The organism is Micromonospora sp. NPDC047793 (genome assembly GCF_040642635.1).
Taxonomy (GTDB): Bacteria; Actinomycetota; Actinomycetes; order Mycobacteriales; family Micromonosporaceae; genus Micromonospora.
Genome location: NZ_JBEYSG010000030.1, coordinates 1 through 57,671, shown reverse-complemented (window position 1 = coordinate 57,671; position 57,671 = coordinate 1). Strand labels below are relative to the sequence as shown.

The window sequence follows — 57,671 nt, the reverse complement described above, 5'->3', positions numbered from 1 at the left end:
AGCGTCGCCAGGGCGATGACCGACCGGGTTTCCGCCGCGACAACGACCAGCGCGGCACCGGCGCCCGAGGCGACCGGCCTACCGGTGGCTTTCGGGGCGGTGACCGTCGCGAGGGTGGTTTCCGTGGTGGCGACCGTCGCGAGGGTGGCTTCCGGCCGGAGCGTCGCGATGGTGGTGACCGTCGTGAGGGTGGTTTCCGCAGCGACCGCCGGGACGGCGACAGTCGGGACAGCGGCTTCCGCCCCGACCGTCGTGACGGTGGTGGCGACCGTCGTGAGGGCGGTTTCCGGGGCGGCGAGCGTCGTGAGGGCGGTTTCCGGGGCGGTGACCGTCGTGAGGGCGGTTTCCGGGGCGGTGACCGTCGTGAAGGCGGCTTCCGGGGCGGTGACCGTCGTGAAGGCGGCTTCCGGCCGGAGCGTCGTGACGGTGGTGACCGTCGTGAGGGCGGTTTCCGTGGCAGCGACAGTCGCGAGAGTGGCTTCCGTGGTGGCGACCGTCGTGAGGGCGGTTTCCGGCCGGAGCGTCGCGATGGTGGTGACCGTCGTGAGGGCGGTTTCCGTGGCAGCGACAGTCGCGAGGGCGGTTTCCGTGGTGGCGACCGCCGCGACGGCGGTTTCCGTGGCAGCGACCGCCGCGACGGTGAGCGTCGTGAGGGCGGTTTCAGCAGGGGCTCCCAGGACCGGGGTGGTTTCCGCAGCGACCGTCGCGATGGTGACCGTCGCGAGGGCGGTTCCCGTGGTGAGCGTCGCGAGGGTGGTTTCCGGGACGGCGGTTCGCGGGACCGGGACGGTGCCTCGCGCGGTCCCGCACGTGACTTCGGCTCGGGTGACCGTCGTGAGGGCGGGTACCGGCCGGATCGACGGGACGAAGGCTCTCGCCGGGGTAGCGACGACCGCCGTCAGGGCGACGGCGGTGGCTACCGGCGTACCGAGGGCGGCTTCGGCGGTGCCCGCCGGGAAGGCAGCGCACGCGACGGTGACCGTCGTGAGGGCGGTTTCCGGGGCAACGATCGCCGCGAGGGTGGCTTCCGGCCGGACCGTCGGGACGGCGACCGTCGGGACGGCGGCTTCCGTGGCGGTGAGCGTCGTGAAGGCGGCTTCCGGGGCGGTGAGCGCTCGGAAGGTGGTTTCCGGGGCGGTGACCGTCGTGAGGGTGGCTTCCGCGACCGCGCGTCGAGCGGCTCGGGCTTCCGGGACGGTGAGCGTCGGGACGGTGGCTTCCGCGACGACCGGGACCGACGTGACGGGTCGGACCAGGCCGAGGGTGGGCGTACGCCGGCCCCGGTGCTGCCGGACGAGATCGTCGCGACCGATCTCGACAAGGACGTACGCGCCGAGCTGCTGTCGCTGTCGAAGGGGGTCGCGGACAGCGTGGCCCGGCACCTCGTGGCGACCGGGCAGCTGATCGACGAGGACCCCGCCGAGGCGCTGGCCCACGCGATGGCCGCCCGTCGGCTGGCGTCCCGGATCGCCGCCGTGCGTGAGGCGGTCGGTCTGGCCGCGTACCACGCGGGCGAGTGGCAGACGGCGATCGCGGAACTGCGGACGTACCACCGGATGAGCGGTGTGCAGAGTCACGTCGCGGTCCTCGCGGACTGTGAGCGGGCGCTGGGTCGGCCCGAGCGGGCCATCGACCTGTTCCGTGGAGCCGAGCAGGAGAAGCTGGAGGCCGCCGTCGCCATCGAGCTGCTGATCGTGGCCGCCGGTGCGCGAGGCGACCTGGGTCAGCGGGACGCGGCCGTGGCCATGCTCCAGGTGCCAGAGCTGACCACCGACACGGCCCAGCCGTGGACGGCCCGGCTGCGGTACGCGTACGCGGACGCGCTGCTCGCGGTGGACCGCCGGGCCGAGGCCCGGGAGTGGTTCTCCCGTGCGGCCGAGGTCGACGCCGAGTCGGAGACCGACGCGGCGGAGCGGCTGCTCGAACTCGACGGCGTGGTCATCGAGGGCGACGACGAGGACGAGGCCACCGAGGAACTGGTCGCGGGCCCCGGCGCTCCGGGTGCGGTACCGGCCCGGCCGGACAGCGAGCTGACCGAGGACGAGCACCCTGACGACGCCGACACGGCCGAGGACGCGGTCGGCGACGACGTTGCCGCGGTCGAGGACGAGCACACCGACGACGTCGACGCGGTCAGCGACGATCGTGTCGAGAACGACGCGGTCGAGGACGAGGACGAGGTCGGGGACGACCGGGTCGTGGCCGTCGAGGCGGAGTCTCGCGGTGACGAGGTCGTCCAGGCGGATGCCGTGACGGCGTCCGACGCTGCGGCGACGAGTGGTGCCGCGACGGCGTCCGAGGTTTCGGCGGCGAGCGGTGTCGGCGAGTCGTCCCCGGCGGACGGCGAGCGGTCCGGGGATTCGGAGACCGAGCGGCGATGAGCGGTGACGGGGAGCGGCTGGTCGACGGGTACGCCCTGGTCGTCTTCGACCTGGACGGGGTGATCTATCTGATCGACCGGCCGATCCCCGGCGCGGTCGAGGCGGTCGCCCGGCTGCACGGCGAGGGTCGGGCGGTGGCGTACGCGACGAACAACGCCTCGCGCCGGCCGGCCGACGTGGCCGACCTGCTCACCGGGATGGGCGTACCGGCGCGGCCGGACGAGGTGCTGACCAGCGCGGCCGCCGCCGCTCAGCTGTTGGGGGAGCGGCTGCCGGCCGGCGCCCCGGTGCTGGTGGTGGGTGCCGAGGCGCTGCGGGCGGAGATCCGCGAGGCGGGTCTGACGCCGGTCTCCGGTGCCGACGAGTCGCCGGTCGCGGTGATCCAGGGGTACGGCCCGCAGGTCGGCTGGGCCGACCTGGCCGAGGCAGCGGTGGCGGTACGCGGCGGGGCCGCGTGGATCGCCACCAACACGGACCGGACGCTGCCCAGCGGGCGGGGCCCGCTGCCGGGCAACGGTTCGTTGGTCGCCGCGCTGGCGACCGCGCTGAACCGGCAGCCCGACGAGGTGGTGGGCAAACCGTCGCCGGAACTGTTCGCCACCGCCGCGCGACGGGCGGGCGAGGGCCGGTCCCTGGTGGTCGGTGACCGACTGGACACCGACATCGAGGGTGCCAACCGGGCGGGACTGGACAGCCTGTTGGTGCTCACCGGCGTCAGTGACGTACCCGAGTTGCTCGCCGCGCCGCCGGACCGCCGGCCCACGGCGGTGGCCTGGGACCTGGCGGGGCTCTTCGAGCCGACCGCGATGGTGCGGGTACCGGCGGCCGATGCGGAGCACGGTGGTTGGCGCGTCACGACCGGGCCGGACGGCTGGGAGCTGACCGGCGCGGGTCGACCGCTGGACGCGCTCGCGGCGCTCTGCGCCGTGGCGTGGGAGCGTCGGTCGGAGGGTGTGCCGCGCCCGGGTTCGCCGGAGGCGGCGACGGCGCTGGAGGCACTCGGCCTGACCGGCTGAGCCACGCGTGCCGAGAAGTGCCACCGCTCCTGTCCGGTGCGGTGAGCGTGCCGGCACTCAGAGCAACTTGCGCAGTTTCATCAGGTCGAACGGGTTGGCCTTGATCGAGACGCGTCGGCTGGCCACCGCGCGGGTCACGTCGAGGTCACCACGGACCAGGGCGATCAGGTCGTCGCTGGTGGTGGTCATGGCGATCTTCGCCTTGGGATCGTCGCCGTCGGTCAGCCCGAGCAACCGTCCACCGGTGAGTCGACCGTGGAAGGCGGTCTCCAGGTCGCTGATCCGGCAGGCCAGGGTGCGGTCCAGGTCGACGTGCTCGCGGACGGTCTCCGCGTTGCGGTCCAGCCGCGCGGCCAGATCCTGCAACGCCTGCCGACACTCGTCCACGGTGGCCACCGTCGCCTCCTCGCCTCACACCACGTCGTACTCCGGGCACCGTACCGCACGGGACCCCGACCGCGGCCCGGTAGCGTGACACCTGCCGGAACCGCGGGTGAAAGGACTCAGGCATGCAGGACGCGTGGCGCGCCTACCTCGAACTGGCCATGGGCCTGACGGAGGCGCCCCGGAAGAAGGCGCAGGACGCGGTACGCCGGTTGGCCGGTTCGACCGGCGCGACCGCCGCACAGCTCCAGACGTTGGCCGAGGAACTGCGCTCGACCGGCGCGGAGAACCGGGAGGCGCTGACCAAGCTGGTGCGGTTCGAGGTCGAACGCGCGCTCGGCGCCGTGGGGCTGGCCACCGCCGACGAGGTCGAGGAGTTGGAGCGGCGGGTACGCGAGCTGGAACGCCGGCTGCGCGCGGCGGCCGACACCACCGCCGTACCGTCGCCGGTCTCCGGAGGTCCGGAGGTCGGCACGCCCGCCGACCTGGCGGCCGAGGCCGCCGAGACCGCAGTGGCGGCCCCGCCGACCGGGCACGCGGCGGCGAAGAACCCGGTCGCCAAGAAGGCAGTGGCGAAGAAGGCGGTCGCGAAGAAGGCGGGTGCCGTGCCGCCGCCGGAGGATCAGCCGGCGGCGAAGAAGGCCGTGGCGAAGGTCGCGAAGAAGGCGGTGGCGAAGAAGACGCCGGGTTCGGTGGCACGTCCCGCCGACGGTGACGCCCCGGCCCGACCCGCCAGCCGCCCGGACACCACGCCGTGACCGGCCGTCGCTCGCGGCGCCCCGGGCCGACGCGGTCGGCCGTGGGGCGGCGAGAGGTCGGATCGGGTGCTGCGACGCGGGCCGGAGCGCGGCGGTGAGCGTGTCGCCACGGCCCGGGCCACCACCGGGGCCGCGCCCGGGTCCACCGCCGCAGTCGTGGAGCGAGGACGGCGCCGACGACGGGGGACACCCGGCGGTGGACGCCGCCGTGCAGGCGATGGCGAACGCCGCGAACCTCGCGCCGGCCGACCAGATCGCGCAGTACGAGGCCGCGTACCAGACGTTGCGGGAAACGCTCGCCACCATCGACCAGGCCTGAGGAGACCCTCCGCCCATGGCACGTCGTAACCGGTTGGACGCCGAACTCGTCCGTCGTGGCCTGGCCCGCTCCCGGGAGCAGGCCGCCGACCTGGTGGAGGCCGGTCGGGTACGGCTTCGGGGGGTGGTGGCCCGCAAGGCCGCCGCGATGGTCGACCCCGCCGACCCGCTGGTGGTCACCGGCGCCGACCCCGCCTCCGAGTACGTCTCCCGGGGCGGACACAAACTGGCCGGTGCGCTGGCCGCCTTCGCCCCCGGTGGAATGACCGTGACCGGCCGGCGGTGCCTGGACGCCGGGGCGTCCACCGGCGGCTTCACCGACGTGCTGCTGCGGGCGGGCGCGGCCGAGGTGGTGGCGGTCGACGTCGGCTACGGACAGCTCGCCTGGTCGCTGCGGACCGACGAGCGGGTCCGGGTCCTGGAACGGACGAACGTCCGGACGCTGACCGCCGAGGCGATCGAAGGACAGGTCGACCTGACGGTGGCCGACCTGTCGTTCATCTCGCTGCGGCTGGTGCTGCCGGCCTTGGCCGCCTGCACGGCCGTCGACGGCGACCTGGCGTTGATGGTCAAGCCCCAGTTCGAGGTGGGCCGGGAACGGGTCGGTGCGGGTGGCGTGGTGCGGGACCCGGCGCTGCGGGCCGAGGCGGTGCTCGACGTCGCCGCGTCCGCCGCGACGCTCGGACTGGGGCTGGCGGAGCTGGCGGCCAGCCCGCTGCCCGGCCCGAGCGGCAACGTCGAGTTCTTCGTATGGTTACGCCGGGACGCGCCAGCGGCCGACCCGGAACGGGTACGGGCCGTGGTGGCGGCCGGGCCCGGTGCGCCGGCGGCCGCCGGTGACGCGCGTGACGAGGTGACGAAGGAGGTGGCCGGGTGAGTGAGGGCAACTCCGCCACGGCGGGGGTAGGTCCGGGTGGTTCGACGCGACGGCCGACCCACGGCGGGCGGGCCTTCCGGTGACCCGTACCGCCCTGCTGGTGACCCACACGGGTCGCCGACGCAGCACGGAACACGCGCGAACGGTCGCGGCCGACCTGATCGCCGCCGGCTTCGAGGTCCGGGTGGTGGCCGAGGAGGCCGAGGATCTCGATCTGCCGGGTGCGGTGCCGGTGACCGGGCCGGAGGCGGCCGAGGGTGCCGAGATCGTCTTCGCGCTCGGTGGTGACGGCACCTTCCTGCGTGCCGCCGAGCTGGCCCGCCCGGCGAAGGTGCCGCTGCTCGGCATCAACCTGGGCAAGGTCGGCTTCCTGGCCGAGGCGGAGATCGACGATCTGGATCTCGCCGTTCGCGACGTGGTGGGCCGCAACTACAGCGTCAACGAGCGGCTCACCCTGGACGTCACCGCCGAGTTCGACGGCGGGCCGACGATCGAGTCGTGGGCGCTCAACGAGATCAGCGTCGAGAAGGGCGAACGGGCCCAGATGCTGGAGCTGCTGGTCGATGTGGACGGTCGCCCCCTGTCGCGGTACGGGTGCGACGGGGTGGTCTGCGCCACGCCGACCGGCTCGACGGCGTACGCCTTCTCCGGCGGCGGGCCCGTGGTCTGGCCCGAGGTGGAGGCGCTGCTGCTGGTGCCGATCAGCGCGCACGCCCTGTTCAGCCGGCCGCTGGTGACCGCGCCCACCTCGACCTTCTCGATCACCGTGGACCCGTTCACCACGCTGGCGGTGCTCTCCTGCGACGGGCGGCGGGTCTACGACCTGCCGCCGGGCGCCCGGGTCACGGTGCGTCGCGGTGTCCTGCCGGTGCGGATCGTGCGGCTGCGCGACCGGTCGTTCACCGACCGCCTGGTGGCCAAGTTCGACCTGCCGGTGCACGGCTGGCGGGGCAACCGCCGCTGACCCGGGTCGCCGCGCCGGCTGGTCAAGTGTCGGGCCACGCGTCTACTGTCGGGTGCTGTGCTGGAGGAGCTACGGATCACCGGACTGGGCGTCATCGAGGACACCACGCTGCCGCTCGCCGGTGGCATGAATGTCATCACCGGCGAGACCGGTGCCGGTAAGACGATGGTGGTCACCGGCCTTGGCCTGCTCTTCGGGGGTCGTGCCGACGCGGGGCGGGTGCGTGCCCAGCCCGGTCGGGCCGTCGTCGAGGGGCGCCTGCGTCTCAGCGGTCGGGTCGCCGAATCGGTGCACGCCCGGATCACGGACGCCGGGGGCGAGCCCGACGACGACGGCGCGATGCTGCTGAGCCGGACGGTCACCGTGGAGGGTCGCTCGCGGGCGCATCTTGGCGGGCGGAGCATGCCGGTGTCGACGCTCGGCGAGGTGGGCGAACAGGTGGTGGCCGTACACGGCCAGTCCGACCAGTTGCGCCTGCTGCGTCCCGCCGAGCAGCGGGCCGCCCTGGACCGCTTCGCCGGGCCGGAGCACGAGAAGCTGCTGGAGGCGACGCGCGAGGCGTACACGCAGTGGCGTCGGGTGGTGGACGACCTGGCGGACCGGCGGCGCAACGCGCGGGAGCGCCACCAGGAGGCGGATCTGCTGCGGCTCGGGCTCGACGAGATCACCCGGGTCGATCCGCAGGCCGGTGAGGACGACGAGCTCAAGACCGAGGCGCAGCGGCTGGAACACGCCGAGGGACTGCGTACCGCGGCGCAGGTCGCCCACCAGTGCGTGGCCGGCGGGTTGGAGGCCACCGACGACACCACGGACGCCTCGGCGCTGCTCGGCACCGCCCGGCGGACGTTGGAGGCGCAGGCCGGCACCGATCCGGCCCTGGGTGAGCTGGCGGCGCGGTTGGAGGAGGCGGCGACCCTGGTCGCCGACGTGTCGGTGGAACTGTCGACGTACCTCGCCGGGCTGGACGCCGACCCGGCCCGGCTGCAGAGCATCTACGAGCGCCGGGCCGCGCTGCGGGCGTTGACCCGCAAGTACGCCGACGACGTCGACGGGGTGATCGCCTGGGCGGAGCGGGCCCGGACCCGACTGTCCGACCTGGACATCTCCGACGAGGTCCTTGAGGAACTGGACCGGGAGGCGTCCCGGCTGGCCGCTGAGGTGGCCGAGTTGGCCGGCCGGTTGTCGGCGTCCCGCCAGGAGGCGGCGGTGCGCTTCGCCGAGCAGGTGACCGTCGAGTTGGCCGGGCTGGCCATGCCGCACGCCCGCGTCGAGGTGGCGGTGCTGCCCCGGCCGGCCGGGCGGACCGAGCCCACGTTGCCGGTCAACGGGGTGGAGGTCGGTGTCGGGCCGGACGGCGGCGACGAGGTCGAGTTGCGGCTGCTGGCCCATCCCGGTGCGCCGTCGTTGCCGTTGCAGCGCGGCGCGTCCGGCGGTGAGCTGTCCCGGGTGATGCTCGCCATCGAGGTCGTCTTCGCCGGTTCGGGCGGTCCGCCCACGCTGGTCTTCGACGAGGTCGACGCGGGGGTCGGCGGTCAGGCGGCGGTGGAGATCGGCCGTCGGCTGGCCCGGTTGGCCCGCAGCCACCAGGTGCTGGTGGTGACCCACCTGCCGCAGGTGGCCGCGTTCGCCGACCGCCACCTGGTGGTGGCGAAGGACACCGGTGGCGCGGTGACCACCAGCGGGGTGCGGGTGGTGGAGGACACCGAGCGGGCCCGGGAACTGGCCCGGATGCTCGCGGGTTTGCCGGACTCGGATCTGGGTATCGCCCACGCGGAGGAGTTGCTGGCCGTCGCGGCCCGAGAACGGCGGTCGTGAGAACCGTCATTGTGAGCGGAGGCACACCGGCCTTCGCCCATCTGTGCTTCCCTGGGTAGGCGGCCCTGCTCAGGCATGTCGCGACAGATTCGCCTGCCTCACATGCCAGGATGGTCACGATGCGTCTACCCACGTTGCGCCGGACCCGGAACGCGGAACCGGGACGAATCCTCGGCACCGCCCGCCTCGACCGCCGGACGAAACGCCTGGTCGGTCGGCTCCGCCCCGGTGACATCGCCGTGATCGACCATGTCGACCTGGACCGGGTCGCCGCCGACTCGCTGGTCGCCGTGGGCGTCGGCGCGGTCCTCAACGCCAAGCCGTCGGTCTCCGGCCGCTATCCCAACCTCGGTCCGGAGGTGCTCGTCGCGGCGGGCATCCCACTCCTGGACGACCTCGGTGAGGGCGTCTTCGAGCGGATCCGCGAGGGCGACACCGTGCGGATCGAGGGCAACACCGTCTATCTCGGCGACGAGCCGCTGGCGCACGGCAGCCTGCAGGACGCCGAGAGCGTGGCCAAGGCGATGAGCGACGCCCGCGAGGGCCTGTCGGTGCAGTTGGAGGCGTTCGCCGCCAACACCATGGACTACCTCAAGCAGGAACGTGACCTGCTGCTCGACGGTGTCGGCGTACCGGACATCGCGACCGAGATCCAGGGCCGGCACTGCCTGATCGTGGTGCGGGGGTACGACTACAAGGCCGACCTGGACGTGCTGCGCCCGTACATCCGGGAGTTCAAGCCGGTGCTGATCGGCGTCGACGGCGGGGCCGACGCGCTGGTCGAGGCGGGCTACACGCCGGACATGATCATCGGTGACATGGACTCGGTCACCGACGACGTGCTGCGCTGCGGCGCCGAGGTGATCGTGCACGCGTACCCGGACGGCCGGGCTCCCGGTCTGCCCCGGGTCAACGGCCTGGGGGTGCCGGCGGTGACCTTCCCCGCCGCCGCCACCAGCGAGGACCTCGCGATGCTGCTGGCCGACGAGAAGGGCGCCTCGCTGATCGTCGCGGTGGGCACCCACGCCACCCTGGTCGAGTTCCTGGACAAGGGGCGCGGCGGCATGGCGTCGACGTTCCTCACCCGGCTCAAGGTCGGTGGCAAGCTGGTCGACGCCAAGGGTGTGAGCCGGCTCTACCGGCAGAGCATCTCGGGTTCCTCGTTGTTGCTGCTGGTGCTCTCGGCGGTGGCGGCGATGGCCTCGGCGGTGGCGGTGTCCACCGTCGGCAAGGCGTATTTGGGCGTGGTCTCCGAGTGGTGGGACAATTTTGTGTTCCAGCTCGGCCAGCTCTTCTAGCTCCCGACCGATCAAGAGGCTGCAAGCGTGATCAACTTCCGGTACCACGTGGTGTCCCTGACCGCGGTCTTCCTCGCGTTGGCGATCGGCCTGGTCGTCGGTACAGCCGCCCTCAACGGCCCGGTCGCGGACTCGCTCAAGGAGACCGTCAACTCGCTGCGCAAGGACAACCAGCAGATGCGCCAGACGGTCCAGAACATGCAGCGCGAGCTGGAGCTGGAGGAGGAGTTCGCGGCCGAGATGGCCCAGGTGATCCTGCCGGGCAAGCTGACCGGCAAGCGGGTGCTGGTGCTCAGCCTGCCCACCGGCCGGGACCACACCGAGGGCGTGGTCAAGATGCTGGAGCTGGCGGGTGCCGTGATCACCGGGCGGGTCGACCTGCAGGACAAGTTCATCAACCCGGAGAACAACAACAACCTGCTGGAACTGGCGGTCACCGCGGCCCGGCCCACCAGCGCGCCGACCAGCGGACTGCCCGGCAACGGGCACGGCGTGGAGACCTCCAGCGCGCTGCTGGCCACCGTGCTGCTGGATCAGCCCGCCGGGGCCGAGCCGGTCACCGAGGCCGACCGGCGGGCGGTGGTGACCGCGTACGGCAACGCGAACTACCTGACCACCGCGGACCGGATCACCGACGCCGCCGAGGCGGTCGTGGTGATCAGCGGCCAGCCGTACGTGGACAAGGACTCCGCCAAGAAGGACGAGTCGGTGGTGAAGATCGCCGAGCAGTTCGACCGCACCGGCGGCATCGTGGTCGCCGGCAACGGCTCCACCGGCGGCAACCTGGTCTCCTTCGTCCGGGGCGACGCGGTGCTGGCGCAGACCATCTCCACCGTCGACAACGCCAACACCGTCCAGGGGCAGCTCGTCACCTCGCTGGCCGTCGTGCAACAGCTCAACGAGCGCAAGGCCGGCCAGTACGGCGTGGGTGACAACGTCGAGCTGGTGCCTAGACTGCCCCAGTGAGTCGACGGGACACCCCGGGTGTCCGGTTCGACGATGTCGCCCGCCGACCGGCGGCGCAGACGGCGTGAGCGAGCGAGGTGAGCTGGGGCGTGGGCGTACTCGGTCGACTGCTGGCGGCGGGGGTCGGTGCGGCTGCCGCCCGGTACGCGCTCCGTGAGATCCGTACCTCCCCGGCCGGTCCGACACTGGCGCGAACGAACTTCCGTGGCCGTACGGTGACGCTGGCGGCCGGGCCGGCGCTGGCGGTGAGCGCCTCCGGGGCGGCGGCCGGTGGTGCGCCCAGCGTGCCGGGAGGAGCGGCGGTCCTGGTGGCGGGGCTCGGCGCCGGTGCCGTCGGGCTCTACGACGACGTGGTCGGCGCCCGGCCGGAGCAGAAGGCGGACAAGGGCTTCGCGGGACACCTCGCCGCGCTGCGGCAGGGGCGGGTCAGCACGGGCCTGGTCAAGATCGTCGGAGTGGGCGCGGCCGGTCTGGGTGCCGCCGCGCTGCTCGCCGCCGACCCCCGGGTGGCCGGGCACCGTGGTCGGCGACGCCAGGGCGGGCTGGGCCGGACCGTGGACGTGCTGCTCGGCGCCGGTGTGGTGGCCGGCACCGCCAACCTGCTCAACCTGCTCGACCTGCGACCCGGGCGGGCGCTGAAGTCGGGCCTGCTGCTCGGCGCGCCGCTGCTCGGTGGCGCGACCGGTGGGATCGCCGCCGGTGCGGTGGGCGCCGCCGCCGGGCTGCTTCCCGCCGACCTCGACGAGGACGTGATGCTCGGCGACAGCGGCGCGAACGCGCTCGGCGCCGTGCTCGGCGTGGCGCTGGCCGCACGCACCGGCCCGATCGGTCGGGCCGGGATCCTGGCGGTGCTCGCCGGCCTGACGGCGGCCAGCGAGAAGGTCAGCTTCACCGCCGTCATCGCGCGCACCCCGGGCCTGCGTGAACTCGACGCGCTGGGCCGTCGCGACGACTGACGTGACCAGACCGACACCCCTCGCCGGCGCCGGCCGGGTGGCCGGGGCCGCCGCGCTGATCGCCGTGCTCACCGTGGTCAGCCGGCTGGCCGGGTTCGGCCGTACCGCCGTCTTCACCTGGGTGGTGCAGGACAGCGACCTGGGCGCGATGTACGTGATCGCGAACACCGTCCCCAACATCATCTTCGAGATCGTGGCCGGCGGGGCGCTGGCCAGCCTGGTCGTACCGCTGCTCGCCGGTGCGGTCGCGGCCGGCGACCGGCGGGCCGTGGCGGCGACCACGAGCGCGCTGCTGACCTGGACGGTGACGCTGCTGGTGCCGTTGGCGGTGCTGGTGGCCCTGGGCGCCGAGCAGATCGTGTCGGTCTTCCACAGCCGCAGCCCGGAGGAGCTGGCGGCCGGGGCCCGGATGCTGCGGGTCTTCGCGCCGCAGGTGCCGCTCTACGGCATCGGGATCGTGCTGACCGGTGTGCTCCAGGCCCACCGCCGCTTCGCCTGGCCGGTGATCGCGCCGCTGCTGTCCAGCCTGACGGTGATCGTGGCGTACCTCGTCTTCGTGGCCGTGGCCGGTCCGGGGGCGAGCGTGGCGCAGGCGGGCCGGGGCGCGGAACTGATCCTGTCCGGCGGCACCACGCTCGGTGTGGTGGTGCTCTCGCTGTCGCTGCTGATCCCGTTGCGGCGGCTCCGCCTGCGACTGCGCCCCGGATATGGCTTCCCGGCCGACGCGCGGGCGCGGGTGGGTGGTCTGGTCACCGCCGGTGTGGTCACCGTCACCGCCCAGCAGGTGGCCACGCTGGTGATCCTCTATCAGATCTCCGGTGGTCGGACCGAGGCCCCGCAGGTGTTCAACCTGGCCCAGACGTTCTATCTGCTGCCCTGGGCGGTGCTGGCGGTGCCGCTGGCCACGGCCGCGTACCCGGCGTTGGCCGAGACGGCGGCCGGCGGCGACGAGGCCGGCTACCGGGACACCCTGTCCGGCACGGTGCGCGCGGTGCTGCTGTCCAGTTGCCTCGGCGCGGCGGCGCTGGTCGGGGTGGCCGGTCCGATCGGCCGGTTCTTCCCGCTGGACGCCTCCGCCACCGCCACGGCCGTCGCCGGCTTCGCCCCGGGGCTGCTCGGGTACGGGCTGTTCGCGGTCCTCTCCCGCGCCCTGTACGCCCGGGGCGCGACCCGGGAGGCCACGCTCGCCATCAGTGCCGGATGGCTGGCGGTCACGCTCGGTACGCTGCCGATGGCGGCGCTGCTCCCCACGGCCGACCGGGTGCTCGCCGTCGCGCTGGCCAACTCGGCGGGCATGCTGCTGCTCGGCGGGCTGCTGCTGCTGGCGGTCCGGCGCGCGGCCGGTCCGGCGGCGCTGGCCGGTGCCGTGCGGGCCGGTGCCGCCGGGGTGCTGGCGGGTGCGAGCGCGGCCCTCGCGGCGCTGCTGCTGCTCGGTTGGTGGGGCGGGACCCCGACGCGGTCGGCGGCGCTCGTGCAGGGCATGCTGTCCGGAGTCCTGGTCGTCGTCGTCTTCCTCGGCGTGGTCTGGTTGGTCGACCGGCGGGACGTGCGGCCACTGCTGACCGGGTTGCGTCGACGCCTACGCCGGACCCGGAGCGGAGGCGGTCGAGGGGACGGGAAGGCAAGCGCCGAAACGGAGGGTCGATCCGGGTGAGCGCGAGGAGTGAGCTTGCGAGCCCCGCAGTCGCGAACGGAAGGTCGGCTCGGTGAGCGCGAGGAGTGAGCTTGCGAGCCCCGCAGTCGCGAACGGAGGGCGTGACCGGTGAGCGCGAGGAGTGAGCTTGCGAGCCGCGCAGTCGCGAACGGAGGGCGTGACCGGTGAGCGCGAGGGGTGCGGATGCCCGGTGGGGCACGGTGGTGTTGTTGCTGGCCTCCAGCACCGGTGGTGTCGGGCAGCATGTCCGGGCGGTGGCCCGTGGGTTGACGGCGGCCGGTGAGTCGGTGCTGGTCTGCGGGCCGGCGGCGACCCAGGACCAGTTCGACTTCGTGGCGACCGGGGCACGGTTCGCGCCGGTGGAGATCCCGGCCAGCCCGACGCCGGGTGACGTCCGTGCGATCACCACGCTGCGCCGGGTGCTGGCCGGTGAACAGGTGGGTGTGGTGCACGCGCACGGGCTGCGCGCCGGCTTGGTCGCGGTGCTCGCCCGACCGGCCGCCCCGCTGGTGGTCACCTGGCACAACGCGGTGCTCGCCGGTGGGCTGCGGGGCAGCCTGTCCCGGTGGGCCGAGAAGATGGTGGCCCGGGGCGCCCGGGTGACGCTGGGGGCCTCCGCCGACCTGGTGGCCCGGGCCGTCGGGCTCGGGGCCGGGGATGCCCGGCTCGCCCCGGTGGCCGCTCCCGAGCTGCCCGCGCCGCGCCGGGGCCGGGCCGCCGTACGGGCCGAGTTCGGGGTGGCCGCCGACCAGCCGTTGATCCTCTCGGTCGGTCGGCTGCACCCGCAGAAGCGGTACGACGTGCTGGTGGACGCCGCCGCCCGGTGGCGGGAACGGGTGCCGCCGCCGGCCGTGGTGATCGCCGGGAGCGGTCCGGCGTACCTGCCGTTGGCTGCCCGGATCAGTGCCGCGCGGGCGCCGGTGACCCTGCTCGGGCACCGCACCGACGTGGCCGATCTGCTGGCCGGGGCGGACCTGGCGGTGGTGACCAGCGACTGGGAGGCCCGACAACTGTTCGCGCAGGAGGCGCTGCGGGTCGGCGTACCGCTGGTGGCGACCGAGGTGGGTGGCCTGCCGGACCTGGTGGGGGACGCCGCGGTGCTGGTGCCGCCGGGCGACGTCGACGCGGTCGACGCGGCGGTCGGTGACCTGCTCGACGACGCGCCGCGCCGCGCCGAGCTGGGCCGTCAGGGTGTCGCGCGGGCCGCGACCTGGCCCACCGAGGCGCAGACCGTGGCCCAGCTGGTCGCGCTCTACGCCGAGTTGACCTCGGGCCGGGCCGGGCCGACGCCCGGTGCCGACACGCCGTCGACGGGACGCCGGTGATGTTGCGCCGAATCGTACCGATCCTGTTGACCCTGGTCGTGGTGGCGCTCGGCGTCACCGTGCTGGCGGCCCGTCCGGAGAGCCCGCCGCCCCGGCAGAGCGCCGACTACGTGGTGCTGGTCGGGGTGGCCGGGCTGCGGTGGGAGGACGTGGACGCGCAGCGTACGCCGACGTTGTGGCGGATGGCGCAGGAGGGCTCGATCGGTTCGTTGTCGGTGCGGTCGGTGTACCGACCCACCTGCCCGGTGGACGGCTGGCTCACGCTCGGCGCGGGGGGCTTCGCCGCCTGGGCCGGCAGCCCGACCGACGGGCAGTGTCCGCCCGCCGACGTGACGGTGGAGCAGCCCGACGGCATCGGCGCGAACCTGCCGCAGCAGGAGAGCGTCGTGCTGCGCAACCAGGAGCGGCTGCCGTGGGGCACGGTGCCCGGCGCGCTGTCGGAGTCGGTGCGCTGCTCGGTGGCGGTCGGCCCGGGTGCGGCGGTGGCCGCCGCACGGCCGTTCGGTCGGGTCGACCGGTACGCGCCGACGCTGCCGGAGGATCCGGCCGAGCTGCTCGGATCCTGCGTGCTGAGCATCGTCGACGCCGGCACCGTCGAGGGTGAGGACGAGGCGTCGCGGTCGGCGTCGGCGCAAGCGGCCGACGCCCAGCTGGCCCGGGTGCTGGCGGGTCGGCCGCCGCGGTCCCTGGTGATCGTCGCCGGGGTCTCCGACACCGAGCGGCCGTCCCGGCTGCACGTGGCCGTCGCCGACGGCCCCGGCTGGGAGGAGGGCTGGCTGACCTCGCCCAGCACCGGTCGGCAGGGCTACCTGCAACTGATCGACCTCGCGCCGACCGCGCTGGCGGCGCTGGGTCGTCCGATGCCGGACCGGCCGTTCCTCGGCCGGCCCGCCGAGTCGGTCGGTGGGCGTCCGGCCGACCTGGCCGCCGCGATCGCCGAGCCCGCCGACGCGGACCGGGAGGCCGCCGCGCAGCGGCAGGTGGCGGGCGGATTCTTCACGGTGCTGGCCGCCGTGCAGGTGGCGCTGGCCCTGGCGGTGTTGCCGCTGCTGCGCCGCGCCCGCCGGCACGCCGGCCCGTACGGGCCGAAGCCGGTGTCCCGGCGGGTGGTGGCGGTGGTGGAGCTGCTGCTGGTGGCGGCGGCGCTGGCCATCCCGGCGGCCCTGCTCGCCGAGGCCGTGCCGTGGTGGCGCAACGTCCACCCGGCCGCTTCCTTCGCCGGGCTGACCATGGTGCTGCTGGCCGCCGCGACGTTGCTGGTGCGGTTGACGCCGGGATACGGCACCACGTTGGGACCGCTCGGCGCGGTGGCCGGTCTCACCACGTTGGCCGTCGGCCTGGACGTGGTCACCGGGGCCCGTCTCCAGCTCAACGGTGTGATCGGGTACTCCGCGTTGGAGGGCGGCCGGTATGCCGGGCTCGGCACCGTGGGGCTCGGCGTCTTCGTGGCCGGCGCGCTGCTGACCGGCGGCTGGCTCGCCCAGCAGGTGCACCGGACGTGGCGACCGATGGTGATGGTGCTGGTGGGCGGTGCCGCCGTGGTGGTGGTCGGCAGTGCGTACCTGGGTGCCGACTCGATCGGCGCGATCGCGGTGACCGCCGGGGTGAGCGTCGCGGCGGCGATCAGCGCGGGCGGGTGGCTGACGTTGACCCGGTTGGCGTGGGCGACCATGGCCGGACTGGCGGTGATGGTCGGGTTCGCGGTCGTGGACCTCGGCCGCCCACCGGCCGATCGCGGCAGCCTGGGCCGGTTCCTCGCGGCACTGGGCGACGGCACCGGTGGGTTGACCGTGCAACGGTCCAGCGCCTCGAACATCGACACCCTGATGAACAGCCCGTTGACCGTGCTGGCGTTGGCCGGTGCGTTGCTGGTGTGGTTCGCCCTGCTCCAGCCGTGGGGCGGGCTGATGCGGCTGTTCGGCATCTATCCGGCAATCCGGGCGGCGATGGCGGGCACCGGTGTGGCCGTCGGCATCGGTGGGGTGCTGAGCGCGGCGGCGCTGGACGTGGCGGGAGCGGCGGCGGCCGTGGTGGTGCCGATGGCGGCGCTGTCGGCGTTGCGGGTGCTCGACCACTCGGCGGACCGCACCCGGCCCGGCACCGACCGGCCGTCGGACACCATCCGGTCCGACACCCGGGCGGGCGACGCGGCCACCCCGGGTGCCGAGGACACGGCGTGCGCCGGTGCGCCGGTCGAGGACGCCGCCGGGGCCGGTACCGAGGGTGAACGCGGGCGTGGCCGGGCGGTACGGTCGTCGGCCGAGGTCGCGACCGGGTGACCCCGGGAGTGGTACCTCGGGTGCGGCCCGGGAGTGCCTCAGGCGAGGTGTTACCGTGGAATCCCGTGGATCGCGTGATCACTTCGCTGATTGGCTCGGCGGTCTGCACGACCGCGACGGACGACACGGGAGCAGGCCTTGGCCCCTTCAGCACGGACGACCAGGCACATTTTCGTCACCGGGGGAGTCGCCTCCTCGCTGGGTAAGGGGCTCACCGCCTCCAGCCTCGGCAATCTGCTCACCGCGCGGGGACTTCGTGTGGTGATGCAGAAGCTCGACCCGTACCTCAACGTGGACCCCGGCACCATGAACCCGTTCCAGCACGGCGAGGTGTTCGTGACCGAGGACGGCGCCGAGACCGACCTGGACGTCGGTCACTACGAGCGTTTCCTGGACCGGGCGCTGTCCGGCAAGGCGAACGTCACCACCGGCCAGATCTACTCGGAGGTGATCGCCAAGGAACGGCGCGGGGAGTACCTGGGCGACACCGTCCAGGTGATCCCGCACATCACCAACGAGATCAAGTCGCGGATCCTGGCGATGGCCGATCCGGACGACGACGGCCGTACGCCGGACGTGGTGATCACCGAGGTGGGCGGCACGGTCGGCGACATCGAGTCGCTGCCGTTCCTGGAGGCGATCCGGCAGGTCCGTCACGACCTGGGCCGGGACAACTGCTTCTATCTGCACGTCTCGCTGGTGCCGTACCTGGCGCCCTCGGGGGAGCTGAAGACCAAGCCGACCCAGCACTCGGTGGCGCAGCTGCGCAACATCGGTATCCAGCCCGACGCCATCGTCTGCCGCTCGGACCGGGAGATCCCGGACAAGCTCAAGCACAAGCTGTCGCTCTACTGCGACGTCGACGCCGAGGCGGTCATCGCCGCCCCGGACGCGCCCAGCATCTACGACATCCCGAAGGTCCTGCACCGGGAGGGGCTCGACGCGTACGTGGTGCGCCGCCTCGGGCTCTCCTTCCGGGACGTGGACTGGGAGGGCTGGGACGACCTGCTGGAGCGGGTGCACCAGCCCCGGCGCACGGTCACCGTGGCGCTGGTCGGCAAGTACGTCGACCTGCCGGACGCGTACCTGTCGGTCAGCGAGGCGATCCGGGCGGCCGGCTTCGGCAACCGGGCCCGGGTGCAGGTGCGTTGGGTGCCCAGCGACGACTGCGTCACCCCGGCGGGCGCGGCGGCGGCCCTGGCCGGTGTCGACGGCATCGTCATCCCCGGCGGGTTCGGCGTGCGGGGCATCGAGGGCAAGATCGGCACCGCCCGGTACGCGCGGGAGAACGGCATCCCGCTGCTCGGGCTCTGCCTCGGCCTGCAGTGCATGACCATCGAGGTGGCCCGGCACCTGGCCGGGCTGGACGGCGCCAACTCCGTGGAGTTCGACGCCGAGGCTGTGCACCCGGTCATCGCCACCATGGCCGACCAGGAGGACATCGTGGCCGGCAAGGGCGACCTGGGCGGCACCATGCGGCTCGGCGCGTACCCGGCGGCGCTCGCCGAGGGGTCGATCGTCGCCGAGGCGTACGGCAGCACCGAGGCCAGCGAACGGCACCGGCACCGGTACGAGGTGAACAACGCCTACCGCGACCAGCTCGCCAAGGCCGGGCTGCGGATCTCGGGTACCTCGCCGGACGGGCGGCTGGTCGAGTTCGTCGAGCTGGACCGCGAGCTGCACCCGTTCTTCGTGGCCACCCAGGCCCACCCGGAGCTGAAGAGCCGCCCCACCCGACCGCACCCGCTGTTCGCCGCGTTCGTCCAGGCGGCGGTGGCGTACTCGCAGGCCGACCAGCTTCCGGTCGACCTGGACGGTGCCGAGCGGGCCGCGCGCAACGGCACCGCCACGACCGTCCCCTCGGCGTCGTGAGCGACGCCGGCAGGGCGGTCGAGCACCGCTACGAGGTGCTCTCCCGCGAGGTGCAGTACCGCGGTCGGATCTTCGACGTGGTCACCGAGCAGGTGAGCATGCCCGGCGGCGGGACGGCCCCGCGTGACCTGGTCCGGCACGTCGGTGCGGTGGCCGTGGTGGCGCTGGACGACGCCGGCCAGGTGGTGCTGATCCGGCAGTACCGCCAGCCGGTCGGCCGGCGCCTCTGGGAGCTGCCGGCCGGGCTGACCGACGTCACCGGCGAGGACCCGGCGGTGACCGCGGCGCGGGAGCTGGCCGAGGAGGTCGACCTGACCGCCGGTCGGCTCGACGTGCTGGTCGACGTGCACAGCTCACCCGGGTTCACCGACGAGCTGGTCCGGGTCTTCCTGGCCCGGGACCTCGGCGAGGTGCCGGCGGAGCAGCGGCACGACCGGCACGACGAGGAGGCCGACCTGCAGATCGTCCGGATCGACCTGGACGAGGCGGTCGGCATGGTGCTGGCCGGTGAGGTCACCAACGGCCCGTGCGTGGCCGGGCTGCTGGCCGCCGCCCGCGCCCGCGACGCCGGTTGGTCGGTGCTGCGCCGGGCGGACACCCCGCTGCCGGGCTGAGCGGGAGGACGACGACAGGGGCCGCGCGGATCACCGCGCGGCCCCTGTTCGCATGCCGGATCAGTCGCGCAGCGGGCGACCCTGTCCGTCGACGCCACCGTTGACCAGGATCAGGATGCCGTCGATCAGACCCCAGAGGCTGCCGATACCGCAGGTCACCAGCGTGACGACGAGCTGGATGACGCCGGTCTTGGTGTCACCCATGTAGAACCGGCCGACGCCGAAGCCGCCCAGCAGGATCTGCAGGACACCGGCGATGACCTTGCTCTTGTCGGAAACGCCCTGGGGGTACCCGGGCTGATAGGGGGGAATAGTCATGAGGCGACACGATAGTGATCCACACCGACGCTGTCCGCACCGGTAGGCACCACGTGGGACGATGTCGACCAATACTGTCCTGTCGGCTGAGGTGGACCCGGCCGGTGGGCTGCCCGTACACCTGACACATCGTCAGGGTTCGCGGCCACCGGATGGCATGGTGCACGCTCCCGCGACGCGCCGGTACGCCTAAACTGCCGCCCACGGGACCGGTCGACCGTCGCGGCAAAGGGGCCGCCGCGGCACCGCCCAGTCGGGGGAGCCGTCCCCGGAGAGAGGTGTCTGCATCGTGAAGGTCGGCATCCCCCGCGAGGTCAAGAACCACGAGTACCGGGTGGCGATCACGCCCGCGGGCGTCAACGAGTTCACCCGCGGCGGTCACCAGGTCTTCGTCGAGGCCGGTGCCGGGGTCGGCTCCAGCATCACCGACGAGGAGTTCACCGCGGCCGGCGCCAAGATCCTGGACACCGCCGACGAGGTGTGGGACGCCGCCGACATGGTGCTCAAGGTCAAGGAGCCGGTCGCCGAGGAGTACCACCGGATGCGCGAGGGGCAGGTCCTCTTCACCTACCTGCACCTGGCCGCCTCGCGCGACTGCACCCAGGCGCTGCTCGACCGCAGGGTCACTGGCATCGCGTACGAGACGGTCGAGCTGCCGGACCGCTCCCTGCCGCTGCTCGCCCCGATGTCCGAGGTGGCCGGCCGACTCGCCCCGCAGGTCGGCGCCTTCCATCTGATGCGTACCGGAGGCGGCCGGGGCGTGCTGCCCGGTGGCGTCTCGGGCGTGTACGCGGCGAAGACCGTGGTCATCGGTGCCGGGGTCTCCGGCATGAACGCCGCCGCGATCGCGCTGGGCCTGCAGTCCGAGGTGCTGCTGCTGGACAAGAACGTCGGCCGGTTGCGGCAGGCCGACGCCATCTACCGGGGACACCTGCAGACCGTCGCCTCCAACGCGTACGAGATCGAACGGGCCGTGCTCGACGCGGACCTGGTCATCGGCGCGGTGCTGGTGCCCGGCGCCAAGGCACCGAAGCTGATCTCCAACGAGCTGGTGTCCCGGATGAAGCCCGGCAGCGTGCTCGTCGACATCGCCATCGACCAGGGTGGCTGCTTCGAGGACTCGCGGCCGACCACGCACGACGAACCGGTCTACCGGGTGCACGAGTCGATCTTCTACTGCGTGGCGAACATGCCCGGCGCGGTGCCGAACACCAGCACCTACGCGCTCACCAACGTCACCCTGCCGTACGCCCTCGAACTGGCCAACCACGGCTGGCGGGAGGCGTCGCGGCGCGACCCGGCACTGGCCCTGGGCCTGAACACCCACGCCGGCCAGGTCGTCTACGGCCCGGTGGCCGAGGCGCACGGCCTGCCCACCCTCGCGCTCACCGAGGCGCTGGGCTGAGGGGGAAGCGCTGAGCACGGCGACCGACGAACGGGCCGGCCCCGAACCGGCGCCGGCCCTGCGTCGTGCGCTGCGCGGCTACCTCGACCACCTCACCGTCGAACGTGGACTGGCGGTGAACACCCTCACCTCGTACCGCCGCGACCTGGACCGCTACCTCGACTCGCTGGCCGCCGCCGGGGTGGACGACCTCGCCGGGGTCTCGGCCGGCGAGATCGAACGGCACCTGGCCCGACTGCGCACCGGTGACGACGGCCGCCCGCCGCTGGCCGTCTCCTCGGCCGCCCGCGCCGCCAGCGCCGTGCGTGGTCTGCACCGCTTCGCGCTGCGTGAGGGCCTGGTCGGCGCCGACCCGAGCCGTGACGTACGCCCACCCACCCCACCGCGCCGACTGCCCCGCGCGCTGCCCGTCGACGCGGTGGTCCGGCTGCTGGAGACCGCCGGCCCAGTGGACGCGGCGGGGGAGCAGGCGCCGCTGGCGCTGCGCGACCGGGCGCTGCTGGAGTTCCTGTACGGCACCGGCGCCCGCATCTCCGAGGCCATCGGCGCGGCCGTGGACGACGTGGACCTCGACGACGGGGTGGTGCTGCTGCACGGCAAGGGCGGTCGCAGCCGACTGGTGCCGGTCGGCGGGCACGCGCTGCGGGCGCTCGGCGCCTACCTGGTCCGCGCCCGGCCCGGACTGGTCACCGCCGGCCGGGGCACCCCGAGGGTGTTCCTGAACGCCCGGGGCGGCCCGCTGACCCGGCAGGGCGCCTGGACCGTGCTGCGTCGCGCCGCCGCCCGGGCCGGCCTGCCGGTGGAGGGGTCTGAGGCGGTCTCCCCGCACACCCTGCGACACTCGTACGCGACCCACCTGCTCGACGGCGGCGCCGACGTCCGGGTGGTGCAGGAGTTGCTCGGCCACGCCTCGGTCACCACCACGCAGGTCTACACGCTGGTGACCGTGGACCGGCTGCGTGAGGTCTACGCCACCGCGCACCCGCGTGCCCTGCACTGACCCGAGGCGCGGGAAACGCCGCCGGCCTGGCCGGTGGAGGTGGGGCGGGACGGCACCGGTCGGTACCACCGCCCGACACGCCGAGCGGGTAGTGAACGCCCTGCTCGTCGGTGGCGTACAGTCGGGATCGGCGCGGCCTGGCGGCGGGATGACCGGGGTGCGCAGCGGCGCCGCGAAGGACGTCGGGCGGCTCCGACGCCAGATGGTCGTCGGGAGGGGGCAACGAGGACATGGCTGGCAACGGTGACCGTGCCGAGACCTGGACGTCGGAGCTCCGCGAACAGCAGAACGCGCTCGGCTCGGACCTGGGTCCGGCCGACCCGGCCGCCTACACGATGCGCAAGCCCATCCCCGAGCCGATGCCCACGGACCGGCACGGCCCGGCGCGGATCATCGCGATGGCCAACCAGAAGGGTGGCGTCGGCAAGACCACGACCACCATCAACCTCGGCGCCGCGCTCGCCGAGTACGGCCGCAAGGTGCTCCTGGTCGACTTCGACCCGCAGGGCGCCCTCTCGGTCGGGCTGGGCGTCAACCCGCACAACCTCGACCTGTCGGTCTACAACCTGCTGATGCAGGACGACGTCACCGCCGAGGACGTCCTGATCAAGACCGACGTGGCCGGGCTGCACCTGCTGCCGGCCAACATCGACCTCTCCGCCGCCGAGATACAGCTGGTCAACGAGGTCGCCCGCGAGATGGCTCTGGCCCGCGTGCTCAGAAGTGTCCGCAAGGAGTACGACTACATCCTGATCGACTGCCAGCCCTCGCTCGGCCTGCTGGCGATCAACGCGTTGACCGTGGCGCACGGCGTCCTCATCCCGCTGGAGTGCGAGTTCTTCAGCCTGCGTGGTGTCGCCCTGCTGCTGGACACCATCGACAAGGTGCGCGAGCGGCTCAACTTCGACCTGGAGTTGGAAGGCATCCTCGCCACCATGTACGACAGCCGCACCACGCACTGCCGGCAGGTGCTCCAGCGGGTGGTGGAGGCGTTCGGCGACAAGGTCTACCAGACGGTGATCACCAAGACGGTGAAGTTCCCCGAGTCGACCGTCGCGGGTGCCCCGATCACCACGCTCGACCCGGCCTCCTCGGGGGCCCGCAACTACCGTCAGTTGGCCCGCGAGGTGATCGCCGCGCAGGCGGAGCGGTAGGCCGGTAACCATCGGTGTCCAGGCCGTGGACTACGGTCGTCGGCGTGAGCGCGCCGCCAGCCGACCCGACCACCGCGCCGGAGCATCCGCTCGCGGTGACGGAATCCGGCGCGCCGGAGGAGACCCCGGTCGTCGTTGCGGACGACGCTGCGGACACCGGCAAGTTCACGGTCCGGCTGGACAACTTCACCGGCCCGTTCGACCTGCTGCTGCAACTGATCGGCAAGCACAAACTCGACGTCACCGAGGTCGCCCTGCACCAGGTGACCGACGAGTTCATCGCGTACATCCGGGCCATGGGCGACGACTGGGACCTGGACGAGGCAAGCGAGTTCCTGCTGATCGCCGCCACCCTGCTCGACCTCAAGGCCGCCCGGCTGCTGCCCTCGGCCGAGGTGGAGAACGAGGAGGACCTGGCGCTGTTGGAGGCGCGGGACCTGCTCTTCGCCCGACTGTTGCAGTACAAGGCGTACAAGGAGGCGGCGGCGCACATCGCGGTGCTGGAGGAGGTCGGCGGACGCCGTTATCCGCGCGCGGTCACCCTGGAGGCCCGCTACGCCGATGCCCTGCCCGACCTGGTGCTCGGCATCGGCCCGCAGCGACTGCTCAAGCTCGCCGTCCGGGCGATGACCCCGAAGCCGGTGCCCGAGGTCTCCATCGCCCACGTGCACATGGTGCGGGTCAGCGTCCGGGAACACGCCGCGATCATCAGTGAACGGCTTCGCCGCGCCGGCACCGCCACCTTCTCGCTGCTCTGCGCCGACTGCGAGGCCACCCTGGAGGTGGTCGCCCGGTTCCTGGCGCTGCTGGAGCTGTACCGGCAGGGTGTGGTGGCCTTCGTGCAGGAGCAGGCGCTGGAGGAGCTGACCGTACGCTGGACCGGTCCCGCCGACGGCAGTCCGGCCCTCACCATCGACGAGTACGCCGGCAACCCGGACGAGGCGGCCCCCGGGTCCGGTGCGCCGACGACCGCGTCCGGAGCGGCGTCGACGGGGTCCGGTGTGTCGACGGACGAGGCGGTAACGACGGAGGAGCGCGCCGGATGAGTAACGAGGAACGCCGGGACTCGCTGGCCGACCAGGCCGCCGCCTGGGTCCCGCCCTGGCAGCGCTCCGCCCCCGAGTCCGTCGCCCCGGACCCGGCCGACCCTGATCCCGTCGAGGCTGAGCCCGTCGAGCCCGATCGCGCGGAGCCCGAACCTGCTGCCCCGGAATCCGCCCAGCTCACCGCACCCGCCGCCGTCGAATCGGCCGAACCTGCGGATCCCGCCCCCGAACTCGGGGCTGCCGGGGATCTCGGTGCGGAGGTGCCCCTGGAGGGGTCGCCGGGTGCCAAGATCGCGGAGGAGGGGGCGGGGCGGAGGCAGCGGGGTGGGCGGACGCGGGTGGTGCCGGAGCCGCCGCCGGTCCTCGACGACGCCGAACTCCGCGGGGCGCTGGAGGCGATCCTGCTGGTGGTGGACGAACCCGTCAGCGAGCTGACGCTGGCCCAGATCCTCGAACAGCCCGCCGAGCGGGTCGGCCCGATCCTGGACGAGATCGCCGCAGGCTACACCGCCGCCGGACACGGGTTCGAGCTGCGCCGGGCGGCCGGCGGGTGGCGGCTCTACACCCGGCCGGAATACGCCACCTACGTGGAACGGTTCGTCCTCGACGGGCAGTCGGTCCGGCTGACCCAGGCCGCGCTGGAGACCCTCGCGGTGGTGGCGTACCGGCAGCCGGTGACCCGGTCGCGGATATCGGCCATCCGGGGCGTCAACTGCGACGGGGTGATCCGTACCCTGGTGACCCGTGGGCTGATCGAGGAGTGCGGCACCGAGTCGGACAGTGGGGCCTATCTGTACCGGACGAGCACGATGTTCCTGGAGAAGCTCGGCCTGAACAGCCTCGACGACCTGCCGCCCCTGGCCCCGTTCCTCCCCGACGACGTAGAAGAGCTTGCCGATGCCGCGCGATGACCGCACCCCCCGCCCCGACGCCCCCGTCTACACCGGCCCGGAACGCCTCCAGAAGGTGCTCGCCGCGGCGGGGGTCGGGTCCCGGCGTGCCTGCGAAGACCTGATCTTCCGTCGGCGGGTGACGGTCGACGGGCGGGTGGCCCAGCTCGGCGACAAGGTCGACCCGACCACATCCGTCATCCACGTCGACGGCGAGCGGCTGGTGGCCGACACCCGACTGGTGTACCTGGCGTTGAACAAGCCCCGTGGCGTGGTCTCCACGATGGCCGACGAGAAGGGGCGCACCGCGCTCGCCGACTTCGTCGGCAACCGGGTCGAGCAGCGTGTCTACCACGTCGGGCGGCTCGACGCGGACAGCGAGGGCCTGCTGCTGCTCACCAACGACGGGACCCTGGCCCACCGGCTGATGCACCCCTCCTACGGGGTGGCCAAGACGTACCTGTGTGAGGTGGCCGGGCCGATCCCGCGCAACCTCGGCAAGCGCCTCGCCGCCGGCATCGAGCTGGAGGACGGCCCGGTCACCGTGGACTCGTTCCGGGTGGTGGGCAGTCTGGGACGTACCGCCCAGGTCGAACTGACCCTGCACGAAGGCCGCAAACACATCGTCCGGCGTCTGCTCGACGAGGTCGGACACCCGGTGAGCCGGCTGGTGCGTACCTCCATCGGGCCGATCCGGCTCGGCGACCTGCGTCCCGGGCGCACGCGGCGGCTGACCAACGCGGAGGTCGCGGCCCTGTTCAAGGCCGTGAGTGACTGACCCCGCGCTGGCGGGTACCGCTGACGGTAGGCTCCTGGCGGCCCGGGGCAGGGCCGGCGGGCCGTGCGCCACGGCGCCGGGCATGATGGAAGCTGTGTGGGCAACCGCTCGCGTCCGCCGATGAGGCGGATCGCGGGGTACGGGCTGAGGAGGACAACGGTGGAGGAAAACGTACCGGCTGGGCGCTGTGTGGTGGCTGTGGACGGGCCGTCCGGTTCGGGTAAGTCCACCGTCTCCCGGCGGCTGGCGGCGAGCCTCACCGCCCGCTACCTCGACACCGGCGCGATGTACCGGGCGATCACCTGGGCGGTGCTGCGCTCCGGCGTCGACCTGACCGACGCCGAGGCGGTCGGCAAGGTCGCCGCCGAGGTCGACCTGCGGATCGGCACCGACCCCACCGGGTACGGCGTGACCGCCGACGGCGTGGGCGTCGAGGCCGAGATCCGGGGTCCCGAGGTGACCGCCGCCGTGTCCGCAGTGGCCTCCGTGCCGGCGGTCCGGGCGCTGCTGGTGGCCCGGCAGCGCGACATGATCGCCAAGGCGGGCCGGATCGTGGTCGAGGGCCGCGACATCGGGTCCGTGGTCGCCCCCGACGCCGACCTCAAGGTCTACCTCACCGCCTCGGCGGCGGCCCGCGCCGCGCGCCGCAGCGCCGAGGACGCCTCCGACGTGGCGGCGACCGCCGCCGACCTGGCCCGGCGAGACAAGATCGACTCGACCCGCAAGGCCGACCCGCTCGCCCAGGCCCCCGACGCCGTGGTGCTGGACACCACCGAGTTGGGCATCGACGAGGTCGTGGCGAAGCTGCGGGCGCTGCTCGCCGAGCGGAACGTGGCGTGACCGGGCGCGACAACCTGCCGGGTCTACCGGCGATCGGACCATCCGGCGCGGTGGCGCGGGCGTTGCCCGCCACCGGCCAACGAAACGAGGCGTGGGCGTGACTGACAACGACGGTTGGGTGGAGCTGCGGGAACCGGACCTCGACATCGAGGAGCCGGCCGGTCCGCAGCCGGTGGTGGCCGTGGTCGGCCGCCCCAACGTCGGCAAGTCCACTCTGGTCAACCGGATCATCGGGCGTCGCCAGGCGGTCGTCGAGGACGTGCCCGGCGTGACCCGGGACCGGGTCCCGTACGACGCGCAGTGGTCCGGTCGGACCTTCACCGTGGTGGACACCGGCGGCTGGGAACCGGACGCGAAGGACCGGGCGGCGGCCATCGCCGCGCAGGCCGAGACCGCCGTGTTCACCGCCGACGTGGTGATCTTCGTGGTCGACGCGACGGTGGGCTCCACCGACGTCGACGAGGCGGCGGTCAAGATGCTGCGCCGCAGCGCCAAGCCGGTCATCCTGGTGGCCAACAAGGCCGACAACACCAACATCGAGCTGGAGGCCACCTCGCTGTGGTCGCTCGGCCTCGGCGAGCCGCACCCGATCTCGGCCCTGCACGGTCGAGGCTCCGGTGACCTGCTCGACAAGATCCTGGAGGCGCTGCCCGAGGCGCCGAAGATCGTGGAGAACCGCCCGCGCGGCCCGCGCCGGGTCGCGCTGGTCGGCCGGCCCAACGTCGGCAAGTCCAGCCTGCTGAACCGCTTCTCCGGCGAGGAACGCGCCGTGGTCGACGCGGTCGCCGGCACCACCGTCGACCCGGTCGACAGCCTGGTCACCATCGGCGGCGACACCTGGCACCTGGTGGACACCGCCGGCCTGCGCAAGCGGGTCGGCAAGGCCAGCGGCACCGAGTACTACGCCAGCCTGCGGACCGCCTCGGCGATCGAGGCGGCCGAGGTGGCGGTGGTGCTGCTCGACTCCAGCGAGCCGATCAGCGAGCAGGACCAGCGCATCCTGACCATGGTCACCGAGGCCGGGCGGGCACTCGTCATCGCCTTCAACAAGTGGGACCTGGTCGACGCCGACCGTCGGTACTACCTGGACAAGGAGATCGACCGGGAACTGCGCCGCATCCCGTGGGCGATCCGGCTGAACCTGTCGGCACAGACCGGACGGGCCGTCGACAAGCTCGCCGCCTCCCTGCACCGGGCCCTGGCGAGCTGGGAGACCCGGATCCCGACCGCGCAGCTCAACGCGTGGCTCACCGCCCTGGTGCAGGCCACCCCGCACCCGGTACGCGGGGGACGGGCCCCCCGCATCCTGTTCGCCACCCAGGCCGGGGTCGCCCCGCCGCGCTTCGTGCTCTTCACCACCGGCCCGCTGGACGCCGGCTACCAGCGCTTCGTGGAACGCAAGCTCCGCGAGGAGTTCGGCTTCGAGGGCAGCCCCATCGAGATCTCGGTACGCCCCCGCAAGAAGCTCGGCCCCGGCGGCCGAGGCAAGGCCCACGGCTGACCCACACCCCACCCTCCTAGGACGCTCTAGGGGTGGTGGGGGTGGTCACGACCGTGGGGAGGGGGCTGTGCGGCGCAGAGGAGAAGCTGCGCTAAGCTGAACCGGCTGTCGCGGGCAGGATGAAGCGAGAGCATCGGGACGTGGCGCAGTTTGGTAGCGCACTTGACTGGGGGTCAAGGGGTCGTCGGTTCGAATCCGGCCGTCCCGACGCAGGTCAGAGGGCTGATCCGGAAATCGGGTCGGCCCTTCCGGCGTTCTGGGGACCACGCCCGTCGAGCGGGCCGCCCGGCAGCGCTCCTTGACCGCTCGTCAAAGCGCTGAGCGTTGGCACGTCACCACTCTTGCCTCCGACCCGTCTGTCGCACCCGTCAGTGCCACGCGCGCAGGTCGTTGATCTGGCCGCCGTCTAACGTGGGCGGTGCGAGCTTCCTCTGCCCTGCGGCGGCGATCAGCGCAGCGCGAGGAGCCGCATTCCGGTACGGATCAGGACGACCGTGCCGCCGGCAGCCATGACCATGCCGATGCCGGGCATCAGCTGGCCCCAGGCGCCGGTGCTGGCGCTGAGACTGATGAGGCGGGCAGCCTGCCAGCCGACGATGAGGGCCACGGTCACCCCGGGGATCAGGCTGTGCGCTATGGCCACCTTGCGGTACGGCAACAGGGCGCCGGCGATGGCGAGGAATCCCACGCTCAGCGTCCACAGACCTGGACCTGCCGCGCCGTTGATCGAACCGAACGGCGTGATGACCCAGGGCAGCACCGAGCCGACGAGCACGAGCAGGCCACCGACGAGCATGCCGAGGCTGCCGGCGTGGAGGATGCGGCGGCGGACCGGAGCGGCGGGGGATGCGGTGTCTGCCATCACCGGATGGTAGGTGCTCAGTGTTCGTTCACCGAGCGGCTGATCGGTGAACGGCCGGAGCGCGTCGGTGGACGGTCCGCCGGGCAGCACGAACAGGAGCAAACCGGACGGCGATCGATGCTCACGCGTACCGTTCGACCGCTCGTCGCCTGTCAGGGACCGCTCACCGCCCCGAGGGCCCACCCCGCAGATCACCTATTGCCCGACGCGCGCGGGTCGCGTTCGCTTTCCCAAACCTGAGGGTGTGATCGACCGCACATCCCGTGGCTGGGATTGCTACCGGGGTGTGGATCGGGCCGCGGCACCACCACCGCGACCTCGCGGTCGGCGTGCCGCAGCCACTCGCTGGAGCCGGTTCCGTACCGACTAGGAGGGCACCACACATGACCGAGGTAACCCCAGACCAGACGGGTGGTGGCGGTGAGCCACCACCGTCGCCACCTCCGGCATCGCCGGACAACGGCTGGCGCAGAGAATATTGGAGCCGGAACCTCCGGCTCATGGTCATCCTGTTGGCCATCTGGTTCATCGTCTCGTTCGGGTTCGGCGTTCTGCTGGTCGAACCGTTGAACGAGATCGTCATCGCCGGCTTCCCGCTCGGCTTCTGGTTCGCCCAACAAGGATCGATCTATGTCTTCGTGGTCCTGATCTTCGTGTACGCGAAGATGATGGACCGTCTCGACCGCCAGTTCGGTGTCGACGAGCAGGAGACCGAGGGGGCGGCGTCGTGAGCCAGATCCAACTCTGGACCCTCATCTTCATCGGCGCCTCGTTCGCCGTGTACCTCTACATCGCCTGGCGCAGCCGGGTGAAGGAGACCGCCGGCTTCTATGTGGCCGGTCAGGGGATCCCCACCATCGCCAACGGTGCCGCTGTCGCGGCCGACTGGATGTCCGCGGCCTCGTTCATCTCGATGGCCGGCCTGATCGCCTTCCTCGGCTCGGACGGTTCCATCTATCTGATGGGCTGGACCGGCGGTTATGTGCTGCTGGCCCTGCTGATTGCGCCCTACCTGCGCAAGTGGGGCAAGTTCACCGTGCCCGAGTTCGTCGGTGACCGCTACTCGGAGCTGGTCCGCACCGTCGCCGCCGTGGCCGCCATCATCATCTCGTTCACCTATGTGGTCGGGCAGATGCGCGGTGGCGGCATCGTGTTCAGCCGATTCCTCGGCCTCGACGTCACCGGTGGTGTCATCGTCGCCGCTGTGATCATCGGCCTGTACGCGGTGCTCGGCGGCATGAAGGGCATCACCTGGACCCAGGTGGCCCAGTACTCGGTGCTGATCGTCGCCTATCTGATCCCTGCGGTGGCGGTGGCCCAGCAGATGACCGGCATCCCGATCCCGCAGGTGTCCTTCGGGCAGATCCTCGACGAGCTCAACGCGATCAGCCTGGAGCTGGGGATGGCCCAGTTCACCGACGCGTTCGCGGCGCGGCCGCAGATCGACGTGTTCCTGGTGACCATGTCGCTGATGATCGGCACCGCCGGCCTGCCGCACGTGATCGTTCGCTTCTACACCACGAAGAGCGTGCGCGGAGCCCGCTACTCGGCGTTCTGGGCACTGCTGTTCATCGCCCTGCTCTACACCACGGCTCCGGCCGTCGGCGCGTTCACCAAGTTGAACCTGTTGCAGGGCGTCAACGGCGTGTCGGCCGACGCGTTGCCCGCCTGGGTGGACAACTGGGCGGCGACCGGCCTGGTCACCGTCGGGGATGGCGTGACGACGATCGGATCGGTCAGCAACAATCCCGCCTCCGGCGCGGACCTGATCGTCAACAACGACATCCTGGTGTTGGCCAGCCCGGAGATCGCCGGCCTGCCGGCCCCGATCGTGGGTCTGGTCGCCGCTGGTGGCCTGGCCGCCGCGATGTCCACCGCTGCCGGACTGCTGCTGGTCATCTCCTCGTCGTTCTCGCACGACCTCTACTTCCGCCGGGTCAAGCGGGACTCGACCGACAAGCAGCGGCTGCTGGCCGGTCGGATCGCGATGGGTCTGGCGGTGCTGATCTCGATCTACGCCGGAATCAACCCGCCTGCCTTCGTGGCCCAGGTGGTGGCGTTCGCGTTCGGCCTGGCGGCGGCGAGCTTCTTCCCGGTCATCGTGCTCGGCATCTTCTGGAAGAGATGCAACTCGGCGGGTGCGGCAGCCGGCATGATCACCGGCATGGTGTTCACCGCCACCTACATGATCTATACGTTGCCGGTGTTCGGCACCGCGGCCAACCCGCACATCCTCGACATCAGCCCGGAGGGCATCGGCACCATCGGTGCCATCGTCAACTTCATCGTGACGATCGTGGTGTCGAAGATGACGGCGCCGCCACGGGACGAGATCGCGGAGATGGTGGAGAACATCCGCTACCCGTCCGAGCGTCGCCCCGTGGCTGCCGGCAACGTCACCGGAACGCCCTGACCCGAATCATCCACATCGGCACCCCACCGGTCGCCGGCCCCACACAGGTGGGGGCCGGCGACCGGTGAGCATCCACGAACGATCGGCGCACTCGACCTCAGCCGCCCGGTCCACGGCCCGGGTCAGCGATCGAGTTGGAGCCGGGCCCAGGCGGTGATGGTCAGTGCGGCGAAGATTGCCGGTACGACCGTGACCAGGGCGAGTTGTGCGGGGCTCACGGCGTCGGGTCGTAGCGCCCACAGGGCGGGTGCGGCGATGGGGAACCATGCTCCGGTACCGGCGATGGCGGTGACCTGTGCGGTGACGATCAGCCCGATGGTGGTGGCGATGCCGGGCAGCAGTCCTCGTCCGAGTGTCGCCGCCCACGCGGCCGGGGTGGCGACGAGGGCCGACGAGACGGTGAGCACGAGTTGTCGCCCGAGAGCCGCGCTGACGTCGGTGTTCCAGGCGCCCAGGCCGAGAAGCGTCCCGGTCAGCGCGATCGCGGCGGTCAACGCGATGGCCACCAGTGCCGTCCAGAACAGGTGCGACAGCAGCTTGGCCGCGACGAGGACCGGTCGGGAGACGGGCTGGGCGAACAGGCCGGTGACGGTGGCGTCGCTGAATTCGCGGCCGACGAGCCAGCTCAGGGCGACGCCGAAGGCGAGCAGACCGCCGGCGGCGGTGATCTGCGCGGCGACGCCGGTCAGCAGGGCCCATCCGGTGGCGTCGGCCAGTGGACCGAGCTGCGCGATGACCTGGTCGTTTCCGCTGCGGGCCGCGTGGATGAGCGCGCTGGTCAGGATGGTGATGCCGGCGACGAGCAGGACGGTGGTGGTGCGGATGACCCTTGAGGCCGCCAGTTTGTGGAGTTCGACGTCGAGTGCGGCGGTGAGGGCGGGAGTCATCGCGGGTGGTCCTGTTCGTGCTGGTAGACGAGGGCGAAGAAGGTGCGTTCCAGGTCGGCGGTGTCGGGTTCGAGGGTGCCGATGAGCCGCCCGCGGTTGACGACGGAGATGCGGTTCGCGATGCGGGCCACCTCGTCGAGGTGGTGGCTGGAGACCAGGATCCCGGCACCGGCTTCGGCCCGTCGGGACAGGACGGTGCGCAGCCGGATCACGCCGGCCGGGTCGAGGGCGTTGGTGGGTTCGTCGAGGACGATCAGGTGAGGGTGGTGCTGTGTCGCGGCGGCGAGACCGAGGCGCTGCCGGTTGCCCTGCGACAGCCGTCGGGTGGTGATGGTGGCGTACCGGGTCAGGTCGAGTTCGGTCATGGCGTGTTCGGCCAGGCCGGCGGCTTCTGCGGCGGGTCGGCGGCGGAGGCGTGCGGCGAGCCGCAGGTTGGTCCGGACGTCGAGTTCGGGGTAGGCGAAGGGGTGTTCGACGAGATGGCCGACCCGGGCCCAGTCGTCGGCGGTGAGCTGGGTCAGGTGACGGCCGTTGATCTGGCAGGTGCCGGTGGTGGGGTGCAGCATGCCGAGGATCAGACGCATGAGGGTCGTCTTGCCGGCGCCGTTGAGACCGACGAGGGCGTGGATCTCGCCGGGGTGCACGGTGAGGTCGATGCCGAACACGCCCGCGCCGTCGCCGAAGTCGTGGGCCAGGGCGGTGGTCGTGAGTCGTTCAGTCATGGCGGGTGCCCTCGACGGTGTCCAGGGCGACGCTGATGGCGTCGGTGAGGCTGGTGGGCGGCGTAGCCGTCGCCCATTCAAGGAGTGCGCAGGTCAGTGCCGCGAGAGCGACGGCGGCGGCGACCCGGGCGGGTAACGTCGGGACGCCGTCGGTGATGAGTCGGTCGGCGATGGCCGTCTCGGTGGCCGCAGTGGTGCGGGTCATGCCGGCGCGCAGGGTCGGGGAGTGGGCCACGATCCGGACGCGGCGTCGTGTGGTCTCGTCCTCCAGGTCGTCCAGGCGCGTCAGCGCTGCGCGCAGACCGCGCGTGACCCGGTGCAGCGGTGGCAGTGTGTCCGGTTGCCCGGCCACTGCCTCGGCGATCAGGGGGTCGTACGGGTCGTCGAGGACGACCATCTCCTTGCTGGTGAAGTAGCGGAAGAACGTCATCTCCGAGACCCGGGCGCGGGCGGCGATCTGGGCGACGGTGGTGCCCTCGAATCCCTGTAGTTCGAACAGGTCCAGGGCGTGGCTGACCAGGCGGTGACGGGTGTCGGCCCGTTTGCCGTGCAGGGGTGGTTGCCTCACCCGTCGAATGTTAGTCACTAACATTCCGCGAGTCCAGGCATCCGAACCGCAACGGCGGGTGGAGTGATCATGGCGGCGCGGGGAAGCCGGGGTAGGCGTGTCTGTCGGCGATCGGCCCCGACGGGCATCACGCGTGACGGAGGCCCGGTTCATGGCGGAAGTGCATCGAGACTCTCCTTCGCCCCGGTATGGCAGGTTCCGGCGATGGGTGTCGTTGGAGACCACGAGTGGGGCGCTGCTCCTCGTGGCGGCCGTCGCGGCGCTGGTGGTGGCGAACTCGCCGTGGCGCGGGGCCTACGCCAGCCTCTCCGCAGCGAGGATCGGACCGTCCGACCTGCATCTGGATCTGTCCGTGTCGGCGTGGGCGGCCGACGGGCTGCTCGCGATCTTCTTCTTCGTGGTGGGTGTGGAGCTCAAGCAGGAGATCGTCGCCGGGAGTCTGCGCCGGCTCGGCGAGGCGGCGGTGCCGGTGCTCGCTGCGGTCGGCGGGATGCTGGCTCCGGCCGTGGTCTTCGTGGTGGTGGTCGTGGCGCGGGGCGACCCGGCGGCGTTACGCGGCTGGGCGATTCCGACCGCCACGGACATCGCGTTCGCGTTGGCCGTCCTGGCGATCTTCGGTCGGGGTCTACCCGTCGCGCTCCGCACGTTCCTGCTGACCCTGGCGGTGGTCGACGACCTGTTGGCGATCATCGTGATCGCCGTGTTCTACAGCGGCGATCTCGACGGGCTCGCTCTCGCGCTCTCGTTCGCCGCGGTGGCACTGTTCGCGGTGGTTGCCCGGTCGAGACGACCGAGCTGGTGGCTGTTGCTGCCGGCGGCGGCGCTGGCGTGGGGTTTCATGCACGCGTCGGGGGTGCACGCGACCATTGCCGGGGTGCTGCTCGGGCTCTGCGTGACGGTCCGGCCGGTCTTCGGCGAGCCCGAGGGTCGGGCCCACCGGTTCGAGCAGGCCGTGCGTCCCGTCTCGTCCGGCTTCGCGTTGCCGGTGTTCGCGTTCTTCGCCGCAGGCGTCACGCTCGTCGACGGCGAGGGCATCGGGGTCCTGTTCGCCCAGCCGGTGCTCCTGGCGATCGTGCTCGCCCTGGTGGTCGGCAAACTCCTCGGCGTGCTCGGGGTCACGGCGTTGGTCACGCGGTTCACCGGTCTGCGGTTGCCGGATGCGATCGGGGTACGTGACCTGTTGCCGATCGGGTTCCTCACCGGCATCGGGTTCACCGTCTCGTTGCTCATCTCGGAGCTGTCGTTCCCCGATGCCGTGCACACCGACGGTGCGACGGTCGGCGTGCTGGCCGGTACGCTGCTCGCCGCCTTCCTCGCTGCGCTCACCCTGCGGTGGGACGCCCGTAGGGCGCGGGAGCGGGACATGAACAGGGACGGTGTCGTCGACAGCGACACCCGTCCGATCCGCGATCCCGCCGAGGAGGAACCCGGCCCGGGGTTCGGGAGCCGATGAGCACAGCGCCGGCCCGCACGCACGGACCCGCCGCGGGTCGTGCTACTGGCCGACCAGAAGTCGCATCAGCAACGCCATGAGGGCCACGAACAGCACGGCACCGGCGAGGACGAGGATTCCGCCGTTGGCGTCACACCATTGGCTCCATCGGGAGGGCATCACTGTCACCCGTTCCTTTCCGGCTGATCGGTGATCTCGCCAGGGTCGGTGTTGCTGCTGAATCGGTGACCGGACAGCACGGCGGACCGGGCGATCACCATGCCGCCGACGGCCGAGGTGGCCAGTTGCAGCACGATGGCGATGATCGCCTTGACCGTGTTCGACAGGTCGGGGTCGAGGAAAGCCGCTCCGGCGACGATGAACGTGATGCCGAGCCCGGCGGCGGTGGCCACTGCCGAGGTGCGGGTGTAGGGGTCGGGCAGGCGGTGCAGTCCGATGGCCGCGGCGACGAAGATGGCCGCGCCGAGGAGTGCGAGGACCTGTCCCACGATCTCCAGGATCATCGGCGTCCGTTCGCGATCGCGCGGGCCAACGAGACGGCGGCGAGGAACGCCACCAGGGTGGCGACCAGGACCAGGTCGAAGGTGCCGTGGCGGTGGGCGCGTACGCCGATCAGTGCGATGAGACCGATGACGGCGAAGGTGAGCAGGTCGGCGGCGATGGCCCGATCGGCGGGGGTGGGTCCACGGGCGATGCGGTAGGCCGACACGAGGAAGGCGAATCCGCAGCCGGCGATGGCGATGTCCAGAAGGATCATGGTCGGTCTCCGAGGCTCAAGGCGAGCAGCATGCGTCGTTCCATGTCGCGAAGGTCGGCCAGGGCGCTCTCGGTGTCCTGGTGGTACATGGAGTGCACGAGCAGCGCCTGACCGTCCTGGTCGTGGGCGACCACGCCGAGGGTGAGGGTTCCGGGCGTGAGAGTGATGAGCACCCCGATGAGCGCCACGTGCAGGTCGGTGCGGGAGTCCAGCGGCATGCGCACCACACGGGGGGTGGTGGTCAGGCCCGGCGTCAGGATGTCGACCAGGACCGTCCAGGAGGACTGGACGATCTGGCCGGCGAACCAGAGCGTGAACAGCACGAGCCGGATCGGAAGGGTGAGTACGCGTGTCATCGCCGCACCGCCTCGAGGTAGGAGGAGGTGTCGAGCAGGCCGTCGGCGGCGGTGGAGGCCAGGCCGAGCAGGAACTCCCCGCCGAGGCCGAGGCAGACGGTGACGGCCGCCAGGATCGCGGCCGGTACGACCAGGCTGGTCTTCACCGTGGTGCGCTCGGCGGTGAGCAGTTGTCCGGTGCCGGCGGCCGGGTCGTCGGGACTGTCCGGTGGGGGAGACGCGGCGAACACCGCGTTCCAGATCTTCAACATGGACAGCAGCGTGATCAGGCTGACCGCGAGCGTGATCGCGACCACCGCCAGGTGGCCCGCGTCGGCGGCGGCCATGATGAGGGTCAGTTTGGCCACGAACCCCGACAGCGGTGGCAGGCCGGCCAACGACAGCGCGGCGAGACCGAAGCTGACCGCCAGCACGGGTTCGCGGCGGACGATTCCCCGGAGCCGGTCGAGTCGGCCGGTGCCGTAGTGGGTCTCTATCGCGCCGGTGGACAGGAACAGCGAGGCTTTGACGATCATGTGGTGCAGCAGGTAGAAGATCCCGGCGGTCAGTCCGGCGGGCGTGAACAGGGCCACTCCGAGCAGGATGTAACCGATCTGGCTGACCATGTGGAAGGCGAGGATCGAGCGCATGGTGTCCGCGCCGACCGCGGCCAGCACGCCGACGAGCATCGTCGCGCTGAACACGACCAGGCCGATCCACAGGTAGCGCTGGTCCCCGTCGAACACCACGGCGTAGATGCGGTAGATCGCGTAGATCGCCACCTTGGTGTGCAGGCCGGAGAAGAGGGCGGTCACCGCCGGGGAGGTCGAGGGGTAGGCGCGGCCCAACCAGCCGTAGGTCGGCACCACCGCCGCCTTCATCGCCAGCGCGAACAGGCAGATCGCGGTCGCGGCCGCCACCAGCGGTGAGTCGGCGGCGGCGCCGGCGAGTTCGGCGAGGTTGACGGTGCCGGCCGTGCCGTAGAGCAGCGCGATCCCGGCGAGGAGGACGGTGGAGACGAAGAGGTTGAACGTGACGTACAACCGGGAGCCGCCCACCGCCGCCGGGTGGCCCTGGTGCCGCCGGGCGAGGATGAACAGCCCGTACGACGGCAGCAGCATGACCTCGATGAAGACGAAGAGGTTGAACACGTCGGCGGTGAGCAGCGCGCCGTTGACGCCGGCGGTCAGGGCCAGCACGAGTGGTGCGAACAGGCGCAGCCGTCCGGTGCCGCTGGCGAGCGCGAACAGGACACACACCAGGGTGAGGAGCCCGGTGACGGTCACCATGAGCGCCGCGAGGGTGTCGGCGACGAACGGGATCGCGATGCCGGACGTCCAGCCGCCCACGCCGTGGGCCAGAACGGTGCCGTCACGGGTCGTGGTGACCAGGGCGACACCGGCCGCCAGGTTGGCGGCGAGCACGGTGACCAGCAGCCGGATCGGCCATCGGGTGTCGGCACGCGCGAAGGCGGTGATTCCGGTCCCGGCGAGCGGGACCGCGACGAGAAGCGTCAGCAGCGTACCGGTCACGACGTCACCTCCTGCCGGTCGCGGGGCTCGCCGGTGCGGTCGTGCCCGGTGCTCGTGGTCGCCGCTCCGGTCGGCCTCTCGGGATCGTCGGGTTGCGGCGCCTCGGTCGACTGGTCACCCGACGGTCGGGGCCGACCGGTGACGGCCAGGACGAGCAGGTAGATCGTGATCGCGAAGGCGATCACGATGGCGGTCAGCACGAACGCCTGCGGCAGCGGATCTGCCGTGGTCGCCGGATCCGGGTCCGGCCCGAGCGGCTCACCGCGCCGGTTGATGCCCCCGGCGCTGAACAGCAGCAGGTTGACGGCGTGGCTGAGCAGGACGAAGCCCAGCACGACGCGGAGGAAGTCGCGTTGCAGCAGGAGGTAGACCGCTGCGGTGACGAGCGCTCCGACGGTCAGCGCGAGAATCACGGCGTGGCCCCCTCGGTCTGGCGGGCGTCGGCCCGCGTGTCGGTGTGGGGCTGGTGCGGTGGCGTCGGCGGTCGTCGGCCGGGTGTGTCGGTCGAGGCGGCGCCGAGCAGGCGTAGCGCCGCCAGGATCACCCCGAACACCGCCAGGTACACGCCGACGTCGAAGACGAGGGCGGTGGTCAGCTTCACGCCGAGAACCTCGGCGTGCAACGGCCGCAGGAACGAGCCGTCGACCAGGCCCAGCGCGCCGGTGCCGACCGCCACCAGGATGCCGGCGCCGGCGATGGCCAGGAAGGGCCGCTGGAGCATGCGGGTACGGGCGGAGGACGCCGACAGGTACGCCAGCGCCAGCGCACAGGTCCCCAGCAGGGCGGCGATGAACCCGCCGCCTGGTGCGGTGTGGCCCCGCAGGAGCGCGTAGAGCGAGCCGAGCAGCATCAGCGGGACCAGGAAACGGTCGAGCACGGTTAGGAACACGGCGTTGCGCTGCGGATCGGACAACGGGTTGTCGACCTGCGGCTCCGACGTGCCCCCGACGGCCGGGTGGGCGGTGAGCAGGGCGCTCACCGCCATCGCCGCGACGGCGACGACGACGAGTTCACCGAAGGTGTCCAGGGCGCGGAAGTCCACCAGGATGGTGTTGACGATGTTGGTGCCGCCGGTGAGGGTCTGCGCCTCGCGGATGAAGTGTTCCCCGGCCGGGGAGAGCGAGCGGTGTCCGGTGAACGCCAGCGTCGCCAGGGTGGCGGTGGTCCCGGCGGCGAGGGCGGCTGCGGCGGCCAGCACCGAGCGCCTGGTGCCGACGGCAGCGAAGCGGGGACGCATACGACGGAGCACCAACACCATGATCACGACGGTGAGGATCTCGACCAGCAGTTGCGTCAACGCCACGTCGGAGGCGCCGAGCACGAAGAACCACATGGCGACGGAGAACCCCACGACGCCGGTGGCGATGACCGCGGTCAGGCGTACCCGGGCGCGGACCACCGTGACGATCCCGACCATCATGACCACCAGTAGTCCCACGTCGATCGCGTGCGGGCGCAGGGTGGGCGGTGCTCCCGGCCACCCGGCGACCACCCCGAGGCCGGCCAGTCCGAGCAGTACGACCGGCGCCGCCATGTGGGCGGCGGGGGCGTCGTTGCGGGTCAACGCACCGACCCGGCGACCGAACGCGATGGTGTTGTCGTGCAGGGCCTGGACCGCCCGTACCCCTGAGCCGGGGAACAGCGCCCGGTCCAGGAGCCGGTCGGTGTGGCCGCGCCACACCGTCAGGAGCACCCCGGCCGCGATCGCGAGCACCGACAGCATCAGCGGCCCGCCGAAGCCGTGCCACAGGTAGACGCCGCCGATCTCGGAGAGTGTGGTGCCGGCGGTCGCCGCCGCCGCGCCGCGCACGAGATCGGCGAGCAGCCAGCCGGCGACTCCGAAGACGGTGCCGGCGAGTGCGGTGAGGCTGATCGCGGCGGACATCGACGCGGTCGGACGCCAGGGCCGGACCTCCGGGGCGGGGCCGGGGAGGAGGGTGAGGATCACCCGGGCGCTGTAGGCGACGGTCAGCACCGCACCGGCGGCGGCGACCAGCGCCACCAGCCAGCCGATCGCCGGTGCGGCGGGTGCGTCGAGCATGGCCTCGAAGATCATCTCCTTGCTGATGAACCCGAGGGTCGGCACGATTCCGGCCATGCTGGCCACGGCGAGTGTGATCATCGCGGCGGCCCACGGCATGGACCGGGCCAGGCCACGGAGGCGGCGCAGGTCGCGGGTGCCGGTCCGCCGTTCCATCAGCCCGACGTGCATGAACGCCGCCGACTTGAACAACGCGTGCGCGGCGATGTGCACGCTGGCGGCCAGCATCGCCTCGGTGGTGCCGATGCCGATCACCGCGACCAGCAACCCGAGTTGGCTGACCGTCGAGTACGCCAGCAGTTCCTTCATGTCGTGCCGTTGCAGCGCGAACAGCGCGCCCATCACGGCGGTGAGCAGGCCGACGGTGACCAGCAGGACCGGCCAGACCGGCGCGTGCGATGCCGCACCGGCGAAGAGCATCAGCAGGTAGATGCCCGCCTTGACCATCGCGGCGGCGTGCAGGTAGGCGCTGACCGGTGCGGGTGCGACCATCGCGTCGGCCAGCCACGCGTGGAACGGGAACTGGGCGGCCTTGGTCATCGCCGCCACCGCGACCAGCACCGCCACCGTGGTGCCGAAAGCCGCGTCGGCGGCCCACGCCGGATGCGCGAGGGCGGCGGTCAGGTCGGTGGTGCCCGTGCGGGCCGCGACGAGCGCCACGGCACCCAGCAGCGACAGCCCGCCGGCCACCGTCACCAGCAACGTGCGGGTCGCCGGTGGTCCGGCGGTGGGGCCGGACCGGGCGATCAGCAGGTACGAGCAGACGGTGGTCAGCTCCCAGGCCACCCAGAGCACGACCAGGTCGTCGGCCAGCACCAGCAGCAGCATCGCCGCGGCGAATCCGGTCATCAGGGTGTAGAAGCCGGTCGGCCGCCGATCGGTGAGGTACGACGTCGAATAGACCATGATCACGGCGCCGATCCCGAGGACCAGCACCGCGAAGAGCATCGAGAGCCCGTCGAGCCGCAGTCGCAGCGCCACGTCGACCGTCGGCATCCACGACACGGTCTCGGACACGGTCCGTGCACCCGCGCCGGCCTGGATCAGTACGCCGACGGCCAGCAGCAACCCGCCGCCCAGGGCCCAGCCGGCCTGTCGGCCGAGCAGGCGGGTGAGGACGGGGACCAGCGGCACGGATACCGCGACGACGAGCAGAGCCAGGGTCAGTGGCATGGCACGGCCCTGGTCCGGGCGATGGATACGCGTGATCTCAGCGTGGGGGTGACAAGGTGCACGGGGTCTCTTTCGGGGTCGGCTCGACTATCGCCGACCAGGCTTCCCGGCACACCTGCCACCCAGCCTAGTACACGTCTTCCCTGCTGAGCGAACCCAGCAGGGCGAGATCAATGCCTCATCGACCTGTCCGAACCCCGCCGTCGACGGTGCCGGGAGCGGTCGGCGGGCGAGAGCCGTATCGTCAGCGCAACCTGCCGAACGCTTCGGCCCTGGCCGTTTCGCCCGCCACGATGATGGTGTCGTCGCTGCCGAGAACCGTGTCCGCCGTCGCGTAGCCCCAGGTGCCGGTGCGGGGCTTGACCGCGACCACGGTGATGCCGTGGGTGGCCCGGACGTCGGTGGTCCCCAGCGGTCGACCGACGACATGGGCGGGCGGACGCGTCTTGACCATGGCGAACCCGTCCTCGATCTCGATGAAGTCGAGGATGTCGCTGCGGACCAGATGTGCCTCGCGGCGTCCCATGTCGTGCTCCGGGTACACCACGTGGTGGGTGCCGAGCTGCTTGAGGATCTCTCCGTGGGCGTCGCTGGTGGCTTTGGCCCACACCGTCGCCGCGCCGAAGCGCAACAACAGCGAGGTCGTGAGGATGCTCGACTGCAGGTCGCTGCCGATCCCGACCACCGCGCGGTCGAACTGGTGCACCGACAACTGCCGTAACGTCGTCTCCTTCGTCGAGTCGGCGCGCACCACGTGAGTGAGACGGCCGTTGAGCGACTGGACGGTCTCTTCGTCGGCGTCGATGCCCAGGACATCGGTGCCGGTGGCCATCAGCTCCAGCGCCAACGCGCTACCGAAGCGTCCCAGGCCGATCACGACGACCGCGTCGGCGCCGAGAGAACGGCCGGGCCGTCGGAAGGAGAAGGGGTTCGACTTAGCCAATGATCGGCCGCTCCTTGGGTAGTTCGTACAGGCGGGTGCGGTGGCGGAACACCAACGCCGTGGCCAGGGTGATCGGCCCCAGGCGGCCGACGAACATCAGCACCACCAGCAAGACCTGTGCTGCTGCCGGCAGATCGGCGGTGATGCCGGTGGACAGGCCGACCGTGGCGAAGGCCGAGACGACCTCGAACAGGGTCCGGTCCAGACCGAAGTCGGTGGCGGCCATCAACGCGATGGTCGAGGACACCACGACGGCCACCGCCAGCAGCGCGATGCTGATCGCCTGGCGGTGGGTGGAACGCGGTAGCCGCTTGCCGAGGATGTTGACGGCTCGCTCACCCCGGATCTCGGTGATGATCACGAACAGCAGCACGGCGAAGGTCGTGACCTTGATTCCTCCGGCGGTCCCGGCCGGCCCGCCGCCGATGAACATCAGGACGCTGGTGCCCAGCCAGGTGACCGGTTCCATCGCTGAGGTGTCCACGCTGTTGAACCCCGCCGAGCGCGCCATCGTCGAGTGGGTGAACCCGGCGAGGAGCTTGGCGGGCACGCCCAGCGGCCCGAACGTGCCCCGGTTCGACCACTCGCTCACGGTCACGAAGATGCTACCCAGCAGGAGCAGTGTGCCGGACATCAGCAGGACGATCCGGGTGTTCATCGTCCAGTGCAGGGGGCTACCCCACTCTCTGCGCAGTTGCAGCAGCACCGGATAACCCATCCCGCCGAGGATGACCGCCGCGCACAGCGGCAGACACACCCACGGGTCCGCGACGTAGCGCACCAGGCTGTCGCTGTGCAGCGCGAACCCGCCGTTGTTGAACGCGGAGACCGTGTGGAACACCGCCAGCCACGCGGCACGGCCCGGTGCGGACTCGTAGCCGGCGAGCAACCGTACGAACACCACCAGCGCGACCACCGCCTCGATGGCCAGCGTGGTCTTCACGATGCCGGTGACCAGCGCGCCGACGCTGCCGATGTCGACGGTCTTGACCTCCTGCGCCATCGACAGCCGCGACCGCAGACCGATCCGACGCATCACGCTCAAGCCCAGCAACGAGGCGAACGTCATGACACCGATCCCGCCGATCTGGATCAGTACGAGGATGACCACGTGTCCCAGCGGCGTCCAGTAGGTCGGCGTGTCGACCACCACCAGGCCGGTGATGCAGACCGCCGACACGGCGGTGAACAGCGCCTCGACGAAAGTGGCCCGCCCCGGCCCGGGGTGCGCGGCGGGCAGCATCAACGCCCCGGTACCCAGCACCACCGACACCGCGTACGCGAAGACGATGACCTGTGGCGGGCGGATCCAACGCCTCATCCGGCCACGCCAGGCGACGTGTGGTGTCGATGATGAGGATCGGAACGACCTCGCCGGGCAGCACTGCGGCGACCCGAGACCGGACAGTCGCCCCCAGACGGTACGCGGCGTGTCAGCAGCGTACGGCGAGGTCGTCTCCTCGCACTGCTCTCGGCCCGAACCGACACCGGCGGTCGCCTCTCACTAGCCTCGCGACGCCCGTGTCCGAACGTCGGCCGACCAGACTTCCCGGCACACCGGCGGCCATGTTACGCACGACCCGCCGGCCGGGGCCGGCGGGTCGTGCGTATGAGGCGGCTCCCACCTGCGTCACCGACCAGCCACGACGAGCCGGGGCTCAGGCGCCGCCGGTCAGGTCCCGTCGACCGAAGGCGGCCACGGCCGCCCGGAGCAGGGCACCGGAGAGCAGGATCAGCACCGCGACCGCGACCACGCTGACGTTCTCGCGCGGGTACTCGCCGACGTGCGCGAACGGCGACAGCCGGAGCAGCCCGTCGGGGATGTCCAGGACCGGGGCGAAGTAGGCGGCGATCAGCCCGTATCCGAGCGGCACCCAGATCACCGGCAGTGCCCGGGGTGCGGTCGCGTACAGCACGGCGGCGATGGACAGTACGAGCCAGACCGCCGGGGTGTGCGCGACATGACCGAGCAGCAGGGTGGCGATCAACCCGGTGTCGCCGGTGCTCACCGCAGCACCGACGCCCATGCCGAGCCCGGCGACCAGCAGCAACCAGAGCACGCCGACGGCGGTGACTGCCACGTGGCCGCCGAGCCAGCCGGCCCGGCTCACCCCGGTGGCCAGCACCGGCTCGGTCCGTCCGTCGGTCTCCTCGGCGCGCAGCGTGTGCATCGCCAGCACCGCGTAGACCCCGACGGCCAGCGCCATGGTCACGCCCATCATGCCGAGGTAGCCGTCGAGCATGTTCGCCGAGCCGCCCATGATCTCCACCAGGTCCGGTGGGGCGTCGGCGAAGCCGTCGACCAGCGGTTGGGTGAACGACCCGTAGGCGACACCGGCTACGAGCAGGGCGACGCTCCAACCGATCAGGCCGGCCCGCTGTAGGCGGAACGCGAGCGCCGACGGTCCGTCCAGCCACGCGGCGGCCCGGGGCGATCCCGGCCGGGGCGGTACCAGGCCGGCGCCGAAGTCCCGGCGCGTCGACAGGACGTAACCCAGCGCGGCGGTCGCCGACGCGGCCAGTAGTGATATCACCAGAGGCCACCAGCGGTCGTAGACGTACGGCGCGGTCTGCTGGGACCAGCCGATCGGCGACAGCCAGGACAACCAGGTCGCTCCGCTGCCCTGCACCGTTGCCATGTCGCCCAGCCCACGCAGGACGAACGCGGCGCCGAGCGTGGCACCGGCAGCGCCGGAGGCCGCCCTCGGGTACTCCGACAGTTGGACCGTGAGCGCGGCGATGCCGCCGAAGACCAGCGCCGCCGCCCCGATGGACGCGCCGAACAGCAGCGAGCCGGTCGGGTGGTAGCCGCGGGCGGCCATCATCGCGCCGGTCAGCACGGCTACCAGCACCGCCATCGCGGCGGTGAGGATCAGTGCGGCGGTGAGCGGAGCGTGCCGGCCGACGACGTTGGCCCGGATCAGTTCGGCGCGGCCCGAGCGTTCCTCGGCGCGGGTGTGCCGCACGACGGTCAGCATCCCCATGAGGCCGGCACCGATGATCACATAGAGCCCGTACTGCCCGGCGAGAAACCGCTCGACGGTCAGGTCGTCGAAGCCGAAGCCGGGTCCGCCGAACAGCGCTCCGGCGGGGCTGGAGGTGAAGGCGGTCAGACCCGCCAGGTCCTGCGGGGTCTGGGCGACGGCCTCCAGCGCGGTGGTGAAGTACGCCATCAGCAGTGGCAGGCCCAACGTCCACGCCGGGAACCGCAACCGGTCCCGGCGCAGCATGAACCTGAGCAGGGTGCCGGTCCCGGTCGCGGAGGAACCGGTGCGTACCGGGCCGCGCGGCGTCGTCGTGGTCATCACGCCACCTCCGTGGCCGAGGCGTGCGCGGGCTGGTCGCCGTAGTGACGCAGCAGCAACTGCTCCAAGGTCGGCGGGCGGACGGTCAGTCCTCGCACCTCCAGGTCGCCGAGCCGGCGCACCACGGCGGCGAGGTGTTCGCCGTCGACCTCGAAGCGGAGGTGGCCGTCCTCGGCCCGCAGTCCGTGTACACCGGCCATCCCGGCCACCGCGTCGGCGGGCTGGTCGGTGACCACGTCGACCGACGTACGGGTCAGGTGGCGTAGCTCGGTCAGCGAGCCGGTCTCGACGATGCGTCCCTGCCGGATGATCGAGATCTGGTCGGCGAGCACCTCGACCTGCGCGAGGATGTGACTGGACAACAGCACCGACCGGCCGGCCTCCTTGGCCTCGCGGATGCACTCCTGGAACACCGCCTCCATGAGTGGGTCAAGCCCCGCGGTGGGCTCGTCGAGCAGCAGCAGTTCCACGTCGCTGGCGAGCGCGGAGATGAGCGCCACCTTCTGCCGGTTGCCCTTGGAGTAGGTGCGGCCCTTCTTGCTCGGGTCCAGGTCGAAGCGTTGGCACAGTTCGTCGCGGCGGACCGGGTCGGCACCGCCGCGCAGCCGGGCGAACAGGTCGATCGCCTCGCCGCCGGTGAGGTTCGGCCACAGTTCCACGTCGCCGGGGACGTACGCGAGCCGACGGTGCAGGGACACCGCGTCCGCCCACGGGTCACCGCCGAGCAGCCGGGCCTGGCCTTCGTCGGCGCGCAGCAGGCCCAGCAGGATCCGGATGGTGGTGGACTTGCCGGCGCCGTTGGGGCCGAGGAAGCCGTGCACGGTGCCGGCGGCGACGTGCAGGTCCAGCCCGTCCAACGCGCGGACGCGGCCGAAGGACTTGGTGACGTGTCGGATGTCGATGGCAGCAGTCATCGCGGGAGACCTCGTTCGAGGAAGGCCCGGCACACCGGGCCGGAACGGATGCCGCCGACCGGTGGGACCGGCGGTGGAAGGAGGGGCCACGCCCAGAGGGCAATGTGGTGACTACGGTGCAGCGGTGTCCGCGCCGGGGGCGGCAGGCGGATCCGGGACGTACATCAGGTACTCGTCGAGCATCGACCGGTCGACGAGCAGCCCTTCGGTGAACAACTCCAGGGCCGGCAACGTGAGATCGTCGATGTAGCGGCGGAACAGGGCCGCGAACTGGTCCGGGGCGGCACCGGCTCCGTGCAGGGTGAACCAGAGCACCATGCTGCCGGTGGCCTGGTAGGCCAGATACCGCGCACGGGCGGCGGGGTCCCGGCTGGGCTTGATCACACCGGCGGACTCGGACGTGGAGAGGTATTCCTCCGCGTCGGCGATCATGTGCTCGATGAGTGTGGCCACCAGCTCACCACCGGCCTGCATGCTGCGCAGCAGGTATCGCACGATCGGCGCGTACTGCTCGACCTCCGCCAGTTGCGCCAACAGGGTCGTGCCGGTGCCGTCGGTCAGTGTCTTCGCCTTCTGCTCGCGCATCACGGCGAGCACCTGTTCGTCGCAGGCGCGACGCAGGCCGTCCTTCGAGCCGAAGTGATGAACGATCAGACCGGCGGCGACACCGGCGTCGGCGGCGATGGCGCGCAGCCCGGCACCGAATCCCTCCCGAGCGAAGCGGGAGATGGCGGCGTCACGGATACGGCTCGCGGTGGCGAACTCGCCACCGCGCCCTGCCGACATCACGTCGTCCGACGCCACGACACCAGATTAAACACCCGTTCAACGATCCCGCAATGGCCGTCCCGGGGCAGGCGGAGCCGACGTGGACTCCCGCCATGATCTAGGCCACTGACGGTGCTGCCTGCGTTGGTTAGGGTGACCTCGCCGTGGTGCTCGGGAAGCCGGTGTGAAACCGGTGCGGCCCTCGCCACTGTGATCGGGATGCTGGAGGCCACCGCAAGGTCACTGGGCGTATGCCTGGGAAGGCCGGCCACCGGCGCACCACCCGTCAGCCAGGAGACCGGCCACGGCACCTGTACGACCCGTCCACGAGGTGCTGGAAGGTGGTCCCGCTATGCGGTTCCCTGCGTCCTGGCGCGTTGCTGCGCCGCTCTCCGTCATGCTCGCCCTGGTCGGCGGATGCTCCGCGACCGGCCACAGTGAGCCGACTGCCACGGCCCCCGCCGCCGGGCCGGTCTCGGTGACCAACTGCGGCATAGCGGTCACGGTCCCGAGCCCTCCCGCGCGGGTGGTGACGATGAACCAGCCTGCCACCGAGATCATGCTGGCGCTCGGCCTGGAGGACCGGATGGCCGGAACCGCCTACCTCGACGACGAGGTGCTACCGGAGTACGCCGCCGCGTACGCGAAGGTGCCGGTGTTGGCCAAGGAGTACCCGTCGAAGGAGAAGTTGCTCGAACTGGAGCCCGACTTCGTCTACGCCTCCTTCTCGAGCGCGTTCGGCGACGAGGGGGCCGGTGACCGCGCCGACTGGCAGAAACTCGGCGTGGGAACGTACGTCTCCGCCGCCGGATGTCCGAAGGAGACGCGACCGGCGAAGCTGGCGATCGACGACGTGTTCACCGAGATCCGGGAGATCGCCACGATCTTCGGCGTCGCGGAGCGGGCCGAGACGCTGATCGCCGACCAGAAGCAGCGCATCGCGAACGTGTCGGCGGGCGCGAAGGGCACGCGGGTGCTCTGGTGGGACGGCGGCAACGACGCGCCCAGTGCCGGCGCCTGCTGTGGCGGCCCGGCGATGATCATGTCTGCGGCCGGGGTCACCAACGTCTTCGACGACCTGACCGGCAGTTGGGCCGACACCAACTGGGAGGCCGTCGTCGAGCGCAACCCCGACGTCATCGTGCTCGTCGACGCGAGCTGGGACACCGCCGCCGACAAGCAGGCGTTCCTCGAGAAGCACGCGGCGCTCAGGGACCTGCCGGCCGTCAAGGGCAAGCGGTACGTCACCCTGGCCTTCTCCTCCACCGCGGCCGGGGTGCGGAACGTGCTCGCCGTGGAGGCGCTGGCCCGGGGCGTCGGCGGGGTGAGCAGCTGACCACCGTCACCACCCGGCCGGCGCAGACTACTCCGGCGAAGCCGGTCCGAGCGGTGCGCATGGTGGCCGTGGTGGTCGTACTCGCGGGTGGCCTGGTGTTGTCGGTGGGCGCGGCCGTGACGGTGGGGCCCGCAGACCTGTCGCTGGGCACCGTGTGGCTGGTGATCACCGATCATCTCGGCCTGACGAGCGCCGACGTGCCGCTGCTGCGGGACCACATCGTGTGGGAACTGCGGCTGCCGAGGGTGCTGGGCGCCGCCGTGGTCGGGGCCGGCCTCGCCGCCTGCGGGGCGGTCATGCAGACCGTCACCCGCAATCCGCTCGCCGACCCGTACCTCCTGGGTGTCTCCTCGGGGGCGTCGCTGGGTGCCGTGGCCGTCCTGGTCCTGGGACTCGGCGCGGGTGCCGTGGCGCTCACCGGGGGCGCGTTCGTGGGGGCGCTCGCCGCGTTCGCCGTCGTGGTCGCCGCCGCCGGCCGGCGCGCGGTCCTGCGACCGACCCGGGTGGTGCTGGCCGGCGTCGCCGTCGCGCAGCTCTGCGCCGCGCTGACGACGTTCGTGATCATCTGGGTGGCCCATCCGCATGCCACCCAGAGCATCACCTTCTGGCTGTCCGGCTCGCTCGCCCGCGTCGACTGGACCGCACTGGCGTGGGCGACGCCGCTGCTCGCGGTGGGGTTCGCCGTGATCCTCCGGTTCGCCCGCGCGCTCAACGCGTTCGCGTTCGGCGAGGAGGCCGCCGCCGCCCTCGGCGTGGACGTCCGGCGTGTCCGGTGGCTGCTGCTGGTCACCACGGCGCTGCTGACCGCCGTGCTGGTCTCGATAAGCGGCGCGATCGGGTTCGTCGGCCTGATCCTGCCGCACGCCGTGCGGCGGTTCACCGGCCCCGACCACCGGCGGCTGCTGCCGGTCGTGGTCCTCGCCGGAGCGATCTTCCTGATCTGGGTGGACACCGCGGCCAGGACCCTGTTCGACCCCCGCGAGCTGCCGGTGGGCGTGCTGACCGCCCTGCTCGGGGTGCCCGCGTTCGTGCTACTGCTGCGCCGAGGGGACCGGAACACCTGATGCTGGAGATCCGCGACGTCTCGTGGTCGGTGCCGGCCGCGCGACTCCTCGACGGCGTGACGTGCGCAGCGCCGCGCGGCACCCTGGTCGGACTGCTCGGCCCCAACGGGTCCGGCAAGACCACCCTGTTGCGGGTCGTCGCCGGGTTGATCGCCCCCCGATCCGGGACCGTGACCGTCGCGGGCGACGACGTGGCCGGGCTGCCGCGTGCCACCGCGGCACGGCGGATGGCCCTGCTCGCCCAGTACGCCGAGACCGACCTCGACCTGACCGCGCTCGACGTGGTGCTGCTCGGCCGCACCCCGCACCGCCGCTCCCGCTGGTCGGACACCGACACCGACCGGGCCGCCGCCGCCGACGCGCTCGACCGCGTCGACATGACCGGGTACGCCCACCGCCGCTGGCAGACGCTCTCCGGCGGGGAACGCCAACGGGTCCAACTCGCCCGGGCCCTGGCCCAGGAACCGCAACTGCTCCTGCTCGACGAGCCCACCAACCACCTCGACATCGGCCACCAGCTCCAACTGCTGGGCCTGGTCCGTCGCAGCGCCGTCACCACCCTCGCCGCCCTGCACGACCTCAACCTGGCCGCGATGTTCTGCGACCTCGTGGTGGTGCTGCACCACGGTCGGGTCGTCGCCACCGGAACGCCTGCCGACGTGCTGACGCCTGCGCTGCTCGCCGACGTGTACGCCGTGGACGCCGACGTGACGGTCCATGATGGACGACCGGTCATCACCTACCGGGCCCCGGCAGTATGAACGTCCTGCTCGTCTCGCGCGGGGCGGCCCACCACGGCGGCCACGACGCGATCCACCGCCTCGCCGCAGCGGTCGCCGAGGCCGTGGGCGTACCGGTGCGGGCCTGTTTCCTCGACGGCGCCGAGCCCTCCCTGCACGTCGCCCTCGACGCCGTACCGGAGCATGACGAGGTCCTGCTCGTGGCCGTGCACCTGCCGCCCGACCGGTACCTCGACACCTGGCTCCGCCGCGCGGTGGCCCACTGGCGTACCACCCGGGACCGGCAGGTACGCGTGCTGCTCGCCCCGCCGTTGGCGACACAGCCCGCGCTGGTCACGGCAGTCAGCGACGCCGTCACCGGCGACCACACCACGCTCGACGGCAACCCCGGACCGTTCCGCAGCCCCGCCTGGTCGCAGATCACCCGACACCGCCGACACGTGCTGGTGTGCCGTGGGCCGCGCTGCACCGCGTACGGCGCCAACCAGGTCGCCGCCACCCTCGGCGACCGCCTGAAGGCGAACGGCCTCGGTGACGACGACGTCCTGGTCACCTCGACCGGTTGTCTGTTCCCCTGCAACCTCGGGCCGCTCGTCGTCGTGCATCCCGACGACACCTGGTACGAACACGTCGACGCGGACCTCGCCGTCCTCATCGCCGACGTGCACCTGCGCGACGGCACACCGGTCGACGGCAGACGCCCACGCGACTCGTGACCGCGAAGCCCGGTACGGTTATCGACGGTCGTCATGGCGTGGGCGTCGGCCCGGACGGAAGCGTCCTGGGGCGACGGGTCGGGAAGGAGCGGGTGTGGTGCGGCGCAGAGCCCTCGTGGTCCGAGGCGGATGGGCGGGTCACCGGCCGGTCGAGGCGACGGAGCTGTTCATCCCGTTCCTCGAACGCAACGGATACGAGGTACGGGTGGAGGAGTCGACGGAGGTCTACGCCGACGCCGCCGAACTGGCCGCCACCGACCTGATCGTGCAGTGCATGACGATGTCGCAGATCACCGGGGAGCAGGTGGCGGGCCTGGCGGCGGCGGTCGTCGCCGGGACGGGTCTCACCGGCTGGCACGGCGGCATCGTCGACTCGTTCCGGGCCTCCTCGGACTACCTGCACCTCATGGGCGGCCAGTTCGCCGTCCACCCCGGCGTCGAGCCGTGTGCCCGTGGCGGCGGAGAGCAGGACAGCTTCCTGCCCCACTCGGTCACGATCACCGACCTCGGCCGGAACCATCCGATCACCGCCGGGATCGAGGACTTCGACCTGGTCACCGAGCAGTACTGGGTGCTGCACGACGACTTGATCGACGTCCTGGCCACCACCACCCACCCGACTCAAGCGTGGCACCCGTGGCACCGGCCGGTCACCTCGCCGGCGATCTGGACCCGCACCTGGGGAGCCGGGCGGATCGTCGTGACGACTCCGGGACACAGCCTCGACGTGCTGGAACACACGGCCGTCCGTACCGTCATCGAGAGGGGAATGCTGTGGGCGACCCGCACGGCGTCGGCATCGTCGGTCTCGGGGTCATCTCCCGCGCGTACCTGAGCACGCTCGCCCACCACCCCCGGGTCCGCGTCGTCGCGGTGGCCGACCTGGACGCGGCCCGGGCTTCCGCTGCCGCCGCGACCATTCCCGGCGCCGAGGCGGTGAGTGTCGAGCGGCTGCTCCACCACCCCGAGGTGGCGACGGTGCTGAACCTGACGATCCCGGCGGCGCACGCCGAGATCTCGGGCGCGGCGATCGACGCCGGACGGAACGTCTACGTCGAGAAGCCGCTCACCGTCACGTTCCCGGAGGCCCGGTCGCTCATCGACCGGGCCTCGTCGGCGGGCGTCCGGGTCGGATGCGCGCCGGACACCGTCCTGGGCACCGGTACGCAGACCGCCCGGGCGGCGATCGACGGTGGACTGATCGGCCGCCCACTCTCCGCGTCGGCCGTCATGGTCACTCCGGGCCACGAGCGGTGGCACCCCGACCCCGACTTCTACTACGCCCCGGGTGGAGGCCCGCTGCTGGACATGGGGCCGTACTACGTCTCGTCGCTGGTCCACCTGCTCGGGCCGGTGCGTGCGGTGATCGGGGCGGCGAGCCGGCTGCGGGATACCCGGACCGTCGGCTCGGGCCCCCGACTCGGGCAGCGGATCCCGGTCGAGGTGCCGACCCACGTCAGCGGCGTGCTGGAACACGCGGACGGCGCCCTGTCCACCCTCACCACCAGTTTCGACGGTGTCACCACGACGGCCGCGCCCATCGAGGTGCAGGGGGAGAGCGGCACCCTCGCCGTACCCGATCCGAACACCTTCGACGGCGAGGTCCGTCATGTCGCGCTCGACGGCCCCGGGTGGCGGGTCCTCGAACCGGGGGCCGGCTACGTCGCCGCCACCCGAGGGGTCGGCCTGATCGATCTCGTCGGGGCCGACGAGGCGCGTCCGCCCCGGGCCAGCGGCGAGGTGGCGCTGCACGTCCTCGACATCATGACCGCGCTGCTCCGGTCGGCCGCCGAGGGCCGACGGGTCGAGTTGACGACGACGGTGGCACGCCCCGCACCCGTCCCGTTGACCCCGGCGCAGGAGTGGTCCCGGTAGCCGGTCCTCGGCGCGGGCGACCGGCCTTGTGGAGCACGTGCTGAGCGCGTGAGCGGCGACCGTACCCGCAGCCCGTGCCGGTGGCTGCGCGGACGGGGCAGCGGCGCGAATTCCTACGATAGTCGTAGCCGGGGTTCATGCAGACGACAGACGATCCGGCGGGCGCGTCCGGACAGGCTGTAGCGCATGACGATCACGCTTCCCGAGTCGGAGAGCCCCACTCCGGCGCCCGCTCCGGTCCCGTATCACCGGCTCGCTCGTACCGACCGGCACCGCTGGTGGCGGCCCCTGCTCGGCACTGTGCTGATCATGGTGGGGTTGCCGGTGGTGCTGATCGGCGGGTTCGGGGCCGCCAGCGCCGTGGTGTGGTTGCTGGACGGGCCGGAGGATTTCCTGGGCGGCAGCCCGGAGGCCGAGCTGGCCGTCACCATGGTCACGCTGGGACTGCTGATTCCGTTGACGTTGCTGGCCGCCCGCTGGGTCCAGCGTCGCCCGGCCGGGACGGTGTCGTCGGTGGTGGGCCGGTTGCGGTGGCGGTGGCTGGCGACGTGCCTCCTGGTCGCCGTACCGGCGTTGGTGCTGCATCTCGGGGTGCTGAGTCTGCTGCCCGGTGGCAGCCAGGAGAGCAACTGGGCGGGGTGGGAGCGGGTCGCGGCCGGTCTGGCCGTCGTGGTGCTGCTGGTGCCGTTGCAGGCGGCCGGTGAGGAGTACCTGTTCCGGGGCTGGCTGATCCAGGCGTTCGGGTCCTGGATCCGGTCGCCGTGGCCGGGGATCGCGGTGTCGTCGGTGCTGTTCGGCCTGGCCCACGGCTGGGGAACCGGCTGGGGCATGGCCGACCTGGTCTTCTTCGGCGCGGTGACGGCGGTCGTGACGATCCGCACCGGTGGGCTGGAGGCCGCCATCGCACTGCACGTGGTCAACAACGTGGCGGGGCTCGGGTTTGCGGTCGTGACCGGCACGCTGGAGGCGCAGCAGGCCGACGTGTCGGCGAGGGCTGCGATGATCAGCATGTGCGTGACCGGCCTGTACGGCGGTGTGGTGCTGTGGCTGGCCCGTCGCCGCCGCGTCGAGAACGGCACCGGCCACGCATCGGTCGGCAACGACGACGCGTTCGACCTGGTCAGCATCCCGCTCTGGATCTTCGGTGCCTACCTCGCGGTGGTCACGGTCGCGCCGGACGTCGCGCCGGTGTCGTGTTGTGCGGCCTGACCTGTGGCCTGATCTGCGGCCGGACGGGGGCGTGTGATGGGCGTGGTGGTGGCGGGCGTCGTTTGCCGGTGCCGTGCTCGGGAAAGCGGGGTCTCCGGCGGCGAGCATCGTCGCCACTGGCGGATGGGACGTCGAGGATGGGTGATCACGGGGTGTCGGCGCCGGAGTTCGAGGTGACCCCACCCCTGACCTTGGGGGTCGAGGAGGAGTTCCTGCTGCTGGACCCGGCGACCGGGGAGAGCCTGCCGGTGGCCGGGCAGGTGCGGGCGGCCCTGCCCGCCGACGCCCGTCGACAGAGCCGGCAGGAGTTCCGGCACAGCATGGTCGAGATGGTCACCCCGGTCTGCACCGAACTGAGCGAACTGCGGGAACACCTGCTGACGCTGCGCCGCGCCGCCGCCGACGCCGCCCACGCCGCCGGAGCGAGCCTGGTCGCCCTCGGGGCCACCCCGGTGCGGGAGGAACACCGGTCCGTACCGGAGGAACCGCGCTACCACGCGATGTCCCGCCGATTCGGCCCGGTCGCGCACGATCCCGCCGTCTGCGGCTGTCACGTGCACGTGGGCCTGCCCGACCGGGAACTGGCCGTCCAGGTCGGCAACCACCTACGGGGGTGGCTTCCGGTCATCCACGCCATCACGGTGAACTCGCCCCTGCACGACGGGTACGACACCGGGCACGCGAGCTGGCGTTCCATGCAACTGGAACGCTGGCCGAGCATCGGACCGACCCCCTACTTCGCCTCCGCCGCCGAGTACGACGCCACCGTCGCCGACCTCGTGGAAGCCGGGATCATGCTCGATCCCACGATGGTCTACTGGTATGCCCGTCCCTCGGCGAACTACCCCACGATCGAGATCCGGGTCGGTGACGTCTGCCCGAGCGTCGACGACACCGTGCTGCACGCGGCGCTGGTCCGTGCCCTGGTCACCACCATGGTCGACGACATCCGGCGTGGCACCCCCGCACCCCGGCTGCGCAGTTGCCTGGTCGCCGCCGCCCACTGGCGGGCCGCCCACCACGGCCTCGACGGTGACCTCATCGACCTGCGGACCACCCGGCCCCGACCGGCCTGGGACCTGGTCGCCGACCTGCTGACCGTGGTCAGCCCGGCATTGAGCGTGCACGGCGACCTCGACTACGTGCGGCAGCAGCTCGACCGGCTCCGCCGCACCGGCACGGGCGCCGCCCGGCAGCGGCTCCTGCTCGGCGACACCGGCGGCGACATTCCCACGCTGCTGCACCACCTCGCCGTCCAAACCACCACCGGCTGACCCGTTCCGGCGCTCACGGCTGCCGTGCTCGGACGCGTGCACGGTGACCAACCGGCCCGCCCGTTCGCCGGAGCGGGTGGGGTGCCCCGCCACCCAGGGGGCGGTCGGTCAGCGGATGTCGTGGGTCTGGAGCCAGAGTTCGAGCAGACCGAGCTGCCAGAGCTTGTTGCTGCCGGCCGCCGCCTGCGCCGCGTCGGGGTCGTCGAGCAGGTGCGCGACGTACTCCGGCCGGAACAGGCCCCGCTGCCGGGCGGCCGGGGCCCGGAGAGCGTCGACGACCATGTCCCGTACCGCGCCGTCCACGTTGCGCAACGCGGGAACCGGGAAATAGCCCTTGGGCCGGTCGATGACGTCGGCGGGCAGCACCTCCCGCGCGACCTCCTTGAGTACGCCCTTGCCGCCCTGGGCCACCTTGTGCTCCGGCGGGCAGGCCGACGCCAACGTCACCAGATCCTGGTCCAGGAACGGGGTGCGGACCTCCAGCCCCCAGGCCATGCTCATGCTGTCGACCCGCTTGACCGGGTCGTCGGGAAGCATCCGGTGGGTGTCCAGCCGCAGGACCGCGTCCAACGCGGTCTGCGCGCCGGGCGCGGCCAACTCGGCGAGGAGCAGCTCGCGGCTGGCATCGTGGTCGCAGGCGTACGCGGGGGAGACCACCCGGCACAGTTCGGCATGATCACGGTCGAAGAACGCCGACGCGAAGGTCTCCACCGCCCCGTCGCGCGGCACCTCGGCGAGCGGCTGGTGGTAGCCGTACCCGGCGAACACCTCGTCGGCGCCCTGCCCCGACTGGGCCACCTTGACGTGCCGGGCCACCTGCTCGGACAGCAGGTGGAAGGCGACCACGTCGTGGCTGCCCATCGGCTCGGTCATCGCGGCCACCGTGGCGCGTACCGCCGGGACCAGGTCGTCGTCGGCGAGCCGGATCCGCTGATGGTCGGTGTCGAAGGTGCGGGCGACCAGGTCGGAGAAACCGAACTCGTCGCCGGCCTCGCCGCCACGGCTGTCGAATCCGATGCTGAAGGTGCGCAACTGCTCCTGCCCGGCCTCGGCGAGCAGCGCCACGATGAGGCTGGAGTCCAGTCCACCGGAGAGCAACACCCCGACCGGTACGTCGGCCACCAGCCGTCGGCGTACGGCGGTGCGCAGTGCGCCGCCGAGCGCCGCCTGCCAGTCCCGGGCGTCCATGCCGGAGTGGGCGGGGTCGCGGGCGTACTCGGGTCTCCAGTAGACGCGTTCGCGGCTGCGCCCGTCCGCCTCGATGACCCGCAGCGTCGCCGGTGGCAGCTTGCGCACGCCGCGCAGCACCGTGCGGGGCGCCGGGACGATGGAGTGCCAGGAAAGATAGTGGTGCAGGGCCACCGGGTCGATGGTGGTGTCGACGTCGCCGCCGCGCAGCAGCGCGGGCAGGGTCGAGGCGAACCGCAGCCGTCCCGGGGTCTCGGTGAGATAGAGCGGCTTGATGCCGAGGCGGTCGCGGGCCAGGACCAGCCGTCGACGCGTCCGGTCGACCAGCCCGATGGCGAACATGCCGACCAGGTGGTCGACGAACGCCTCACCCCAGTGCGCGTACGCGACGAGGATGACCTCGGTGTCGCTGGTCGAGGTGAAGTGGTGCCCGGCGGCGCGCAGCTCCTCGCGCAACTCGGGATAGTTGTAGACACAGCCGTTGAAGACCAGGGCGAGCCCCAGATCCTCACGGACCATCGGCTGGGCACCGGCCTCGGAGAGGTCGATGATGGTGAGCCGCCGATGCCCGAGAGCCACCCAGTCGTCGCTCCACAGCCCTTCGCCGTCCGGCCCACGGGACCGCATCGCCGTACTCATCCGGTCCACCGCGTCGGTGTCCGGCCTCGCGCCGTCGAACCGTGCCTCCCCGCCGATTCCGCACACGTCAGTGGGTCCTGATTCCTGCGGGTGATGCCGGCACCGGTGACGACTCCTGTCTTCGGAGGCAGGTAGTGGTGGTGCGCCGCGACGTGCCGCCGAGTCGGGTGGGCGGTCCGCATACCCGCTGGTCAACGCCCGAAACCGCCACCACGCGGCGCCGCTCGCTGCCGTACTGGCGTGTGGCCGTGCCTGCCACCGTGCGGTCGTGCCTGCTGTGTGCGGCCGGGTCCGCGTCGTGTGGCCGTGCCCGTCGCCGGGAGTCGTGCCAACGCGGCCTGCTGCCGGGTCTCGGCGAAGCGTTGTGGCGTGCTGGGGTAGGTGGGGAGATTTGTTGTCGCTCCAGCGACAACAAATCTCCCCACCTTCGCCGTGGTTGGTGGCCCCACCCGTTCGGGCCGGCTTCGCGGTAGCGGAGCCGGCCCGAGTGGTGTTGATGGGTGTCAGCAGTCGAAGTACATGGCGAACTCGTGTGGGGTCGGGCGCAG

At 72.0% G+C, this 57,671-nt stretch carries 53 protein-coding genes, 1 tRNA gene, 1 pseudogene and 1 riboswitch (1 of these 56 running past the window's edge); of the genes and pseudogenes, 36 read left to right on the top strand and 19 right to left on the bottom strand.

Going from position 1 to position 57,671, the window contains the following annotated elements; all coding sequences use genetic code 11:
* The 3 genes in view from ABZ738_RS32085 to ABZ738_RS32075 are tightly spaced (each overlapping or abutting the next) and all read left to right on the top strand, a layout consistent with a single transcriptional unit that may run on beyond the window.
* A protein-coding gene (locus tag ABZ738_RS32085; RefSeq protein WP_357219584.1) for a hypothetical protein crosses the window boundary here: on the top strand, positions 1–1,404 show its 3' portion. It extends 291 nt beyond the left edge of the window; only the last 1,404 of its 1,695 coding nucleotides appear in the window; its start codon lies off the left edge, out of view; its stop codon occupies positions 1,402–1,404.
* Positions 1,371–2,381 carry a Replicase polyprotein 1ab gene (locus ABZ738_RS32080; RefSeq protein ID WP_357219596.1) on the top strand — a complete coding sequence of 337 codons (1,011 nt, stop codon included), beginning with the start codon at positions 1,371–1,373 and terminating at the stop codon, positions 2,379–2,381. Before ABZ738_RS32085 ends, ABZ738_RS32080 begins: the two co-directional genes overlap by 34 nt.
* Positions 2,378–3,397: an HAD-IIA family hydrolase gene (locus tag ABZ738_RS32075; protein ID WP_176093329.1), complete on the top strand. Its 1,020-nt coding sequence runs from the start codon at positions 2,378–2,380 to the stop codon at positions 3,395–3,397. Before ABZ738_RS32080 ends, ABZ738_RS32075 begins: the two co-directional genes overlap by 4 nt.
* A gap of 57 nt (positions 3,398–3,454) precedes the next feature.
* On the opposite strand, the gene ABZ738_RS32070 is transcribed toward ABZ738_RS32075, so the two are convergent.
* The gene (locus tag ABZ738_RS32070; RefSeq protein WP_131056384.1) at positions 3,455–3,793 is read right to left on the bottom strand and encodes an SCP2 sterol-binding domain-containing protein; all 339 of its coding nucleotides are present in this window, start codon (positions 3,791–3,793) and stop codon (positions 3,455–3,457) included.
* 113 nt (positions 3,794–3,906) lie between these two features.
* On the opposite strand from ABZ738_RS32070, the gene ABZ738_RS32065 reads away from it, so the two are divergent.
* From ABZ738_RS32065 to ABZ738_RS32005, 13 genes are all read left to right on the top strand, one after another.
* Positions 3,907–4,539: a hypothetical protein gene (locus ABZ738_RS32065; RefSeq protein ID WP_357219580.1), complete on the top strand. Its 633-nt coding sequence runs from the start codon at positions 3,907–3,909 to the stop codon at positions 4,537–4,539.
* Positions 4,540–4,633: 94 nt separating this feature from the next.
* On the top strand, positions 4,634–4,858 hold the full coding sequence (locus ABZ738_RS32060; protein WP_254876780.1) for a hypothetical protein: 225 nt from the start codon (positions 4,634–4,636) through the stop codon (positions 4,856–4,858).
* A gap of 15 nt (positions 4,859–4,873) precedes the next feature.
* Positions 4,874–5,734 (top strand): TlyA family RNA methyltransferase, encoded by an 861-nt coding sequence (locus tag ABZ738_RS32055; RefSeq protein ID WP_357219576.1) that lies wholly within the window; start codon positions 4,874–4,876, stop codon positions 5,732–5,734.
* A 79-nt stretch (positions 5,735–5,813) separates the two neighbouring features.
* Positions 5,814–6,698: an NAD kinase gene (locus tag ABZ738_RS32050; RefSeq protein WP_131054652.1), complete on the top strand. Its 885-nt coding sequence runs from the start codon at positions 5,814–5,816 to the stop codon at positions 6,696–6,698.
* Positions 6,699–6,755: 57 nt separating this feature from the next.
* The gene (gene recN, locus ABZ738_RS32045; RefSeq protein ID WP_357219572.1) at positions 6,756–8,513 is read left to right on the top strand and encodes a DNA repair protein RecN; all 1,758 of its coding nucleotides are present in this window, start codon (positions 6,756–6,758) and stop codon (positions 8,511–8,513) included.
* A 119-nt stretch (positions 8,514–8,632) separates the two neighbouring features.
* Positions 8,633–9,811 carry a putative cytokinetic ring protein SteA gene (gene steA, locus ABZ738_RS32040; protein ID WP_131054654.1) on the top strand — a complete coding sequence of 393 codons (1,179 nt, stop codon included), beginning with the start codon at positions 8,633–8,635 and terminating at the stop codon, positions 9,809–9,811.
* Positions 9,812–9,838: 27 nt separating this feature from the next.
* Positions 9,839–10,777 carry a copper transporter gene (locus tag ABZ738_RS32035; protein ID WP_131054655.1) on the top strand — a complete coding sequence of 313 codons (939 nt, stop codon included), beginning with the start codon at positions 9,839–9,841 and terminating at the stop codon, positions 10,775–10,777.
* Positions 10,778–10,866: 89 nt separating this feature from the next.
* Positions 10,867–11,733: a hypothetical protein gene (locus ABZ738_RS32030; RefSeq protein WP_131054658.1), complete on the top strand. Its 867-nt coding sequence runs from the start codon at positions 10,867–10,869 to the stop codon at positions 11,731–11,733.
* Position 11,734: 1 nt separating this feature from the next.
* Positions 11,735–13,387 carry a lipid II flippase MurJ gene (locus tag ABZ738_RS32025; RefSeq protein WP_176093333.1) on the top strand — a complete coding sequence of 551 codons (1,653 nt, stop codon included), beginning with the start codon at positions 11,735–11,737 and terminating at the stop codon, positions 13,385–13,387.
* Positions 13,388–13,551: 164 nt separating this feature from the next.
* Entirely contained in the window at positions 13,552–14,712 is a 1,161-nt protein-coding gene (locus tag ABZ738_RS32020) for a glycosyltransferase family 4 protein (RefSeq protein ID WP_357219567.1), read from the top strand.
* The gene (locus ABZ738_RS32015; protein ID WP_357219564.1) at positions 14,712–16,991 is read left to right on the top strand and encodes a hypothetical protein; all 2,280 of its coding nucleotides are present in this window, start codon (positions 14,712–14,714) and stop codon (positions 16,989–16,991) included. Before ABZ738_RS32020 ends, ABZ738_RS32015 begins: the two co-directional genes overlap by 1 nt.
* A 138-nt stretch (positions 16,992–17,129) precedes the next feature.
* Complete coding sequence (locus tag ABZ738_RS32010; RefSeq protein WP_131055551.1) at positions 17,130–18,863, top strand: CTP synthase; 1,734 nt, start codon at positions 17,130–17,132, stop codon at positions 18,861–18,863.
* The gene (locus ABZ738_RS32005) at positions 18,860–19,477 is read left to right on the top strand and encodes an NUDIX hydrolase (protein WP_131055549.1); all 618 of its coding nucleotides are present in this window, start codon (positions 18,860–18,862) and stop codon (positions 19,475–19,477) included. Before ABZ738_RS32010 ends, ABZ738_RS32005 begins: the two co-directional genes overlap by 4 nt.
* A 60-nt stretch (positions 19,478–19,537) precedes the next feature.
* Here the strand turns inward: ABZ738_RS32005 and ABZ738_RS32000 are convergent, their stop codons facing one another.
* Positions 19,538–19,867, bottom strand: coding sequence for a TM2 domain-containing protein (locus ABZ738_RS32000; protein ID WP_343232782.1), 330 nt, complete (start codon positions 19,865–19,867; stop codon positions 19,538–19,540).
* A 217-nt stretch (positions 19,868–20,084) separates the two neighbouring features.
* Between ABZ738_RS32000 and ald the strand changes: the two genes are divergently transcribed.
* From ald to ABZ738_RS31955, 9 genes are all read left to right on the top strand, one after another.
* Positions 20,085–21,200, top strand: a complete 1,116-nt coding sequence (ald, locus tag ABZ738_RS31995) for an alanine dehydrogenase (protein WP_131055545.1) — start codon at positions 20,085–20,087, stop codon at positions 21,198–21,200.
* 10 nt (positions 21,201–21,210) lie between these two features.
* Positions 21,211–22,200, top strand: a complete 990-nt coding sequence (locus ABZ738_RS31990; RefSeq protein ID WP_176095743.1) for a tyrosine recombinase — start codon at positions 21,211–21,213, stop codon at positions 22,198–22,200.
* A gap of 230 nt (positions 22,201–22,430) precedes the next feature.
* Positions 22,431–23,354, top strand: coding sequence for an AAA family ATPase (locus ABZ738_RS31985; RefSeq protein WP_117230487.1), 924 nt, complete (start codon positions 22,431–22,433; stop codon positions 23,352–23,354).
* 95 nt (positions 23,355–23,449) lie between these two features.
* Positions 23,450–24,400 carry a ScpA family protein gene (locus tag ABZ738_RS31980; RefSeq protein ID WP_357219591.1) on the top strand — a complete coding sequence of 317 codons (951 nt, stop codon included), beginning with the start codon at positions 23,450–23,452 and terminating at the stop codon, positions 24,398–24,400.
* On the top strand, positions 24,397–25,311 hold the full coding sequence (scpB, locus tag ABZ738_RS31975; RefSeq protein WP_176093336.1) for an SMC-Scp complex subunit ScpB: 915 nt from the start codon (positions 24,397–24,399) through the stop codon (positions 25,309–25,311). Before ABZ738_RS31980 ends, scpB begins: the two co-directional genes overlap by 4 nt.
* A complete protein-coding gene (locus ABZ738_RS31970; RefSeq protein ID WP_131056471.1) occupies positions 25,298–26,068 on the top strand; it encodes a pseudouridine synthase in 771 nt (256 codons plus the stop codon). Before scpB ends, ABZ738_RS31970 begins: the two co-directional genes overlap by 14 nt.
* Positions 26,069–26,227: 159 nt before the next feature.
* Entirely contained in the window at positions 26,228–26,908 is a 681-nt protein-coding gene (cmk, locus tag ABZ738_RS31965) for a (d)CMP kinase (RefSeq protein ID WP_176093337.1), read from the top strand.
* 118 nt (positions 26,909–27,026) lie between these two features.
* Entirely contained in the window at positions 27,027–28,409 is a 1,383-nt protein-coding gene (der, locus tag ABZ738_RS31960) for a ribosome biogenesis GTPase Der (RefSeq protein ID WP_131052866.1), read from the top strand.
* A gap of 134 nt (positions 28,410–28,543) precedes the next feature.
* A tRNA-Pro gene (locus ABZ738_RS31955) sits at positions 28,544–28,617 on the top strand.
* 240 nt (positions 28,618–28,857) lie between these two features.
* On the opposite strand, the gene ABZ738_RS31950 is transcribed toward ABZ738_RS31955, so the two are convergent.
* A complete protein-coding gene (locus tag ABZ738_RS31950; RefSeq protein WP_201272353.1) occupies positions 28,858–29,361 on the bottom strand; it encodes a hypothetical protein in 504 nt (167 codons plus the stop codon).
* Between the two features lie 293 nt (positions 29,362–29,654).
* Between ABZ738_RS31950 and ABZ738_RS31945 the strand changes: the two genes are divergently transcribed.
* Together ABZ738_RS31945 and ABZ738_RS31940 are read left to right on the top strand one after the other, a co-directional pair.
* Complete coding sequence (locus ABZ738_RS31945) at positions 29,655–30,002, top strand: DUF4212 domain-containing protein (protein ID WP_131052853.1); 348 nt, start codon at positions 29,655–29,657, stop codon at positions 30,000–30,002.
* Entirely contained in the window at positions 29,999–31,684 is a 1,686-nt protein-coding gene (locus ABZ738_RS31940; RefSeq protein ID WP_131052854.1) for a sodium:solute symporter family protein, read from the top strand. Before ABZ738_RS31945 ends, ABZ738_RS31940 begins: the two co-directional genes overlap by 4 nt.
* 122 nt (positions 31,685–31,806) lie before the next feature.
* Here ABZ738_RS31940 and ABZ738_RS31935 read toward each other — a convergent pair whose 3' ends face one another.
* Genes ABZ738_RS31935 through ABZ738_RS31925 form a run of 3 tightly spaced genes read right to left on the bottom strand, consistent with a single transcriptional unit; the run spans position 31,807 to position 33,861 of the window.
* Positions 31,807–32,571 (bottom strand): ABC transporter permease, encoded by a 765-nt coding sequence (locus tag ABZ738_RS31935; protein WP_131052855.1) that lies wholly within the window; start codon positions 32,569–32,571, stop codon positions 31,807–31,809.
* On the bottom strand, positions 32,568–33,293 hold the full coding sequence (locus tag ABZ738_RS31930) for an ABC transporter ATP-binding protein (RefSeq protein ID WP_131052856.1): 726 nt from the start codon (positions 33,291–33,293) through the stop codon (positions 32,568–32,570). The genes ABZ738_RS31935 and ABZ738_RS31930 overlap by 4 nt, the downstream gene beginning before the upstream one ends.
* Positions 33,286–33,861, bottom strand: a complete 576-nt coding sequence (locus ABZ738_RS31925) for a TetR family transcriptional regulator (protein WP_357219552.1) — start codon at positions 33,859–33,861, stop codon at positions 33,286–33,288. The genes ABZ738_RS31930 and ABZ738_RS31925 overlap by 8 nt, the downstream gene beginning before the upstream one ends.
* Before the next feature lie 151 nt (positions 33,862–34,012).
* Between ABZ738_RS31925 and nhaA the strand changes: the two genes are divergently transcribed.
* A complete protein-coding gene (gene nhaA, locus ABZ738_RS31920; RefSeq protein WP_357219549.1) occupies positions 34,013–35,314 on the top strand; it encodes a Na+/H+ antiporter NhaA in 1,302 nt (433 codons plus the stop codon).
* Positions 35,315–35,478: 164 nt separating this feature from the next.
* On the opposite strand, the gene ABZ738_RS31915 is transcribed toward nhaA, so the two are convergent.
* From ABZ738_RS31915 to ABZ738_RS31860, 12 genes and pseudogenes are all read right to left on the bottom strand, one after another.
* Complete coding sequence (locus tag ABZ738_RS31915; RefSeq protein ID WP_357219546.1) at positions 35,479–35,817, bottom strand: monovalent cation/H(+) antiporter subunit G; 339 nt, start codon at positions 35,815–35,817, stop codon at positions 35,479–35,481.
* Positions 35,814–36,071: a monovalent cation/H+ antiporter complex subunit F gene (locus ABZ738_RS31910; RefSeq protein WP_131052860.1), complete on the bottom strand. Its 258-nt coding sequence runs from the start codon at positions 36,069–36,071 to the stop codon at positions 35,814–35,816. The genes ABZ738_RS31915 and ABZ738_RS31910 overlap by 4 nt, the downstream gene beginning before the upstream one ends.
* Positions 36,068–36,427, bottom strand: coding sequence for a Na+/H+ antiporter subunit E (locus ABZ738_RS31905; RefSeq protein WP_131052861.1), 360 nt, complete (start codon positions 36,425–36,427; stop codon positions 36,068–36,070). Before ABZ738_RS31905 ends, ABZ738_RS31910 begins: the two co-directional genes overlap by 4 nt.
* Positions 36,424–37,938, bottom strand: a complete 1,515-nt coding sequence (locus ABZ738_RS31900; RefSeq protein WP_357219542.1) for a monovalent cation/H+ antiporter subunit D family protein — start codon at positions 37,936–37,938, stop codon at positions 36,424–36,426. The genes ABZ738_RS31905 and ABZ738_RS31900 overlap by 4 nt, the downstream gene beginning before the upstream one ends.
* Positions 37,935–38,351: a cation:proton antiporter subunit C gene (locus ABZ738_RS31895; RefSeq protein WP_131052863.1), complete on the bottom strand. Its 417-nt coding sequence runs from the start codon at positions 38,349–38,351 to the stop codon at positions 37,935–37,937. Before ABZ738_RS31895 ends, ABZ738_RS31900 begins: the two co-directional genes overlap by 4 nt.
* A complete protein-coding gene (mbhE, locus tag ABZ738_RS31890; protein ID WP_357219539.1) occupies positions 38,348–41,152 on the bottom strand; it encodes a hydrogen gas-evolving membrane-bound hydrogenase subunit E in 2,805 nt (934 codons plus the stop codon). The genes ABZ738_RS31895 and mbhE overlap by 4 nt, the downstream gene beginning before the upstream one ends.
* A 244-nt stretch (positions 41,153–41,396) precedes the next feature.
* Positions 41,397–42,095: a TrkA family potassium uptake protein gene (locus tag ABZ738_RS31885; protein ID WP_176093345.1), complete on the bottom strand. Its 699-nt coding sequence runs from the start codon at positions 42,093–42,095 to the stop codon at positions 41,397–41,399.
* On the bottom strand, positions 42,088–43,416 hold the full coding sequence (locus ABZ738_RS31880; protein WP_176093346.1) for a potassium transporter TrkG: 1,329 nt from the start codon (positions 43,414–43,416) through the stop codon (positions 42,088–42,090). Before ABZ738_RS31880 ends, ABZ738_RS31885 begins: the two co-directional genes overlap by 8 nt.
* Before the next feature lie 337 nt (positions 43,417–43,753).
* On the bottom strand, positions 43,754–45,400 hold the full coding sequence (locus ABZ738_RS31875) for an ABC transporter permease (protein ID WP_357219536.1): 1,647 nt from the start codon (positions 45,398–45,400) through the stop codon (positions 43,754–43,756).
* Positions 45,400–46,314 (bottom strand): ABC transporter ATP-binding protein, encoded by a 915-nt coding sequence (locus ABZ738_RS31870; RefSeq protein WP_357219533.1) that lies wholly within the window; start codon positions 46,312–46,314, stop codon positions 45,400–45,402. The genes ABZ738_RS31875 and ABZ738_RS31870 overlap by 1 nt, the downstream gene beginning before the upstream one ends.
* A gap of 111 nt (positions 46,315–46,425) precedes the next feature.
* Positions 46,426–46,899, bottom strand: coding sequence for a hypothetical protein (locus ABZ738_RS31865; RefSeq protein WP_357219587.1), 474 nt, complete (start codon positions 46,897–46,899; stop codon positions 46,426–46,428).
* A 33-nt stretch (positions 46,900–46,932) separates the two neighbouring features.
* A pseudogene (locus ABZ738_RS31860) lies at positions 46,933–47,100 on the bottom strand (TetR family transcriptional regulator); the annotation flags it as partial.
* Positions 47,101–47,230: 130 nt separating this feature from the next.
* A riboswitch (cobalamin riboswitch) is annotated at positions 47,231–47,404 on the top strand.
* Between the two features lie 30 nt (positions 47,405–47,434).
* Here ABZ738_RS31860 and ABZ738_RS31855 point away from each other — a divergent pair.
* The 8 genes from ABZ738_RS31855 to ABZ738_RS31820 all read left to right on the top strand — a co-directional run bounded on the left by ABZ738_RS31855 (position 47,435) and on the right by ABZ738_RS31820 (position 55,296).
* Positions 47,435–48,418: an ABC transporter substrate-binding protein gene (locus ABZ738_RS31855; protein WP_357219530.1), complete on the top strand. Its 984-nt coding sequence runs from the start codon at positions 47,435–47,437 to the stop codon at positions 48,416–48,418.
* A 71-nt stretch (positions 48,419–48,489) separates the two neighbouring features.
* Positions 48,490–49,482, top strand: coding sequence for an iron chelate uptake ABC transporter family permease subunit (locus ABZ738_RS31850; protein ID WP_254876783.1), 993 nt, complete (start codon positions 48,490–48,492; stop codon positions 49,480–49,482).
* On the top strand, positions 49,482–50,243 hold the full coding sequence (locus tag ABZ738_RS31845) for an ABC transporter ATP-binding protein (RefSeq protein WP_176093350.1): 762 nt from the start codon (positions 49,482–49,484) through the stop codon (positions 50,241–50,243). Before ABZ738_RS31850 ends, ABZ738_RS31845 begins: the two co-directional genes overlap by 1 nt.
* Complete coding sequence (locus ABZ738_RS31840) at positions 50,240–50,938, top strand: (2Fe-2S) ferredoxin domain-containing protein (RefSeq protein ID WP_176093351.1); 699 nt, start codon at positions 50,240–50,242, stop codon at positions 50,936–50,938. Before ABZ738_RS31845 ends, ABZ738_RS31840 begins: the two co-directional genes overlap by 4 nt.
* 94 nt (positions 50,939–51,032) lie before the next feature.
* Positions 51,033–51,773 (top strand): ThuA domain-containing protein, encoded by a 741-nt coding sequence (locus ABZ738_RS31835; RefSeq protein ID WP_357219525.1) that lies wholly within the window; start codon positions 51,033–51,035, stop codon positions 51,771–51,773.
* A complete protein-coding gene (locus ABZ738_RS31830) occupies positions 51,713–52,813 on the top strand; it encodes a Gfo/Idh/MocA family oxidoreductase (protein ID WP_176093353.1) in 1,101 nt (366 codons plus the stop codon). Before ABZ738_RS31835 ends, ABZ738_RS31830 begins: the two co-directional genes overlap by 61 nt.
* A 186-nt stretch (positions 52,814–52,999) precedes the next feature.
* Entirely contained in the window at positions 53,000–54,022 is a 1,023-nt protein-coding gene (locus ABZ738_RS31825; protein WP_357219522.1) for a type II CAAX endopeptidase family protein, read from the top strand.
* A 137-nt stretch (positions 54,023–54,159) separates the two neighbouring features.
* A complete protein-coding gene (locus tag ABZ738_RS31820) occupies positions 54,160–55,296 on the top strand; it encodes a glutamate--cysteine ligase (protein WP_357219520.1) in 1,137 nt (378 codons plus the stop codon).
* 108 nt (positions 55,297–55,404) lie between these two features.
* Here the strand turns inward: ABZ738_RS31820 and ABZ738_RS31815 are convergent, their stop codons facing one another.
* The gene (locus tag ABZ738_RS31815; RefSeq protein ID WP_357219517.1) at positions 55,405–57,189 is read right to left on the bottom strand and encodes an N-acetylglutaminylglutamine amidotransferase; all 1,785 of its coding nucleotides are present in this window, start codon (positions 57,187–57,189) and stop codon (positions 55,405–55,407) included.
* Between the last annotated feature and the right edge of the window lie 482 nt (positions 57,190–57,671).

Bases quoted from the DNA above. Each gene is read 5' to 3' on its own strand.
- ABZ738_RS31945 (WP_131052853.1), top strand. From the start codon at position 29,655: ATGACCGAGGTAACCCCAGACCAGACGGGTGGTGGCGGTGAGCCACCA.
- mbhE (WP_357219539.1), bottom strand. From the start codon at position 41,152: ATGCCACTGACCCTGGCTCTGCTCGTCGTCGCGGTATCCGTGCCGCTG.
- ABZ738_RS31970 (WP_131056471.1), top strand. From the start codon at position 25,298: ATGCCGCGCGATGACCGCACCCCCCGCCCCGACGCCCCCGTCTACACC.
- ABZ738_RS31865 (WP_357219587.1), bottom strand. From the start codon at position 46,899: ATGCGCGAGCAGAAGGCGAAGACACTGACCGACGGCACCGGCACGACC.
- ABZ738_RS31870 (WP_357219533.1), bottom strand. From the start codon at position 46,314: ATGACTGCTGCCATCGACATCCGACACGTCACCAAGTCCTTCGGCCGC.
- ABZ738_RS31840 (WP_176093351.1), top strand. From the start codon at position 50,240: ATGAACGTCCTGCTCGTCTCGCGCGGGGCGGCCCACCACGGCGGCCAC.
- nhaA (WP_357219549.1), top strand. From the start codon at position 34,013: ATGGCGGAAGTGCATCGAGACTCTCCTTCGCCCCGGTATGGCAGGTTC.
- ABZ738_RS31935 (WP_131052855.1), bottom strand. From the start codon at position 32,571: ATGACTCCCGCCCTCACCGCCGCACTCGACGTCGAACTCCACAAACTG.
- ABZ738_RS32015 (WP_357219564.1), top strand. From the start codon at position 14,712: ATGTTGCGCCGAATCGTACCGATCCTGTTGACCCTGGTCGTGGTGGCG.
- ABZ738_RS32055 (WP_357219576.1), top strand. From the start codon at position 4,874: ATGGCACGTCGTAACCGGTTGGACGCCGAACTCGTCCGTCGTGGCCTG.
- ABZ738_RS31845 (WP_176093350.1), top strand. From the start codon at position 49,482: ATGCTGGAGATCCGCGACGTCTCGTGGTCGGTGCCGGCCGCGCGACTC.
- ABZ738_RS31985 (WP_117230487.1), top strand. From the start codon at position 22,431: ATGGCTGGCAACGGTGACCGTGCCGAGACCTGGACGTCGGAGCTCCGC.
- ABZ738_RS31930 (WP_131052856.1), bottom strand. From the start codon at position 33,293: ATGACTGAACGACTCACGACCACCGCCCTGGCCCACGACTTCGGCGAC.
- ABZ738_RS31825 (WP_357219522.1), top strand. From the start codon at position 53,000: ATGACGATCACGCTTCCCGAGTCGGAGAGCCCCACTCCGGCGCCCGCT.
- ABZ738_RS31910 (WP_131052860.1), bottom strand. From the start codon at position 36,071: ATGATCCTTCTGGACATCGCCATCGCCGGCTGCGGATTCGCCTTCCTC.
- ABZ738_RS32075 (WP_176093329.1), top strand. From the start codon at position 2,378: ATGAGCGGTGACGGGGAGCGGCTGGTCGACGGGTACGCCCTGGTCGTC.
- ABZ738_RS32065 (WP_357219580.1), top strand. From the start codon at position 3,907: ATGCAGGACGCGTGGCGCGCCTACCTCGAACTGGCCATGGGCCTGACG.
- ABZ738_RS31820 (WP_357219520.1), top strand. From the start codon at position 54,160: ATGGGTGATCACGGGGTGTCGGCGCCGGAGTTCGAGGTGACCCCACCC.
- ABZ738_RS31905 (WP_131052861.1), bottom strand. From the start codon at position 36,427: ATGACACGCGTACTCACCCTTCCGATCCGGCTCGTGCTGTTCACGCTC.
- ABZ738_RS31915 (WP_357219546.1), bottom strand. From the start codon at position 35,817: ATGATCCTGGAGATCGTGGGACAGGTCCTCGCACTCCTCGGCGCGGCC.
- steA (WP_131054654.1), top strand. From the start codon at position 8,633: ATGCGTCTACCCACGTTGCGCCGGACCCGGAACGCGGAACCGGGACGA.
- ABZ738_RS31880 (WP_176093346.1), bottom strand. From the start codon at position 43,416: ATGAGGCGTTGGATCCGCCCGCCACAGGTCATCGTCTTCGCGTACGCG.
- scpB (WP_176093336.1), top strand. From the start codon at position 24,397: ATGAGTAACGAGGAACGCCGGGACTCGCTGGCCGACCAGGCCGCCGCC.
- ABZ738_RS31875 (WP_357219536.1), bottom strand. From the start codon at position 45,400: ATGACCACGACGACGCCGCGCGGCCCGGTACGCACCGGTTCCTCCGCG.
- ABZ738_RS31855 (WP_357219530.1), top strand. From the start codon at position 47,435: ATGCGGTTCCCTGCGTCCTGGCGCGTTGCTGCGCCGCTCTCCGTCATG.